This window comes from Stenotrophomonas sp. STEN147 (assembly GCF_056757995.1).
In genome coordinates this window covers 1-40,485 of the sequence record NZ_JBRRCG010000026.1, presented here as the reverse complement: position 1 = coordinate 40,485, position 40,485 = coordinate 1, and the positions used below count along the sequence as shown (strand labels likewise).

General features: G+C 67.5%; 37 protein-coding genes, 1 pseudogene and 1 riboswitch. Of the genes and pseudogenes, 24 read left to right on the top strand and 14 right to left on the bottom strand.

All coding sequences use genetic code 11. The annotated features are described in order from the left end of the window. Window positions 1-216 precede the first annotated feature (216 nt). Both ACVOKU_RS17895 and ACVOKU_RS17890 read left to right on the top strand, forming a co-directional pair. Window positions 217-735 (top strand): c-type cytochrome, encoded by a 519-nt coding sequence (locus ACVOKU_RS17895; protein WP_053518595.1) that lies wholly within the window; start codon window positions 217-219, stop codon window positions 733-735. A 200-nt stretch (window positions 736-935) separates the two neighbouring features. Next, complete coding sequence (locus ACVOKU_RS17890) at window positions 936-2,381, top strand: ExeM/NucH family extracellular endonuclease (RefSeq protein ID WP_481560532.1); 1,446 nt, start codon at window positions 936-938, stop codon at window positions 2,379-2,381. A 162-nt stretch (window positions 2,382-2,543) separates the two neighbouring features. Here the strand turns inward: ACVOKU_RS17890 and ACVOKU_RS17885 are convergent, their stop codons facing one another. Then, window positions 2,544-3,401, bottom strand: coding sequence for an EamA family transporter (locus ACVOKU_RS17885; RefSeq protein ID WP_053518593.1), 858 nt, complete (start codon window positions 3,399-3,401; stop codon window positions 2,544-2,546). Window positions 3,402-3,444: 43 nt separating this feature from the next. Here ACVOKU_RS17885 and ACVOKU_RS17880 point away from each other — a divergent pair, with 43 nt between their 5' ends. Both ACVOKU_RS17880 and zapE read left to right on the top strand, forming a co-directional pair. Further along, a complete protein-coding gene (locus tag ACVOKU_RS17880) occupies window positions 3,445-4,116 on the top strand; it encodes an alpha/beta hydrolase (protein ID WP_481560531.1) in 672 nt (223 codons plus the stop codon). Then, window positions 4,113-5,213, top strand: coding sequence for a cell division protein ZapE (gene zapE, locus ACVOKU_RS17875; RefSeq protein ID WP_053518589.1), 1,101 nt, complete (start codon window positions 4,113-4,115; stop codon window positions 5,211-5,213). Before ACVOKU_RS17880 ends, zapE begins: the two co-directional genes overlap by 4 nt. A 67-nt stretch (window positions 5,214-5,280) precedes the next feature. Here zapE and ACVOKU_RS17870 read toward each other — a convergent pair whose 3' ends face one another. Beyond that, window positions 5,281-6,090: a DUF2884 family protein gene (locus ACVOKU_RS17870; protein ID WP_053518587.1), complete on the bottom strand. Its 810-nt coding sequence runs from the start codon at window positions 6,088-6,090 to the stop codon at window positions 5,281-5,283. A 571-nt stretch (window positions 6,091-6,661) separates the two neighbouring features. On the opposite strand from ACVOKU_RS17870, the gene ACVOKU_RS17865 reads away from it, so the two are divergent. Further along, window positions 6,662-9,064, top strand: a complete 2,403-nt coding sequence (locus tag ACVOKU_RS17865) for a ribonucleoside-diphosphate reductase subunit alpha (protein ID WP_065182038.1) — start codon at window positions 6,662-6,664, stop codon at window positions 9,062-9,064. 105 nt (window positions 9,065-9,169) lie between these two features. After that, window positions 9,170-10,189, top strand: coding sequence for a ribonucleotide-diphosphate reductase subunit beta (locus ACVOKU_RS17860; RefSeq protein ID WP_005420683.1), 1,020 nt, complete (start codon window positions 9,170-9,172; stop codon window positions 10,187-10,189). Between the two features lie 81 nt (window positions 10,190-10,270). On the opposite strand, the gene ACVOKU_RS17855 is transcribed toward ACVOKU_RS17860, so the two are convergent. Further along, window positions 10,271-10,906, bottom strand: a complete 636-nt coding sequence (locus ACVOKU_RS17855; protein ID WP_481560530.1) for a LysE family translocator — start codon at window positions 10,904-10,906, stop codon at window positions 10,271-10,273. Between the two features lie 91 nt (window positions 10,907-10,997). Here ACVOKU_RS17855 and ACVOKU_RS17850 point away from each other — a divergent pair, with 91 nt between their 5' ends. The 3 genes from ACVOKU_RS17850 (at window position 10,998) to ACVOKU_RS17840 (ending at window position 13,475) form a co-directional block, all read left to right on the top strand. Next, window positions 10,998-11,402 (top strand): acyl-CoA thioesterase, encoded by a 405-nt coding sequence (locus tag ACVOKU_RS17850; protein WP_481560529.1) that lies wholly within the window; start codon window positions 10,998-11,000, stop codon window positions 11,400-11,402. A gap of 43 nt (window positions 11,403-11,445) precedes the next feature. Beyond that, window positions 11,446-12,252, top strand: coding sequence for an NAD-dependent protein deacetylase (locus ACVOKU_RS17845; RefSeq protein WP_481560528.1), 807 nt, complete (start codon window positions 11,446-11,448; stop codon window positions 12,250-12,252). Between the two features lie 122 nt (window positions 12,253-12,374). Continuing rightward, complete coding sequence (locus tag ACVOKU_RS17840) at window positions 12,375-13,475, top strand: NADH:flavin oxidoreductase/NADH oxidase (RefSeq protein ID WP_481560527.1); 1,101 nt, start codon at window positions 12,375-12,377, stop codon at window positions 13,473-13,475. 3 nt (window positions 13,476-13,478) lie between these two features. Here the strand turns inward: ACVOKU_RS17840 and ACVOKU_RS17835 are convergent, their stop codons facing one another. Continuing rightward, entirely contained in the window at window positions 13,479-14,390 is a 912-nt protein-coding gene (locus tag ACVOKU_RS17835) for a LysR family transcriptional regulator (protein ID WP_128987914.1), read from the bottom strand. Between the two features lie 113 nt (window positions 14,391-14,503). Here ACVOKU_RS17835 and purU point away from each other — a divergent pair, with 113 nt between their 5' ends. Then, on the top strand, window positions 14,504-15,355 hold the full coding sequence (purU, locus tag ACVOKU_RS17830) for a formyltetrahydrofolate deformylase (protein ID WP_053518573.1): 852 nt from the start codon (window positions 14,504-14,506) through the stop codon (window positions 15,353-15,355). Window positions 15,356-15,377: 22 nt separating this feature from the next. On the opposite strand, the gene pncA is transcribed toward purU, so the two are convergent. From pncA to metE, 3 genes are read right to left on the bottom strand one after another with little or no spacing between them, the layout of a single operon-like run. Continuing rightward, window positions 15,378-16,004, bottom strand: a complete 627-nt coding sequence (pncA, locus tag ACVOKU_RS17825) for a bifunctional nicotinamidase/pyrazinamidase (RefSeq protein WP_481560526.1) — start codon at window positions 16,002-16,004, stop codon at window positions 15,378-15,380. A 55-nt stretch (window positions 16,005-16,059) separates the two neighbouring features. Next, window positions 16,060-16,734, bottom strand: coding sequence for an epoxyqueuosine reductase QueH (locus ACVOKU_RS17820; RefSeq protein ID WP_428992936.1), 675 nt, complete (start codon window positions 16,732-16,734; stop codon window positions 16,060-16,062). A 60-nt stretch (window positions 16,735-16,794) separates the two neighbouring features. Then, a complete protein-coding gene (metE, locus tag ACVOKU_RS17815) occupies window positions 16,795-19,092 on the bottom strand; it encodes a 5-methyltetrahydropteroyltriglutamate--homocysteine S-methyltransferase (RefSeq protein ID WP_481560525.1) in 2,298 nt (765 codons plus the stop codon). Window positions 19,093-19,311: 219 nt separating this feature from the next. Beyond that, a riboswitch (cobalamin riboswitch) is annotated at window positions 19,312-19,541 on the bottom strand. Between the two features lie 141 nt (window positions 19,542-19,682). On the opposite strand from metE, the gene ACVOKU_RS17810 reads away from it, so the two are divergent. Beyond that, complete coding sequence (locus ACVOKU_RS17810) at window positions 19,683-21,530, top strand: patatin-like phospholipase family protein (RefSeq protein ID WP_065182160.1); 1,848 nt, start codon at window positions 19,683-19,685, stop codon at window positions 21,528-21,530. Between the two features lie 240 nt (window positions 21,531-21,770). Here ACVOKU_RS17810 and ACVOKU_RS17805 read toward each other — a convergent pair whose 3' ends face one another. After that, entirely contained in the window at window positions 21,771-23,132 is a 1,362-nt protein-coding gene (locus ACVOKU_RS17805; RefSeq protein WP_481560533.1) for a helix-turn-helix domain-containing protein, read from the bottom strand. A 118-nt stretch (window positions 23,133-23,250) separates the two neighbouring features. Here ACVOKU_RS17805 and ACVOKU_RS17800 point away from each other — a divergent pair, with 118 nt between their 5' ends. Genes ACVOKU_RS17800 through mmsB form a run of 5 tightly spaced genes read left to right on the top strand, consistent with a single transcriptional unit; the run spans window position 23,251 to window position 28,784 of the window. Next, entirely contained in the window at window positions 23,251-24,756 is a 1,506-nt protein-coding gene (locus ACVOKU_RS17800; protein ID WP_053520140.1) for a CoA-acylating methylmalonate-semialdehyde dehydrogenase, read from the top strand. A gap of 26 nt (window positions 24,757-24,782) precedes the next feature. Beyond that, entirely contained in the window at window positions 24,783-25,937 is a 1,155-nt protein-coding gene (locus tag ACVOKU_RS17795; protein ID WP_440210885.1) for an acyl-CoA dehydrogenase family protein, read from the top strand. Beyond that, window positions 25,934-26,731, top strand: coding sequence for an enoyl-CoA hydratase (locus tag ACVOKU_RS17790; RefSeq protein WP_053520138.1), 798 nt, complete (start codon window positions 25,934-25,936; stop codon window positions 26,729-26,731). The genes ACVOKU_RS17795 and ACVOKU_RS17790 overlap by 4 nt, the downstream gene beginning before the upstream one ends. Then, entirely contained in the window at window positions 26,728-27,897 is a 1,170-nt protein-coding gene (locus ACVOKU_RS17785; protein ID WP_481560524.1) for an enoyl-CoA hydratase/isomerase family protein, read from the top strand. The genes ACVOKU_RS17790 and ACVOKU_RS17785 overlap by 4 nt, the downstream gene beginning before the upstream one ends. Beyond that, complete coding sequence (gene mmsB / locus ACVOKU_RS17780) at window positions 27,894-28,784, top strand: 3-hydroxyisobutyrate dehydrogenase (protein WP_065174196.1); 891 nt, start codon at window positions 27,894-27,896, stop codon at window positions 28,782-28,784. Before ACVOKU_RS17785 ends, mmsB begins: the two co-directional genes overlap by 4 nt. A gap of 91 nt (window positions 28,785-28,875) precedes the next feature. Here mmsB and ACVOKU_RS17775 read toward each other — a convergent pair whose 3' ends face one another. Next, window positions 28,876-29,301, bottom strand: a complete 426-nt coding sequence (locus ACVOKU_RS17775) for an organic hydroperoxide resistance protein (protein WP_049464150.1) — start codon at window positions 29,299-29,301, stop codon at window positions 28,876-28,878. Between the two features lie 110 nt (window positions 29,302-29,411). Next, complete coding sequence (locus tag ACVOKU_RS17770; protein WP_053520135.1) at window positions 29,412-30,392, bottom strand: cation diffusion facilitator family transporter; 981 nt, start codon at window positions 30,390-30,392, stop codon at window positions 29,412-29,414. 208 nt (window positions 30,393-30,600) lie between these two features. On the opposite strand from ACVOKU_RS17770, the gene ACVOKU_RS17765 reads away from it, so the two are divergent. Next, window positions 30,601-32,055, top strand: a complete 1,455-nt coding sequence (locus tag ACVOKU_RS17765) for a SulP family inorganic anion transporter (protein ID WP_481560523.1) — start codon at window positions 30,601-30,603, stop codon at window positions 32,053-32,055. 145 nt (window positions 32,056-32,200) lie between these two features. Here ACVOKU_RS17765 and ACVOKU_RS17760 read toward each other — a convergent pair whose 3' ends face one another. Both ACVOKU_RS17760 and ACVOKU_RS17755 read right to left on the bottom strand, forming a co-directional pair. Continuing rightward, window positions 32,201-32,650, bottom strand: coding sequence for a hypothetical protein (locus ACVOKU_RS17760; protein ID WP_481560522.1), 450 nt, complete (start codon window positions 32,648-32,650; stop codon window positions 32,201-32,203). 200 nt (window positions 32,651-32,850) lie between these two features. After that, on the bottom strand, window positions 32,851-33,093 hold the full coding sequence (locus ACVOKU_RS17755; RefSeq protein ID WP_279942179.1) for a hypothetical protein: 243 nt from the start codon (window positions 33,091-33,093) through the stop codon (window positions 32,851-32,853). A 192-nt stretch (window positions 33,094-33,285) separates the two neighbouring features. Here ACVOKU_RS17755 and dusA point away from each other — a divergent pair, with 192 nt between their 5' ends. The 4 genes from dusA to ACVOKU_RS17735 all read left to right on the top strand — a co-directional run bounded on the left by dusA (window position 33,286) and on the right by ACVOKU_RS17735 (window position 37,111). Further along, window positions 33,286-34,317, top strand: a complete 1,032-nt coding sequence (gene dusA / locus ACVOKU_RS17750; RefSeq protein ID WP_481560521.1) for a tRNA dihydrouridine(20/20a) synthase DusA — start codon at window positions 33,286-33,288, stop codon at window positions 34,315-34,317. Between the two features lie 212 nt (window positions 34,318-34,529). Further along, window positions 34,530-34,904, top strand: coding sequence for a hypothetical protein (locus ACVOKU_RS17745; protein WP_053520383.1), 375 nt, complete (start codon window positions 34,530-34,532; stop codon window positions 34,902-34,904). A gap of 73 nt (window positions 34,905-34,977) precedes the next feature. Continuing rightward, a complete protein-coding gene (locus ACVOKU_RS17740) occupies window positions 34,978-35,661 on the top strand; it encodes a response regulator transcription factor (RefSeq protein ID WP_481560520.1) in 684 nt (227 codons plus the stop codon). 25 nt (window positions 35,662-35,686) lie between these two features. Beyond that, window positions 35,687-37,111: an ATP-binding protein gene (locus ACVOKU_RS17735; protein ID WP_065174201.1), complete on the top strand. Its 1,425-nt coding sequence runs from the start codon at window positions 35,687-35,689 to the stop codon at window positions 37,109-37,111. A gap of 82 nt (window positions 37,112-37,193) precedes the next feature. On the opposite strand, the gene ACVOKU_RS17730 is transcribed toward ACVOKU_RS17735, so the two are convergent. Beyond that, the gene (locus ACVOKU_RS17730) at window positions 37,194-37,982 is read right to left on the bottom strand and encodes a M90 family metallopeptidase (protein WP_481560519.1); all 789 of its coding nucleotides are present in this window, start codon (window positions 37,980-37,982) and stop codon (window positions 37,194-37,196) included. After that, window positions 37,949-38,227 (bottom strand): hypothetical protein, encoded by a 279-nt coding sequence (locus ACVOKU_RS17725; RefSeq protein WP_053520154.1) that lies wholly within the window; start codon window positions 38,225-38,227, stop codon window positions 37,949-37,951. The genes ACVOKU_RS17730 and ACVOKU_RS17725 overlap by 34 nt, the downstream gene beginning before the upstream one ends. 142 nt (window positions 38,228-38,369) lie before the next feature. On the opposite strand from ACVOKU_RS17725, the gene birA reads away from it, so the two are divergent. From birA to ACVOKU_RS17710, 3 genes and pseudogenes are all read left to right on the top strand, one after another. Continuing rightward, entirely contained in the window at window positions 38,370-39,338 is a 969-nt protein-coding gene (gene birA, locus ACVOKU_RS17720) for a bifunctional biotin--[acetyl-CoA-carboxylase] ligase/biotin operon repressor BirA (RefSeq protein ID WP_053520153.1), read from the top strand. After that, window positions 39,335-40,066: a type III pantothenate kinase gene (locus ACVOKU_RS17715; protein ID WP_074902219.1), complete on the top strand. Its 732-nt coding sequence runs from the start codon at window positions 39,335-39,337 to the stop codon at window positions 40,064-40,066. The genes birA and ACVOKU_RS17715 overlap by 4 nt, the downstream gene beginning before the upstream one ends. 9 nt (window positions 40,067-40,075) lie before the next feature. Beyond that, window positions 40,076-40,485, top strand: a pseudogene (locus ACVOKU_RS17710) (SPOR domain-containing protein); the annotation flags it as partial.

The following is a 40,485-nucleotide window of genomic DNA, read 5'->3' as shown; positions in this document are numbered from 1 at the left end:
CCGTTTACCGGGTTTGGCCGGGCCCTGGCCGGGGGGCTTGGGGGGGGGGGGGTCCTGGCGGGGCTGGCCCCGGCGCTACCGCATGTGGCCGATCCCGCGATGCTGCGACGCACCAGCAGCGAAGCCTGTTGTCGCGCGCAGGGCGCGTTCTATACTCGGCCCATCACGCAGTCGCTCAGCCGTGGTCCAACGACTACCAGCCAGGGGTAACGAAGAGTGCGGAATTACGATCTGGAGTTCCTGAAACGCTTCTCCATGGTGATCGCGCTGTTGATGGCCATCACTCTGGGTCTGATCTTCCTTGCCGCCTTCCTGCACACCCGGATTCCGCCCGAGGTGTCGCCCACTGCGGCCAAACGCACCGAACAGCGCATCGCGCCGACCGGAGCGGTGTACGCCGGCAGTACCGGTGCGGCCGCGCAGGCAGCGGCCAAGGCGGCCGCACTGGCCAAGGCCGCCTCGCAGGTGGCCTACGGCGGCACCACCGATGGCAAGGTCATCTTCGACAACCTGTGCACCGCCTGCCACACCACCGGGGTGGGCCAGGCGCCGACCCTGGACCGCGCGCACTGGGACCAGCGCATCACGCAGGGCAAGGACACGCTCTACAAGCACGCCATCGAGGGCTACACCGGCCCGGACGGCGGCATCATGCCTCCCAAGGGCGGCAACCCGGCGCTGACCGAGGAACAGATCCACGCCACCGTGGACTGGATGCTGGGCAACCTGAAGTAGGGCCTTTCCGCAGCGCCGGGCCTGCCCTCGGCAGCCTCTGCTCCACCTGCGCGGGCGGCTGCCGGGCATGGGCCCGGCGCTGCGATCCCGTCGTCGACGGCCCCCGGGGCTTTGCCCACCTGGGCCGATCGCCGGGCTGCAGTCGGGCGTTCGTATTTCGGGGTTAGTCTGTGCCCCCCTTCCGTGGAGTCTGCCCGTCGATGCGCCGCCGTTCCCTTGTTCTCGCCCTGTCCCTGCTGCTGCCGGCACCTGCCTTTGCCCAGGCCCAGCCGCAGGCCATGCCGGCCCCGGCGACGTCCACCCCGCGCAACTCCACCGTTGTACTGGCCACCGCGCCGGCCGACTGGCGCGCGCTGGACGGCCAGCGTGTGCGCATCGCTGCGCCGCTGACCCTGGCCGGCACCGACGCTCTGGAACGCTTCGGCCGGCTGACGGTCGCCTTCGGCGGTCGCCTGTGGCAGCCGACCGAAGTGGCCGCGCCGGGCACCGCCGGCATCGAACAGGTGATGGCTGACAACCTGCGCCGCCGCCTGGTCCTGGACGATGGCAGCGACGTGCGTGATCCGGGCAGCGTGGCCTACCTGCCGGGCGACCCGGTGCTGCGCACCGGCATGCTGCTGCGCAATGTGGAAGGCATCGTCCGCGTGGACGCGCAGGGCCGCCCGCAGCTGCAGGTGGAAGGCACGCTGAGCCTGCCCGCACTGCAGCGGCCGGCGGTGCCGGAGTTGCCTGGCAGCCTGCGTATCGCGGCGTTCAACCTGGAAAACTACTTCAATGGCGACGGCCAGGGCGGCGGCTTCCCGACGTTGCGCGGTGCCCGCACGCTGGAGGAGCACAAGGCCCAGGTAGCCAAGCTGGTCGCCACCATCAATGCGCTCGATACCCACATCGCCGCCCTGATGGAGCTGGAGAACGATGGCTACGGACCGCAGTCGGCCATTGCCGAACTGCTGGCCGCGCTCAATGACCGGCCGCACGCCGGGCCGGACGACGCATGGGTGGCGGTCGATCCGGGCGAAGGCCCCGGCACCAATCCCATCCGCGTCGGCATCATCTACAAGCGCGGTGCGTTCAAGACATTGGGCCCGCCGTTGACCAAGCTTGATGGCCCGTTTGCCGAGCACAGCCGCGCACCGCTGGCACAGGCTTTCCAGGGCAAGGGCGCGCCGTTCATGGTGGTCGCCAACCACTTCAAGTCCAAGGGGTGCCGCGACGCCAGCGGTGCCGACGCCGACCGCAACGATGGCCAGGGCTGCTGGAATGCGACGCGCGTCGAATCGGCCCGCCAGCTCAACCAGTGGGTGCAGGCCGAAGCCGCGCGCCTGAAGGTGAAGGATGTAGTGATGCTGGGCGATTTCAACGCCTATGCGATGGAGGATCCGATCCGCACGCTGCACACCCTGGGCTGGCAGGATGCCTTCAAGGTGGCCAAGGTCGAACATCCCTACAGCTACGTCTACAACGGCTACAGCGGTCGCCTCGACCACGCCCTGCTGAGTCCGTCCATGGCCCGCCGCCTGGCGGGCGCCGCCGAATGGCACAGCAATGCCGACGAGCAGGACGCCAGCGGCTACCAGGGGCGCAATGTGCCCGGCCCATGGCGCAGCTCCGACCACGACCCGCTGCTGCTGGGCTTCGACAAATGACCCAGCTGTGAGGCATCCGCCCGGATGGAGCCGGGCATGGGGCCGCACCGGCTCGCGGTCGGCGGAGCGTTTCTTTGGTTGCTTTCTTTGCGCGCAAAGAAGGTGACACCTCTGCGCGGTCGCGGAAACGATCTGCCGGGGATGGCCCGGCGCAACCCGTACTCACCCCCAGGCGATCAATCCGATCGCCAGTACCGCCAGCGCCAGGCCGGCCCGGTTCCACTTCGTGGTCGGTTCGCCAAAGGCAAACACGCCCACCAGCGCGCCCAGTACCACCACACCGATGTTCATGCCGGCGAACACCGTGGCCGGGCTGTCCGGCATCGCCTGGTGCGCGTGCACATAGAACAGGATGTTGCCGCCGTTGAGCAGGCCCAGCAGCGCACCCGCGCCGAGGTTGTGCCAGGCCAGCCGGCTGCGACCGCTGAAGTGCCGCCACAGCTGCAGTGCCAGCATCAGCACGAAGGCCACGCTGAAACTGGCCAGCACCGCCGCCATCGACGGCGTGCCGGACAGCGCCACCTGCTTGAGCAGCACGTCCACCACCGCGAAGCCGCCCCATACGCCCAGCAGCCAGCCCCAGCCACCGGGCGAGGACGCCACCGCTGGGCCGCGCGGGCGCAGGCTGATGGCCACCATCGCCAGCAGGCCCAGGCCGAGCCCGGCCAGCTTCCACGGCGTGGCGGTCTGGCCGAAGAACAGGAACGCCGCCGCCAGTGACAGCAGCAGCGACAGCCGCTGCGCCACGTCGCTGCGGACGATGCCGGCCACCGCCACCGCGCGGCCCAGCACCAGGAAGATCGAGGGCAGCACCACCGCCAGCGCCAGCAACGACGGCCACGGGGCATGCGGCGCGCGCAGCGCATCCAGCGGTGGCTGCAGCACCACGGCCGTCAGGGTCGCAGCCACCAGGTAGTTCCAGGTGACCATCTGCGCAACATCCAGTTGGCGGCGTCCGGCCACCTTCAACAACACTGAAACCAGCACGCTGCAGATCACGGCCAAAGACAGGTAGAGCATGGGGCGGGCACAGGGCAGGGGCGGGGGACGGTATCATGGTGCCATGCACAAGCCTTCGTTCCCCGTCGCCCCTGGCGAAACCGCCTGCCTCGAACTGGACGGCCCGGCCGGCCCGCTGGAAGTGGTCGTCGACCTGCCCAAGGCCGATGTGCCGGTGCAGCCGATCGTGGCCATCGTCTGCCACCCGCTGTCCACCGAGGGCGGCACCCTGCACAACAAGGTAGTCACCATGACCGCCAGCACCCTGCGCGAGCTGGGCATCGCCACGGTGCGCTTCAACTTCCGAAGCGTCGGTGGTTCGGCGGGCACCTTCGATGGTGGCGTGGGCGAGCAGGATGACCTGAAGGCCGTGACCGCCTGGGTGCGCAGCCAGCGCCCCGACCACCGCCTGTGGCTGGCCGGCTTCAGCTTTGGTGCGTTCGTTTCGCTGAAGGCAGCCGCCACGCTGCAGCCGGAGGCGCTGATCTCGATCGCGCCGCCGGCCGGCCGCTGGGATTTCGACGGCGTGCAGCCACCGGCCCGCTGGCTGGTGATCCAGGGCGAGCAGGACGAGATCGTCGACCCGCAGGCGGTCTATCAGTGGCTGGACGCGCTGCAGGCTCCGCATGAGCTGGTGCGGATGCCCGACACCAGCCACTTCTTCCATCGCAAGCTGATCGACCTGCGTGGTGCGTTGACCCACGGCGTCAAGCACTGGCTGGGCGCAACGGCATGAGTGCAGTCGAGTTGACCCCGTCGCAGCGGTATGCGGCCGGGGTTGCCCGGGGTGACTGGCAGGACGACCCCGCCCAGCACGCGGCGCTGGCCGAGCTGGACCGCATCCACGTGGGCCTGCTGGACAACGCCGACGACGGCTGGCTGGACCGGTTGTCCTCGTTCTGGAAGAAGCCCGAGCCGGTCAAGGGGCTGTATTTCTGGGGGGGTGTCGGCCGCGGCAAGACCTTCCTGGTGGACCTGTTCTACGACGGGCTGCCGATCAAGCAGAAGTACCGCACCCACTTCCATCGTTTCATGCGCAGCGTCCACGAGCGCCTGCGCGAGCACCAGGGCCAGAGCGACCCGTTGGCGAAGATCGCCCAGGAATGGCGCAGCAACCTGCGCGTACTGGTGCTGGACGAATTCTTCGTCACCGACATCGGCGACGCCATGCTGCTGGCGCGCCTGCTCGAACGCCTGTTCGCCGAGGGCGTGACCCTGGTCACCACCTCCAATACCGCGGTGGAGAACCTGTATCTCAATGGCCTGCAGCGCGAGAGCTTCCTGCCCGCCATCAGCCTGTTGCAGCGCTTCTGCGTCGAGCTGTACGCCGAAGGCACGGAGGATTACCGGATGCGCGCGCTGACCCGCTCGCCGGTGTACCGCGCGCCGCTGGCCGCCGACAGCGACGACTGGCTCGCCACGCGCTGGAACGAACTGAGTGGTGGTCAACCCGCCAAGGCCGGCAACATCGAGATCGAAGGCCGCAAGATTCCGGTCCGCGGCCGGGGCAAGAGCATCGCCTGGTTCGACTTCGCCGCCCTGTGCGAAGGCCCGCGCGGCCCATCGGACTACATCGAGATCGCGCACGAGTTCAATACGGTGCTGCTGGGCGGCATTCCCGCCTTCGATCGCCTGAACGAAGATGCCGCGCGCCGCTTCGTCAACCTGATCGACGAACTGTACGACCGCCACGTCAACCTGGTCTGCACCGCCAGCACCTCGCCGGTCGAGCTGTACACCGGCCAGCGCCTGCAGGGCGCGTTCGAGCGCACCGCCTCGCGCCTGATCGAGATGCAGAGTGCTGAATACCTGGGTACCCCGCACCGGGCGTGAGGGCCCGGGAGCTGCACGATCTGCCGGAAGGGCAGCCGCGCGCAGGTGCTGCAGCGGCAGCTCGACGTTACCGGCTGGGCGCCAGTGCGTTCCCCTGCGGCCGCTCCTCCGGCCCGGTCGACACCTGCAGGCCGTTGTCGCTGCGCTCCAGCAGCCGCAGCGGCTGGCCCTGGTAACGCACTTCCAGCGCATCGTGGGTATCGGCCAGCGCACGCACCAGCGGGCACAACGCCATGGCGCTGGCCTCCACACGCTGGGCACCGGCTTCCAGGCGCCGGTCCAGCTCGGCATCCAGGCGCTCGGCACGTTCCTCCATGGCGTCGCTGCGGCCGGTGAAGACCTGCCAGAGCACACTGCGGGCGATCGAGCCGGACAGCGTCTCGGCCATGTCCTGCACCTTCGCCTCGAATCCGGGGCCGAAGGTCGCCTGTTCCCAGTAGCCCTTTCCGAGTGTCCCCTCGATCCAGTCATCCGCCTGCCGCCGCAGGCGCCTGACCTTGCGGCTGTTGGCGGTGCCGGTCAGGCTCTCGTAGACGCCATCGAGCGCGTCGAAGCTCAGCTGGCTGACATCGCGCGCCAATGCCGTGGCGGCGGGCATCAACCGGCGCGCGCCGGCCTCCAGCTGGCGCAGGCGGGCGGCATCGGCGTCGCTGACCGGCACGATCGTGTCATCCAGGCTCAGCACACCATCGTGGAACACCACCTCGTGCGGCGCCTGCGGGCCGTGTCGCAGCCAGATGCCGCCGCTGTCCACCAGCACGTCATAGTCCGTGCGGATGCCACACTGGTCCGCGTGCAGCTTCGGCGCGTCGGCCGCCTGCGCCGGCATGATGCACAGCGCCGACAGCACTGCCAGGGCAGGCAGTCGCAGGTCCATTGGACATTCCTTTTCCAGTCGCCAGAGGCCAGCGTCTGCCTCTCCGGCGTATCCGTCATCGGCCGGAAGTCACGCCGTCCACCGGATTCCCACCGGCTGCCCACCTTCTATCCACAGGGTTGTCCCTTGGTCATTCCGTTACTGTCATGTGAAGCTGTCATTGTTCTGTTTCCGCACGCCGTTGTACTGCCGGAATGACGCGTTCCGGTCTTGACTGCGCGGCCCGTTCCGGCAGGTCCAAAGCGTCTGATCCGGGCGCCGATGGCACGATCCTTGCGGCGCAAGGGATTGCCGAATTTCACTACATTTGGCGTTGACGGACCCCACCACCCCCACTATCTTGTGGCCATCGGTCGCAGCGACCCCACGTCGCAAGGACAACGGGGAAGGCGCAGAGGCGGGAGCCGCGCGGCATCCCCGTCCACCGCGATACCCGTCGGCGACCGTCACGGCAGCGGCAGGCGCAGGTCTCACCTCCTGCGACGCCCAGCTGCCATCCTGGACCGTCATGTCCTGGGCCGCGCCACCGATGCACCTGCAACCACCCCATCACGCCAAGAGGACACACGCCGTGACCACCGAAACCAGCGCCACCATCGAAAAGGAAAGCGAGTTCCTGTTGACGTCGCCGCCGACGGCCAACGCGATGAGTGTGACCAAGCGCAATGGCACGACCGAACTGGTGGACCTGAACAAGATCGTGCGTGCGGTGCAGCGTTCCTCCGAAGGCCTGCACGCCGTCGATCCGATGCGCGTGGCCACCCGCACCATTTCCGGCCTGTACAACGGCGCCACCACCCGCGAGCTGGACGAGCTGTCCATCCGCACCGCCGCCCTGCTGATCGGTGAAGAACCCGAGTACGGCCGTCTGGCCGCGCGCCTGCTGGCCAACTACATCGCCAAGGAAGTGTCGGGCCAGGAAATCTATGCCTTCTCGCAGTCGGTCAGCCGTGGCCATGAAGTCGGCCTGATCAACGACCGCCTGCTGAACTTCGTGCAGACCAACGCGCGCAAGCTCAACGATGCGATCGACATCTCGCTGGACCTGAACTTCGATTACTTCGGCCTGCGTACCCTGTACGACCGCTACCTGCTGCGCCATCCGCACACCCGCAAGGTGATCGAGACCCCGCAGCAGTTCTTCCTGCGCATCGCCAGCGCGCTGAGCGAGGACGTGTCCGAGACCCTGGCGCTGTACAAGCGCATGGGCAACCTGGACTACCTGCCGTCCAGCCCGACCCTGTTCAACTCCGGCACCACCCATGAGCAGCTGTCCTCGTGCTTCCTGCTCGATTCGCCGCAGGACTCGCTGGAGTCGATCTACGCCAAGTACGGCGACATCGCCCAGCTGTCGAAGTTCTCCGGCGGCATCGGCGTCAGCTACACCCGCGTGCGTTCGCGTGGTTCGCTCATCAAGTCCACCAACGGCCATTCCAACGGCATCGTGCCGTGGCTGAAGACCATGGACTCGTCCGTGGCGGCGGTGAACCAGGGTGGCAAGCGCAAGGGCGCGGCCTGCGTGTACCTGGAAACCTGGCACGCCGACATCGAGGATTTCCTCGAGCTGCGTGACAACACCGGCGACGAAGCCCGCCGTACCCACAACCTGAACCTGGCCAACTGGGTGCCGGACCTGTTCATGAAGCGCGTCGAGGCCGACCAGGAATGGTCGCTGTTCGATCCGCGCGTCGTGCCGGAGTTCACCGATCTGTTCGGCGAAGCCTTCGAGCAGGCCTACCTGCAGGCCGAAGCCCAGGGCAAGGCCAACCGCACCATCTCCGCCCGCAAGCTGTACGCCCGCATGATGCGTACGCTGGCCGAGACCGGCAACGGCTGGATGACCTTCAAGGACAAGTGCAACCGCGCCAGCAACCAGACCCTGCGTCCGGGCAACGTGATCCACCTGTCCAACCTGTGCACGGAAATCCTGGAGGTCACCTCCAACGATGAAACCGCGGTGTGCAACCTGGGTTCGATCAACCTGGGCAACCACTTCGACGAGCACAACGAGTTCGACTTCGAGAAGCTGGCCGAGACCGTGCGCCTGGCCGTGCGCCAGCTCGACCGTGTCATCGACCTGAACTTCTACCCGATCGAAACCGCCCGCCGCGCCAACCTGCGCTGGCGCCCGGTCGGCCTGGGCTGCATGGGCCTGCAGGACGTGTTCTTCCGCAAGCGCCTGCCGTTCGACAGCGCCGAAGCCCGTGCCCTGTCGAAGAAGATCGCCGAGACGATCTACTTCCACGCGCTGGAAACCTCGACCGAGCTGGCGCAGGAACGCGGCAAGCACCCGTCGTTCAACGACACCCGTGCCGCCAGTGGCGAACTGCAGTTCGACGCCTGGAACGTGGTGCCGGAAGACACCGCGCGCTGGGATGCCCTGCGTGCCCGCATCAAGGAGCACGGCCTGCGCAACTCGCTGATGATCGCGATCGCCCCGACCGCGACCATCGCCTCCATCGCCGGCTGCTACGAGTGCGTCGAGCCGCAGGTGTCCAACCTGTTCAAGCGCGAAACCCTGTCCGGTGACTTCCTGCAGGTCAACCGCTACCTGGTGAACGAGCTGAAGAAGCTGGGCCTGTGGACCGCCGACATGCGCGATGCCATCAAGCTGGCCGAAGGTTCCATCGCCGGCCTGACGCAGATTCCGGAAACCCTGCGCGAGGTCTACCGCACCGCATGGGAACTGCCGATGCGTTCGCTGATCGACATGGCCGCCGAGCGTGGTGCCTTCATCGACCAGTCGGCCTCGCTCAACCTGTTCATGGAAAGCCCGAACATCGGCGCGATGTCGTCCATGTACATGTACGCGTGGAAGCAGGGCATCAAGACCACCTACTACCTGCGCTCGCGTCCGGCCACCAAGATCGCCAAGACCACGGTCAGCAACGCGGCCCCGGCCAAGGTGTTCAGCCCGGACGAAGCCATCGCCTGCTCGCTGGAGAACCCGGAAGCCTGCGAGGCCTGCCAGTAATCCGCGCTGTGCCGTAGATGGAGCCGGGCTCGGCCCGGCTGCGCAATGACAAGGTAGCGCCGGGCCATGCCCGGCGTTTTGACCCGAGAAGACAAGGAAACACCCATGGCCGACAAGCCCAAGCAGATGCTGCTCGATCCCGGTTTTGAACTGACGTTGCGCCCGATGCGCTACCCGCAGTTCTATGACATGTACCGGAATGCGATCAAGAACACCTGGACGGTGGAAGAGATCAATTTCCAGATCGACATCACCGACCTGCACAGCAAGATGTCGCCGGGTGAGCGCCACCTGATCCATCGCCTGGTCGCGTTCTTCGCCACCGGCGATTCGATCGTGTCCAACAACCTGGTGCTGAACCTGTACCAGCACCTCAATGCGCCGGAAGCGCGCATGTACCTGTCGCGCCAGCTGTATGAAGAAGCGCTGCACGTGCAGTTCTACCTGACCCTGCTGGACAACTACCTGCCGGACCCGGAAGAGCGCGCCAAGGCGTTCTCGGCGGTGGAGAACATCGACTCGATCAAGAAGAAGGCCGATTTCTGTTTCAAGTGGATCGACTCGATCCAGGACCTGACCCGCATCGAAACCCGCGAACAGCGCCGCCAGTTCCTGCTCAACCAGATCTGCTTCGCCGCCTGCATCGAAGGCCTGTTCTTCTTTGCTGCGTTCGCCTACGTGTACTACTTCCGTTCGCGCGGCCTGTTGCCGGGCCTGGCCTCGGGCACCAACTGGGTGTTCCGCGACGAAAGCGCCCACATGGAGTTCGCGTTCGAGTCGGTGCGCGTGGTCCGCGAGGAAGAGCCGGACCTGTTCGATGACGAGATGAAGCAGCAGGTGTACGACATGCTGGCCGAAGCGATCGAATGCGAAGTGCAGTTCGCCGAGGACGTGCTGTCCGGCGGCGTGGCCGGCATCTCCACGCGCGACATGCGCCAGTACCTGCAGCACTGCGCCGACCAGCACTTCGCCAAGCTGGGCATGGAAAAGAAATACAACGTGCGCAACCCGCTGCCGTTCATGGAACTGCAGGACGTGCAGGAGCTGACCAACTTCTTCGAACGCCGCGTTTCGGCCTACCAGGTCGGCGTGCAGGGCGAAGTTGCCTTCGACATGAACTTCTGACCCGTCCGGTCAGGCCTGTCGCAGCGAAAACCCCGGCCAACGCCGGGGTTTTTTGTGGGTAGCGCCGGGCATGGCCCGGCGCTACCGCCGCCCTTCCACCGCCATGCGCACCGCCAGCCCGGCCAGGACCGTGCCCATCAGCCAGCGCTGTGCCGCCTGCCAAGTGGGGCGCGCGGCGAGAAATGCCGCGATGCTGCCGGCCAGCACCACGATCACCGCGTTCACGCTCAGGCTCACCACGATCTGGGTAGCCCCCAGGACCAGCGACTGCATCAGCACGCTGCCGTGTCCGTCCGGATGCAGGAACTGCGGCAGCAGGGACAGGTACATCACCGCGATCTTCGGGTTCAGCAGATTGGTCAGAAAGCCCATCGCAAACAATCTGCGTGGGCTGTCCTGCGGCAGGTCGCGCACCGCGAACGGCGAGCGGCCACCGGGTTTGAGCGCCTGCCAGGCCAGGTACAGCAGGTACAACGCCCCCCCGATGCGCAGCGCGTCGTAGGCGAACGGCACCGTCATCAGCAGGGCGGTGATGCCCAGCGCCGCGCACAGCATGTAGAACACGAAACCCAGCACCACCCCACCCAGCGAGACCAGGCCGGCGCGGCGGCCCTGGCAGATCGAGCGCGAGACCAGGTAGATCATGTTCGGCCCGGGCGTGAGCACCATGCCCAGCGAGATGAGGGCGAAGGCCAGCAGATCGGAGGTCGCGGGCATGGGCAGTCCTGGCAATGGGCGTGGCGCAGTGTAGCGCCGCCTGTACGGGGCCTGGCTTAACATTGCCGGACCCCACACCGAAGCCCTGCCGATGACCCCGATCCCTGAAAAAACCGTGCCACCGATCGAAGTGCGCATGGCTGAAATCGTCTTTCCCAACCATACCAACCACATGGGCACGCTGTTTGGTGGCCAGGCGCTGGCATGGATGGACAAGGCCGCCTTCCTCGCCGCCGCCCGCTACTCGCGCCGCACCGTGGTCACCGCGCGCAGCGACCAGGTCGACTTCAAGCTGCCGATCCGCATCGGCCAGATGGTGGAAACGATTGGCCGCATCGTCGAGGTCGGCCGCAGCTCGATGAAGGTCGAGGTGGAACTGATTGCCGAAGACCTGCACAGCGGCGAGCGCAGGCTCTGCACGCGCGGCCACTTCGTGATGATCGCGCTGGACGAGGCGGGCCAGCCGATCGCGGTACCGCCGCTGCCGGCGCCCTGAGCCGGCGCTTGTGGGGGCGCCGTGCTGCCCCCATCTGGTCGGCATGAGCCCGCCGCTGACCGACTTCATCGACCGCGCCCAGCGCCTGTTCGTGCTGACCGGCGCCGGTTGCAGCACGGCCTCGGGAATCCCCGATTACCGGGATACCGATGGCCAATGGAAACGCACGCCGCCGGTCACCTACCAGGCATTCATGGGCGAGGCCGCCACCCGCCAGCGCTACTGGGCACGCAGCCTGCTGGGCTGGCCGCGCTTCGGCCTGGCCCAGCCCAACGGCACCCACCAGGCGCTGGCCGCGCTGGAGAAGCAAGGCAAGGTGCAGTTGCTGCTGACCCAGAACGTGGATGGCCTGCACCAGCGCGCCGGCAGCCAGAACGTGATCGACCTGCATGGGCGGCTGGACCTGGTGCGCTGCATGGGCTGCGAGCGCCGCAGCGGTCGCCAGGCGTTCCAGCAGCGCCTGCTGGACGCCAATCCCGGCTGGGACACGCTCGAGGCCGGCATCGCTCCCGACGGCGATGCCGATCTGGAGACCGATTTTTCCTCCTTCGTGGTGCCCGACTGTCCATCCTGTGGCGGCCTGCTGAAGCCGGACGTGGTGTTCTTCGGCGAGAACGTGCCGCGTGAACGCGTGGCGGCAGTGCATGAGCACCTGCAGCAGGCCGATGCCGTGCTGGTGGTGGGGTCCTCGCTGATGGTCTATTCCGGCTTCCGTTTCGTGCAGGCCGCAGCAAAGGCCGGACTGCCGGTGGTTGCCGTGAACCGTGGCCGCACCCGTGCCGACGACCTGCTGCAGTTCAAGGACGAGCGCGATTGCGCTGAAGCGCTGGCCGGGTCCGTCATCGGGTAGCGCCGGGCCATGCCCGGCGAGCATGCAGTGCCACCGCGAAACAGCGATCCATCCACATGGTTGATTCGCCGCCCTAGCAGCGGTGCAATACGCACCCCCTTCTGCCCGTCCCTGCACCCCTCGTGAGCCAGCTGTTCTCGCCGATCACCTTCGGCCCCCTGACCCTGTCCAACCGCATCGTCATCGCGCCGATGTGCCAGTACTCCGCCGAAGACGGGCGCGCCAGCGACTGGCACGCCATGCATCTGGGCAACCTGGCGCAATCCGGTGCCGGCCTGCTGATCCTGGAAGCGACGGCGGTCGAGCCGCGTGGACGCATCAGCTGGGCCGACCTCGGCCTGTGGGATGACGGTACCGAAGCTGCGCTGGCACACGTGCTGGCCAGCGTGCGGCGCTGGTCGCCGATGCCGCTGGGCATCCAGCTGGGCCATGCCGGCCGCAAGGCCTCGGTACAGCGTCCCTGGGACGGCGGTGGCCAGCTGCCGGCCGATGATGCACGTGGCTGGACCACGGTGGCGCCGTCAGCGCTGCCGTTCCATGCTGCCGATCCCGCGCCGCAGGAACTGGATGAGGCGGGCATCGCGGGAATCGTTGCTGCCTTCGCCGCCAGCGCGGTGCGCGCCGAACGCCTGGGCTTCGAACTGATCGAAGTGCATGCCGCGCACGGCTATCTGCTGCACCAGTTCCTGTCACCGCTGAGCAACCGGCGCACCGATGGCTACGGGGGTTCGCTGCCCAATCGCCTGCGCCTGCTGGTAGAGGTATTCGATGCCGTGCGCGCGGCAGTGTCCGACAAGGTGGCCGTCGGCGTGCGCATCTCCGCCAGCGACTGGGTCGACGGTGGCTGGGATCTGCTGCAGAGCGAAGCGCTGTCCCAGGTGCTGGACGCGCGTGGCTGCGATTTCCTGCACGTCTCCAGCGGCGGCCTGGATGAGCGCCAGAAGATCAGCGTCGGGCCGGGCTACCAGGTGCCGTTCGCGGCCGCGATCAAGGCCAAGGTGCGCATGCCGGTCATCGCGGTGGGGATGATCACCGAACCGGAGCAGGCCGAATCGATCCTGCGTCATCGCCACGCCGATGCCATCGCCCTGGCCCGCGGCATCCTCTACGACCCGCGCTGGCCCTGGCACGCGGCAGCCGCGCTGGGCGACAGCGTGGTGCCGGCCGCGCAGTACCTGCGCTGCGAGCCGCGTGAGGCACGCGGCGTGTTCACCCCGCGCTGAAGGTCATGCCCGCCAGGCCGGCGGCAGGCCGGCCTGCAGGTGATCGAACAGTGCACGGATCCTGGCGGTGAAGTCGCGGCGGTCACTGACGCAGAAATAGACCTCCATCGGCTCCGGGCGCCATGCGCTGTCCGCGCCGAACACCGCCTGCAACCGGCCATCGCGCAGGAAGGGATCGGCCACGAAGGCCGCCAGCCGGGTGATGCCGGCACCGGCCGCGGCCAGTTCGGCCAGCGCGTCGATGTCATCGCACACCATGCCGGGCGGCAGCGGCGCATCCGCGCGCTGGTCGCCCTTGCGCAGGCCCCAGCGCAGAGGCCGCCCATCGGTGGGGAAACGATGCAGCACCCCCCGATGGCCGCGCAGATCGGACGGCTCCTGTGGCCAGCCATGCGCCTGCAGGTAGGCAGGCGAGGCGCAGAAGACGAAGGGGATGCGTGCCAGCGGCCGCGCCACGACGCCGTCCTCCAGCTGCGCACCGATGCGGATGCTGGCATCGACCGCCTCCGGACCATGCTGCACGGCCCGGTCGGACAGCCGCAGTTCCAGCTGCAGCTGCGGATAGCGTTGCTGCAGTGAAGGCAGCAGGGGGGCCAGCACGTGGCGGCCGAACGCGCGGCTGCTGGCGATGCGCAATGGCCCGGCCGGCTCGATGTCACCGCTGGTGACCAGGGCCTGCGCCCGCGCCAGATCGGTTTCGATGTGGCGCACCTGCGCCAGGTACAGGGCCCCGGCCTCGCTCAGCGCCAGCTGGCGCGTGCTGCGGTTCAGCAGGCGCACGCCCAGGTGTGCCTCCAGGCGATGGATGTTCTGGCCCACGGCGGTGGCGCTGATGCCAAGGCTGCGGGCCGCAGCGGCAATGCTGCCGGTGTCTGCGGTACGGGTGAAGCTGCGGATCAGCTGCAACAGGTTCATGACCCGCCAGCGTGCCACGAAAGACGGCCACGATCACTTGGAACTGTCCGAAGCGGTTCGTTGCATCGGTGACAATGGATCACGCGGGCGGGGTGCTGCCCTACACTTGCAGGATGCGACCCGATTCCATCCTCACCCTGTCCTGCCCCGACCGTACCGGCATCGTCTACCGCGTGTCGGGCCTGTTGTTCGATCATGGCTGCAACATTCTCGACGCCCAGCAGTTCGGCGACGAGGAAAGCGGCCGGTTCTTCCTGCGCGTGCATTTCGACCGCGACGCCAGCCTGCCCCTGGACACGGTACATGCGTCCATGGCAGCACTGGCCCGCGAGTTCGGCATGGACTGGCAGCTGCAGGACGGTCGGCGTCGTGCGCGCCTGCTGGTGCTGGTCAGCAAGCAGGGGCACTGCCTGAATGACCTGCTGTTCCGTGCGCACAGCGGGCAGCTGAAAGTGGATATCGCGGCAGTGGTGTCCAACCATGCCGATTTCGCACCGCTGGCTGCGTCCTACGGCGTGCCGTTCCACCATCTGCCGGTGAACGCGGATACGCGTGCGGTGCAGGAACAGCAGATCATCGATCTGGTCGAACACGAGCGTATCGACCTGGTGGTGCTGGCGCGCTACATGCAGATTCTTTCACCCACCCTGTGCCGCGCGCTGGCCGGCCGGGCGATCAACATCCATCACAGCTTCCTGCCCAGCTTCAAGGGCGCGCAGCCCTATCACCAGGCGCACGCGCGCGGGGTCAAGATCATCGGCGCAACCGCGCACTATGTCACCGAGGATCTGGACGAAGGTCCGATCATCGAACAGGACGTGGCCCGGGTCGATCATGCGATGACGCCGCGCGACCTGGTACGCCTGGGCAGCGATACCGAATCGCAGGTGCTGGCGCGTGCCGTGCGCCGCCATGTGGAGCACCGCATCCTGCTCAACGGGCACCGCACGGTGGTGTTCCGCTGATACCTGCCCGGCCGGACGTGCGTCAGAGGATCCCGATCCCCGCAGTGCCCAGTGCTTCGCGCACCATCCCGTCGTTGGCCTCGGTCACCGGCCGGGTCAGGTCCCAGAGGAATTTCACCCTGAAGCCGGACGTGGCTGCGTCCTGCGCGCTCCACAGCACGCAGTAGTCGCGGGCCAGGCCACAGACGTGCACCTCGTCGATGCCGCGCTCGTGCAGCCAGCCGGCCAGGCCAGTGGCGGGGCGCCCGCCATCGGGGCCGTGGTTCTCGCGGAAGGCGCTGTAGGAATCCACCTGCTGGCGGGTGCCCTTGCGCAGGATCAGGTCGGCCATGTTCCAGTCCACCTGCGGATGCAGGGCGGCACCGGCGCTGCCCTGCACGCAGTGGTCCGGCCACAGGGTCTGAGGTTGCGCATGCAGCAGGATCGTTTCGAACGGACGATGGCCGGGGTACTGGCTGGCGAACGAAGCATGGTCCGCGGGATGCCAGTCCTGGGTGGCCACCACGGTGCGGTAGCGGCGCTGCGCCAGCAGCTGCGCGATCGGCGCGACCAGCGCATCGCCGCGGTCGCAGGCCAGCGCGCCACCGGGCATGAAGTCCGGCTGCAGATCGATCACCAGCAGGGCGACAGTGGCGGGCAGGGTGGGCATGGACGTTCCAGCGCGGCGGAAGAGGCGACCAGCGTGGCCGCCCCCTCGCCACACGTCAATCGCCCTGCGGCGTTTCGTTGTCCTGGCCGTAATACAGCAGCCCGATCCGGATCCGCTCGCGGCCGGTCTCCCGGCGGTGCCGGTTGGCATCGCGCAGCGAGTACACGCAGCCACAGTACTCCTGCTGGTAGAACCGCTCGCGCTTGCTGATCTCGATCATGCGGCTGGCACCACCGCCCTTGCGCCAGTTGTAATCCCAGTACTGCAGGCCCTCGTAGCGCGCCGCGGCGCGGATGCCGCAGTCATTGATCTGCGCCATGTTCTTCCAGCGCGAGATGCCCAGCGACGAGCTGATGGTGTCGTAGCCGTGCTCATGCGCGTACAGCGCCGTGCGCTCGAAGCGCATGTCGAAGCACATCGTGCAGCGGATGCCGCGCTCGGGTTCGTTCTCCATGCCGCGCGCGCGGCTGAACCAGTTGTCGGTGTCGTAGTCGCAGTCGATGAAGGGGATGCCATGCTGCTCGGCGAAGCGGATGTTCTCCTGCTTGCGAAGCTCGTATTCCTTCACCGGATGGATGTTGGGGTTGTAGAAGAAGATCGCGTAGTCGATCCCGGAGGCGGTGATCGCCTCCATCACTTCGCCGGAGCAGGGCGCACAGCACGAATGCAGCAGCAGGCGCTTGCCGTCGGCGGGCAGGGACAGGGTGGGGCGTTGGAGCTCGGTCATCATCAGGTACCGCACGGACCGCCGGCAACGGCGGCGGCCCGTGCATCGGGGTGGAGAGACAGGTCAGGCGACGCGGGCGTCGGCGTGCTCGGCACGCAGTTCCACTGCGGCGGCAACCAGTGCCTGCAGTGCAGCGCGGGTTTCCGGCCAGCCACGAGTCTTCAGCCCGCAGTCCGGGTTGACCCACAGCTGCTCCGGCTTCAGCACGGCCAGCGCCTTGCGCAGCAGGTCCACCATCTCCGCCTTGTCCGGCACGCGGGGGGAGTGGATGTCATACACGCCCGGGCCGATCTCGTTGGGATAGTTGAACTTCACGAAGGCATCCAGCAGTTCCATGCGCGAGCGCGAGGTCTCGATCGAGATCACGTCCGCGTCCATTGCCGCCACCGAGTGGATGATGTCGTTGAACTCTGAATAGCACATGTGGGTGTGGATCTGGGTGGCATCGCGCACGCCGCTGGTACTGATGCGGAACGACTCCACCGCCCAGTCCAGGTAGGCGCGCCAGTGGGCGCGGCGCAACGGCAACCCCTCGCGGATGGCCGGCTCGTCCACCTGGATCACGCCGATGCCGGCTGCTTCCAGGTCCTGCACTTCGTCCCGAAGGGCCAGCGCGATCTGCCGGCAGGTCACATCGCGTTCCTGGTCGTCGCGCACGAACGACCACTGCAGTACCGTCACCGGACCGGTCAGCATGCCCTTCATCGGCTTGTCGGTGAGCGATTGCGCGTAACTGGACCAGCGCACCGTCATCGGCTGCGGGCGGCTGACGTCGCCGAAGATCACCGGCGGTTTGACGCAGCGCGAGCCATAGCTCTGCACCCAGCCGTTGCCGGTGAAGGCGAAGCCTTCCAGCTGCTCGCCGAAGTACTCGACCATGTCGTTGCGCTCGAATTCGCCGTGGACCAGCACGTCCAGGCCCAGCGCTTCCTGCACGCGTACCGCATGCGCGGTCTGCTGTTCCAGGAAGGCCTCGTACTCGGCCAGGCCCAGCTTGCCGGACTTGTGCCGGGCGCGTGCCTCGCGCACCTCCAGCGTCTGCGGGAAGGAACCGATCGTGGTGGTGGGCAGCAGCGGCAGCTGCAGCGCCGCATGCTGCGCTGCGCGGCGCTGCGGGTAGGCGGTGTGCCGCTGCGCATCGGCAACGGTCAGCGCGGCCAGGCGTGCGGCCACGGCCGGGTTGTGTACGCGTGGCGAGCGACGACGCCCCTCCAGCGCAGCGCGGTTGGCAGCCAGGCCCGCTTCCGCATCCGCCCTGCCATCGAGCGCGTCGGCCAGCAGGCGCAGTTCCTGAAGCTTCTGCCGGGAGAACGCCAGCCAGCCCTTCAGTTCGTCATCAAGCTTCTTTTCCAGCGCAAGATCCACGGGCGTGTGCAGCAGGGAACAGGACGGTGCCAGCCAGAGCCGGTCGGCGCCGCGGTCCACCTGGGCAAACCGGGCCAGGATCAGTGCGTTGTCCAGATGGGTGCGCCAGATGTTGCGGCCGTTGACCAGGCCGGCCGACAGCACGCGCTCGGCCGGCAGCGCCTTCAACACGGCGTCCAGCTGCTCCGGCGCGCGCACCAGGTCCACGTGCAGTCCGTCCACCGGCAGGCCGGTGGCCAACGCCAGGTTGTCCTCGAGCGCACCGAAATAGGTCGCGACCAGCAGTTTCGGACGCCGTGCCGTGGCCAACCGGGCATAGGCGCGCTCATAGGCTGCCTGCGCACCGGCGTCGAGATCCTGCACCAGCAGCGGCTCATCCAGCTGCACCCAGTCGGCACCGGCGTCGGCCAGCTGGCCGAGCAGCTGCGCATAGGCCGGCAGCAGCGCATCCAGCAGGTCCAGCGCGGCGCTGCCGTCGGTGGTCTTGGACAGCAGCAGGAAGCTCACCGGCCCCAGCAGCACCGGACGGGTGTGGATGCCCAGCGCCCTGGCCTCGTTGAACTCGGCCAGCGGCTTGTCACCGCGCAGGGCGAAGGCCTGGTCCGCGTGCAGTTCCGGCACCAGATAGTGATAGTTGGTGTCGAACCACTTGGTCATCTCCAGCGCGCGCAGGTCGATGCCATCGCGCTGCAGGCCACGGGCCGTGGCGAAGTAGGCGGCCAGTGGATCGTGCGCGGCCAGTTCGCGGTAGCGTTCGGGAATGGCATCGAACAGCCATGCGGTGTCGAGCACCTGGTCGTACAGGCTGAAGTCGTTGCTCGGCGGTACATCGACGCCGGCCTCGATCTGCAGCTGCCAGTGCCGGGCACGCAGCGCCGCGGCGGTGGCCTGCAGGGTGGCGGCGTCGTCCTCGCCGGCCCAGTGGCGTTCGAGCGCCCGCTTCAGTTCGCGCTTGGCGCCGATGCGGGGAAAGCCCAGGTTGGTAACAGTGGTCATTGCAGCGTGTCCTCATTGCATGTCGGCATTGAGGAACGAAGGAACCGCAGGACGACGCGTGCCGTTGCCGGCCCACGGGCGTCTTGCCAGCGACCTTCGCCCCCGCGGGCGAACCGGATGCCGTGAAAAGGACGCACGTGGCCGCGCACCCTGCAGGCGCAGGACGACGACGGCCCCGGCAACCTCCCCGCGGAGATTCCAGGTCGAGTCAGGGGACGGTCGTGTCCCCCGGCCGGGGCCGGTATTCGGGCTGTTGGACACGGGCCGCAGCCCACCTACTACCTGCCGCTTCCCAGGCGCAAGCCCAGTGCTGTTGGCAGGATTCGTTTCCATTCACCGCTGCGGGGCAGCTCCGGAATGGGCGCGCGAAGCACCTTCACCGGATTCCCGTTTAAATTCATCCCTTCATTCGTATGAAGAGATGAATACCTTCGGCGTGCACAAGGTAGGCCGGTTGGCAGCAATGGTCAAGGCCCCGGATCACACCACCGGGATGTGGCGCCTTTCTCAGGCCGTGAGAGGCCGGCTTGCGATACTGGCAACCGACGGACGGGAGGTGACGTGTGGCGGCGAAGTACTGCGATCTGGTCATGAAAGGTGGCATCACCAGCGGCATCGTGTACCCCAATGCGGTACTGGCGCTGGCGCGCGAGTATCGCTTCAAGAGCATCGGTGGCACCTCGGCGGGCGCCATCGCCGCCGCGGTGGCGGCGGCGGCGGCCTATGGTGATCGTCGCCAGCAGGCGGGCGAGCCGCTGCCCGGCGATGCCGGGTACGGTGGATTGTCGGCAGTGTCGGCGCAGCTGTCGCGGCGCGGGTTCATCTACGGTCTGTTCCAGCCGGCGCGCGGCGCGCGTGCAGCCTATCGGCTGCTGGTGGTGCTGACCGGCAATGCAGGCTGGCCCCGCAAGCTGCTGTGCCTGGCCATCGCCGTGTTCCAGATCGCGCCGCTGGAAGTGCTGGTGTCGCTGGCATTGCTGCTTGCGCTGGGCGCGTGGGGCGGCGGCTGGAGTGGAGTGGCGGCAACGTTGCTGCCGTCCCTGCTGTGCGCCTACGGCGCTGGCGTGGCCGGGGCCGCGCTGCGGGTCGCGCGGGTGGCACGACGCAATCTGCTGGGCCTGTGCAGCGGCCTCGGCAGCGACGCGCGCCGGCCGGCGTTGACGGAATGGCTGCACGGCTGCCTGCAGCAGCTGTCAGGCAAGCCGGCCGATGTGCCGCTCACCTTTGCCGACCTGCACGATGCGCCGCGCTATGCCGACGAGCCGGACAGCCCGCATGCCATCACCCTGCAGATGATCACCACCTGCGTATCGCACAACGAACCCCGCACGCTGCCGCTGGGCGGCGCGCAGTTCTGGTTCCTGCGCGAAGAGTTCGACCAGCTGTTCCCGGCCAGCGTGGTGCAGTGGCTGGTCAACCATGCGGGGCCGCCGCTGGGCGTGGATGGACGACTCTATTACCGCCTGCCCCAGGGGCCGCAGCTGCCGGTACTGGTCGCAACGCGGATGAGCCTGAGTTTCCCGCTGCTGATCAGCGCAGTGCCGCTGCATGAGCCCTCGCGCCGCGAGCGCCGCTGCGAGCCTGGGGCGACCGCCTCCGATCCGGAACACAACGTGGCCGACAGCATGGAGGGGCTGACCAGTGCCGGCCAGGCCTGCGGCCCGGTGATCACCGCCTTCCGCATCTGCTGGTTCTCCGATGGGGGCATCAGCAGCAACTTCCCGATCCATCTGTTCGACGCGGCGCTGCCGCGCTGGCCGACCTTCGCCATCAACCTGGTCTATCCGCAGCATGCGGAGGAGGTCGGTTCCGGCGGCAACGCACGGCAGGCGCTGGAGCGATCGGTGTTCCTGCCCAGCGAAAACCGTCATGGCTGGCAACGCACCTACCAGTCCATCGCCGCACCGGTGGCCGCCGGCGAGCTCGGCCGTTTCCTGTTCGCGGTGGTGGCAACCATGCAGAACTGGCGCGACCTGCTGCAGGCGCGTGCTCCGGGCTATCGCGACCGCATCGTGCACGTCACCCTGCAGGGTGATGAGGGCGGCATGAACCTGGACATGCCGCAGGAGGTGCTGACCCGCATCGCCGACAAGGGCAGCCTGGCCGGTGCGCGCTTCTGCGCGTTCTCCTTCGAGAATCACTACTGGATCCGCTGGCGCAACCTGGCCTCGGCCTACCAGCGTTACACGCTGGAAGTGGCGCGTACCGACGATCCCGCGCAGCAGGTGCTGGCCTATCGGGCGGCGTACACGATGGTGGCTGCCGGCGTGCCGTCGCCACCGTCGTACAAGCTGGGCTCGGAGGACAAGCGGCTGGCGTCACAGCAGTTGTGGGGGCTGATGGTCGAACAGGGCCGCAGCTGGGAGGATCTCGGCCCGGACCTCACCGACGGCGCACCACGGCCGCTGCCGCAGATGAAGGTGACGCCGATCTACTGACCGCTGCCGCAGCCGATTGAACTGTTCTGGTGGGTGCCGACCTTGTCTCGTGGGTGCCGACCTTGGTCGGCACGATATGATCCCTGCGGCGGCTCATCGCCAGGGTTCGTGTCGACCAAGGTCGACACCCACCAGGGCAATGCGTCGTTCTGACAGCGTGAGCGCCACGGAATGCCAGCTTTTGCCGTTGCCGTTGCTTCGGCTTCTGCAGGTGCAGGGCGCAGCCCTGCCGAACCAACCCTATCGCCCCGGTAACTGCGCGAACGCGCGCTGCATGCAGTCCTCGCGTGGGCACACCCGGCAACCCGGGCCGATCGAAACCGAATTGCCGGGGCTCTGCACATCCAGCCCCAGCGAATACACCAGCCGCTCGGCATGCTGCAGGTCGCAGCCCAGCGCTACTGCGAAAGTCTTGCGTGGTTGGCCGTGACCAACCGGGCCGCTGCTGACCTGCCGGGCCAGCCAGAAGTGGCGCCGCCCATCGGGCATGCGCGCGGTCTGGGTCAGGATGCGGCCGGGCTGGTTGAACGCCTCGTAGACGATCCACAGCGGGCATGAGCCACCCACCTGCGAGAAGTGGAAGTCGGTGGCCGAGTGACGCTTGGAGACGTTGCCGGCGCGGTCCACACGGATGAAGAAGAACGGCAGGCCGGGCGCGCTGCGGCGGGCCAGCGTGCTCAGCCGGTGGCAGACTGCTTCGAAGCCGACACCGAACTGGTGCGCCAGCAGCTCGATGTCGTAGCTGCTGGCTTCGGCCGCACGCAGGAAGCGCAGGTAGGGCATTACCAGGGCCCCGGCGAAATAGTTCGACAGGCCGATGCGCGCCTGCGCGATGCGCGCCTCGTCGCTGAATCCGGCGCGGGCAATCACCGCATCGATCTGCGGCAGGTAGCCGTGCAGTGCAAGTTCGGCAGCCATCTGGAAGGCCTGCTGGCCCGGCTCCAGATAGTCCGGCAGCCACAGCCGGCGGGCACCGGCATCGTACTGGCGCTTTTCGCGCCCAGCCTTCAATGCGGTTACTTCCACCAGCACGCCGTGGCGATCAGCCAGCAACTGGCGCAGGCGCGGGGCGACGTGCCCCGGCGACAGTCCCCATTCGGCGAACAACCGCTCGGCCAGCTCATCCAGCTCCGGGATGTGGTTGTGCATGCGGTTGAAGAACTCGCGCACCTGGTCGCCCGCCGGCAGGGTGCTGCCGGCACCGGGTTCGCCCAGCTGAAACTCCAGTGCGGCGGCATGTTCCCGCAACGCCAGGTGGCGGCGATGCAGGTCCAGCAGCGCCCGGCTTACCTGCGGCAGGTTGCCGGCCAGTGCCCGCAGCTCGGTGGCACTGACGTCGGCCAGCCCCAGGTCCCGCAGGGTTTCGGCCAATGATTCCTGCAACGCGGCGGGTTCATCCTCGTCGAACAGGGCGGAAACGTCGCCCAACACCTCCCCCAGCTTCTTCTGCACGGCGGGCGTCAACGGGCGCTTGTTGCGCTCGATCTGGTTCAGGTAGCTGGCAGACAGGCCCAGGGCGCGGGCCAGGTCGATCTGGCTGTAGCCGCGCTGCTCGCGCAGGCGCAGCAGGCGCAGGCCCAACTGGCGCTGTGAGGATGGCAGATTCACAGAATTAACAGGAATCGTGAGGGGTGTTGGCCAGATTAAGCGGATTCAGGCCGGAAATCGAGCGGGTGCCTGTGAATAATGCCAAGCATCTTTCGCACCCCTGGATGTCGTCATGACTGTTGCAGCGCCCCGTATCCGCATGCTGATCGATGGCCAGTTCGTCGAATCGGCGACCTCCCACTGGCAGGACGTGATCAACCCGGCCACCCAGGACGTGCTGGCCCAGGTCCCGTTCGCCACCACTGCTGAAGTGGACGCTGCCGTGGCCGCCGCCAAGGAAGCGTTCAAGACCTGGCGCAAGACCCCGATCGGCACCCGTGCGCGCATCTTCCTGAAGTACCAGCAGCTGATCCGCGAGAACATGAGCGAGCTGGCGCACATCCTCACCGCCGAACAGGGCAAGACCCTGCCGGATGCCGAAGGCGATGTGTTCCGCGGCCTGGAAGTGGTCGAGCACGCCGCCGCCATCGGCAACCTGCAGCTGGGCGAGCTGGCCAACAACGTGGCCAACGGCGTGGATACCTACACGATCATGCAGCCGCTGGGCGTGTGCGCCGGCATCACCCCGTTCAACTTCCCGGCGATGATTCCGCTGTGGATGTTCCCGATGGCCATCGCCACCGGCAACACCTTCATTCTCAAGCCGTCCGAGCAGGACCCGATGGTCACCATGCGCCTGGTTGAACTGGCGCTGGAAGCCGGCATTCCGAAGGGCGTGCTGAATGTCGTCCACGGTGGCGAGGAAGTGGTCAACGCGATCTGCGACCACCCGGACATCAAGGCGGTCTCCTTCGTGGGTTCCACCCGCGTGGGTACCCACGTGTACAACCGTGCGTCGCTGGCCGGCAAGCGCGTGCAGTGCATGATGGGCGCCAAGAACCACGCCGTGGTGCTGCCGGATGCCAACAAGGAGCAGACCCTCAATGCGATGGTCGGTGCCGCCTTCGGTGCCGCTGGCCAGCGCTGCATGGCGGCCTCCACGCTGGTGCTGGTGGGTGAAGCGCGCGGCTGGGTGCAGGATCTGGTGGCCAAGGCCAAGACCCTGAAGGTCAGCGGTGGCACCGTGTCCGGTACCGATGTCGGCCCGGTGATTTCCTGCAGCGCGCGCGAGCGCGTGGAAGGCCTGATCGCCTCGGGCGTGGAGCAGGGCGCGCAGCTGGTGCTCGACGGCCGCAATCCGCAGGTCGATGGCTTCGAGAAGGGCAACTTCGTCGGCCCGACCATCTTTGCCGGTGTCACCACCGACATGCGCATCTACCAGGAAGAAATCTTCGGGCCGGTGCTGGTGATCCTGGAAGCGGAAACGCTGGAAGACGCCATCGCGATGGTCAACAGCAACCCGAACGGCAACGGCACCGCACTGTTCACCCAGTCCGGCGCGGCCGCGCGCAGGTTCCAGGAAGACATCGACGTCGGCCAGGTCGGCATCAACGTGCCGATCCCGGTGCCGGTGCCGCTGTTCTCCTTCACCGGCTCGCGTGCCTCCAAGCTGGGTGACCTCGGCCCGTACGGCAAGCAGGTGGTGCTGTTCTACACCCAGACCAAGACCGTCACCGCGCGCTGGTTCGATGACGAGACGCTGAGCCACGGCGTCAACACCACGATCAGCCTGAAGTAACGGCAGGAGCAGCCATGAGCCACTCGATGACGACGGAACTGGAAGAAGCGCAGCAGGCCTACCGCGAGGCCGCCCGTGACTTCGCACTGGCCGAACTGGCGCCGCACGCCGCGCGATGGGATGCGGAGGGCATCTTTCCGCGCGAGGCGATCGCCAAGGCCGGTGAACTGGGCTTCTGCGGTCTGTACATGGACCCGGAAGTGGGCGGCAGCGGCCTGAGCCGGCTGGACGCCGCCGTCGTCATCGAGGAGCTCGCCAGCGTCGATCCCTCGACCGCGGCCTACATCAGCATCCACAACATGGCCTCGTGGATGGTGTCCAAGTGGGGTCAGCCGGCACTGCGCGATGCGTGGGGCAACGATCTGGCGGCGGGCATCAAGCTGGCCTCGTACTGCCTGACCGAACCAGGCGCCGGTTCCGATGCGGCCTCGCTGAAAACCACCGCCGTGCGCGATGGCGACCACTTCGTGCTGAACGGCGCCAAGGCCTTCATCTCCGGCGCCGGCGCCACCGAACTGCTGGTGGTGATGGCGCGCACCGGCGGTGCCGGTGCCGGCGGCGTCAGCGCCATTGCGGTGCCGTCGGACCTGCCGGGCATCAGCTTCGGCCGCAAGGAAGAGAAGATGGGCTGGAACAGCCAGCCCACCCGTGGCATCACCTTCGAGAACGTCCGCGTGCCGGTCAGCCACCTTCTGGGAGAGGAAGGCGGTGGCTTCAAGCTGGCGATGAAGGGACTCGATGGCGGCCGCATCAACATCGCCGCCTGTTCGCTGGGTGCCGCGCAGGGCGCGCTGGATGCCGCACGCCGCTACATGGGCGAGCGTCGCCAGTTCGGCAAGGCGCTGGCCGAGTTCCAGGCACTGCAGTTCAAGCTGGCCGACATGGTCACCCAGCTGGTGGCCGCCCGGCAGATGGTGCATACCGCCGCGCGCAAGCTCGATGCCGGCGCCAGCGACGCCAACGTGTGGTGCGCAATGGCCAAGCGCTTCGCCACCGATGCCGGTTTCACTGTCTGCAACGAAGCGCTGCAGATCCACGGCGGCTACGGCTACATCCGCGAATACCCGATCGAACGCCTGCTGCGTGACTGCCGCGTGCACCAGATCCTGGAAGGCACCAACGAGATCATGCGGGTGATCGTTGCCCGTCACCTGCTCAACACCGAAGAGGAACTGCGATGAAGGATTGGCGTACCCAGGAGCACGTGGGCCTGAAGGTCGAGGCCGATGGCCACACCGCCGTGGTCACCCTGCACAACCCGCCGGCGCATACCTGGACCGTGCACAGCCTGTCCGCGCTGCGCGACCTGGTGGCTGCGCTCAATGCGGACCGCGACATCTACGCGCTGGTGATCACCGGTGACGGCGAAAAGTTCTTCTCCGCCGGCGCGGATCTGAACCAGTTCGCCTCCGGCGACAAGGCCGCCGCGCGCGAGGCCGCACGCCGCTTCGGCGAAGCCTTCGAGGCGCTGTCCGGCTTCCGCGGCGTGTCGATCGCCGCAATCAACGGCTATGCGATGGGCGGCGGGCTGGAATGCGCGCTGGCCTGCGACCTGCGCATCATCGAAGACCACGCCCAGGTCGCGCTGCCGGAGGCCACCGTCGGCCTGCTGCCGTGCGCCGGTGGTACCCAGAACCTGCCACGGCTGGTGGGCGAGGGCTGGGCCAAGCGCATGATCCTGCTGGGCGAGCGCATCAATGCCGAGACCGCGCTGCGCATCGGCCTGGCCGAGGAGAAGGTCGGCAAGGGCGAGTCCAAGGCGCTGGCGCTGGAATGGGCGAAAAAGGCCGGCAAGCAGAGCCCGACCAGCATCGCGGCCTGCAAGACGCTGGTGCAGTCCACCCGCACCGGTACCCACGCCTCGGCGCTGGTGGCCGAACGCGAGGCCTTCGTCGATCTGTTCGATACCGCCGACCAGGTCGAGGGCGTGAACGCCTTCCTGGAAAAGCGCGCCGCGCAGTGGAAGAACGCATGACCACGGTCGCCGACGAAGCGCCGGTCCTGTTCGAAGAGCGCGTGGCCGGCAATGGCGCGCGCATCGGCATCGCCACGCTGAACGCGCCGCGCACGCTCAATGGCTTCTCGCTGCCGATGGCGCACCTGCTGCTGAAGCAGCTCAATGCCTGGGCCGACGACGACGGCATCGCGATGGTGGTGCTGCAGGGCGCCGGTGAAAAGGCGTTCTGCGCCGGCGGTGACCTGCACAGCCTGTACCAGAGCATGCGTGCGTTCCGCGAGGCCGGCCGCAGCGATATCCGCGACAACGACTACGCCGCTGAATTCTTCGACGTCGAGTACCGCGTGGATTACCTCATCCACACCTATGCCAAGCCGATCCTGTGCTGGGGCCATGGCATCGTCATGGGAGGGGGCATCGGCCTGATGTCCGGTGCCAGCCACCGCGTGGTCAGCGAGCGCTCCAAGCTCGCGTTCCCGGAGATCACCGTCGGTCTGTTCCCGGACGTGGGTGGCAGCTGGCTGCTGCCGCGCGTGCCGGGCAAGGGTGGCTTGTTCCTGGCCTTGACCGGTGCATTGCTCAACCCGGGCGATGCGATCTATGCCGGCCTGGCCGACGTGCACGTGGCCGAAGCGCGCCGCAGCGATGTGTTCGATGCACTGCTGCAGGTGGCCTGGTCGCGCGACGCCGCGAGCAACCACGAGCGCCTGGGCCACCTGTTGCAATCGTACGCCAGCGATGCCGCGACCGGTCCGCTGCTGGCCAATGCGGCGAAGGTCGACGCACTGTGCGACGGCGATGACCTCGATGCCATCGTCGAAGGCATCGCCCACCTGCAGACCGACGATGCCTGGCTGCAGGCCGCCCAGAAGACCCTCGCGGCCGGCGCGCCCGGTTCGGCGCGGCTGGCGTTCGAGCTGCAGCGCCGCAGCGCGGGCCAGGATCTGGCTGCGGTCTACCGCCTGGAATACATCGTCGCCCTGCACTGCGCCGCCCACGGCGATTTCGCCGAAGGCATCCGTGCGCTGCTGATCGACAAGGACCGCACGCCGGCGTGGAACCCGGCCACGCTGGCCGAAGCCAGCGCCCTGTGGGCCGATACGTTCTTCGCTTCGCCCTGGGCCGATGCCGCGCATCCGCTGGCCGACCTGGGTACCCCTGCCGCTGAAAGGAGCCTGGCATGAGCCGCATTGCATTCATTGGGTTGGGCAACATGGGTGGCCCGATGGCCGCCAATCTGGTCAAGAACGGCCACACCGTGCGCGTGTTCGATCTGGTGCCGGCCGCCGTGCAGGCCGCCGTCGACGCCGGTGCCGGTGCCGCGTCGTCAGCACGTGACACCCTGGCCGACGCCGAGGTGGTGATCTCGATGCTGCCGGCCAGTCGCCACGTCGAAGGCCTGTACCTGGGCGATGACGGCATCCTCGCCGCGATTCCGGCCGGTGCGCTGGTCATCGACTGCAGCACGATCGCTCCGGCCAGCGCCCGCAAGGTGTCCGAAGCGGCGGCCGCACGCGGCCTGCAGATGATCGATGCACCGGTTTCCGGCGGCACGGCCGGTGCCCAGGCCGGCACCCTCACCTTCATCGTTGGTGGTGAAGAGGATGCACTGGAGCGTGCGCGCCCGGTGCTGCAGGCGATGGGCAGGAACATCTTCCACGTTGGCGCCAGTGGTGCCGGCCAGGTGGCCAAGCTGTGCAACAACATGGCGCTGGGCGTGATCATGGCCGTCACCGGCGAGGCCATCGCACTGGGTGTGGCGCACGGTCTGGACCCGAAGGTGCTGTCGCAGATGATGGCGGTGAGCACCGGCCGCAGCTGGGCCACCGAAGTGTGCAATCCGTGGCCGGGCGTGCTGGAGAATGCGCCGGCCTCGCGTGGCTACAGCGGCGGCTTCGGCAGCGACCTGATGCTCAAGGACATGGGCCTGGCAGTGGAAGCGGCGATGAGTGTCGGCGCCTCGATCCCGCTGGGTGAAGTGGCCCGCAACCTGTATTCGATGAATCACCAGGCCGGGCGCGGCAAGCTGGATTTCTCCAGCGTCGTACAGCTCATCACCAGCGAGAAGTAAGCGAATGCGTCCCCGGCCGCGTGCCGGGGCCCACCCGGGGTGGGATGGGCGGATGCCTGGTTTCGACCGGTATCCGCCCATTTTTTTGCGGTCAGGCGACGATCAGCGTCACGTCGATGTTGCCGCGGGTGGCATTCGAGTACGGACACACGATGTGCGCCTTCTGCACAAGCGCCTCAACCTGCTCGCGCGGCACGCCCGGCACGTTGATGGTCAGCTCGGCCTCGATGCCGAAGCCGGTCGGGATCTGGCCGATGCCCACCTTGCCGGTCACGGTGGTGTCAGCCGGCAGCGCGACCTTGGCTTGGCCGGCCACGAACTTCAGCGCGCCCAGGAAGCAGGCCGAGTAGCCAGCGGCGAACAGCTGCTCCGGATTGGTGCCCGGGCCGCCCGCGCCGCCCAGCTCGCGCGGGGTCGACAGCTGAATGTCGAGCACGTTGTCGGAGGAGACGGAACGGCCTTCGCGGCCGCCGGTGGAGGTCGCCTGGGCGGTGTACAGAACCTTTTCGATGGACATCGGGATGCTCCTGGTCAGTGGGTGGTAGTGCGTTGGAGCCTACTTTGCCCGCTTTCCAAGGACGATGGGTGACAGACCGTCCGAGAAATTTGATCGATCGTCCTGCCTGTCTAGATCGTCCATTCCCGATCGGTGGTGAACATGATGGTCAGCCAGCGATCCGGCGAGGCTTCGCCCAGTGCATCGCCGATCTCGTCACGCAGCTGGTCCCACTCCCGCAGGGGCCGCGGCGGATCATCGGCCGGGACCACGAAGAACAGCTCGATCTGCTCGCCACGTCCCACCTGCGCCACATAGCTTCGGTGTTCGACGAAGCCATGCCTGGCGACGATCGTGCGCGCCACTGCGTCCACGTGGGCCTGCAGCTCTGGCGGGGTCACCAGCAGGATGCCGGCCAATGCCCGCCGTACCGTGCCCAGCGGCGCGATCATCACCAGTACGCAGACGAAGGCGAGGATGGCCGGATCGATGTACGGCCCGATCCAGTCCCACGCGGTGCCACGCACCAGCGCGCCGCCCAGGAAGGCGACCAGATAGCAGGCCGACATGCTGGCCGCGATCATCCAGTTTTTCGCGTCCAGCGCGATGAACTCCGAACCGATGCGGCGGTTGGCGCGCAGCACGAACACGCCCAGCGCTGCCTCGGCCAGCAGCGACAGCGCGGCGAAGATCATCGCCGGCCCCAGCGCGATGTGGCGGCCGCCGGACATCAGCGCGTCCACGGCATTGACCAGTGCATACAGCGCCGCACCGATCATCAGCGTGCCGCTCACGCCCAGCACGATCGGTTCCAGGTGCCAGAAGCCCATGGTGAAGCGCTGGTTGAGGCGCGACTGCAGCGCATCGGTGTTGGTCGACAGCGCGATCAGGCGCGCGACCAGCAGCGACAGCCAGGTCATCACCACATCGATCAGCCCGTAGATGCCATCGAAGATGATGAGCGAGGAATTGGCCAGCAGGCCGAACACCACCGCAGTCAGCGCCAGCAGCAACGCACCGGCAATCGACAGGCGCAGCACCCCCTGTTCGGTGGTGGGGTCGAAGAAGTGGGGGCGATCGGTAGCCATGACCCGATTGTAGAGCGGAGCCATGCTCCGCTGCGTCTGGCGGCCGGCCGCGCTACCTTCATGCAGCCGCTTCCCGTAGACTGCGCCCCTCCCACGTACCGACACCCGCCTGCAGTGATCACGCCACCCTGACCCTTGCCGCACATCGGCAGCCGGCCCGCCCGGCTCAGGAACCCGTGTCTTTCCACTGCAGCGCCATGCGGCCACGCCCGCCTGCGCGCGGAGCTTTCCCATGCAAACGTCCTATCCCCTGCGCCAGCAATGGCTCGGCAACGTCCGTGGCGACCTGTTGTCCGGCATCGTCGTCGCCCTGGCCCTGATTCCCGAGGCCATCGCCTTCTCGCTCATTGCCGGCGTCGACCCCAAGGTCGGCCTGTACGCCGCCTTCTCCATCGCCGTCATCACCGCCATCGCGGGTGGCCGCCCCGGCATGATCTCTGCTGCCACTGGCGCGATGGCGCTGGTGATGGTCGACCTGGTGAAGGATCACGGCCTGCAGTACCTGTTCGCCGCCAGCATCCTGGCCGGCTTGCTGCAGGTGCTGGCAGGCGTGTTCAAACTGGGCTCGCTGATGCGCTTCGTCTCGCGCTCGGTCATCACCGGCTTCGTCAATGCGCTGGCGATCCTGATCTTCCTGGCGCAGATGCCGGAACTGATCGGCCGCGGCCCTACGGTCTACGTGCTGTGCGCGGCGGCGCTGGCCATCATCTATCTGCTGCCGCGCCTCACCCGCGCCGTGCCCTCGCCGCTGGTGGCCATCGTGCTGCTCACCGCGGTGGTGATCGGCTTCGGTATCGACGTGCGCAGTGTTGGCGACATGGGCCAGCTGCCCGACAGCCTGCCGCATTTCCTGCTGCCTGATGTCCCGCTCAGCTGGGAGACGCTGCGCATCCTGCTGCCGGTGTCGGCCACGCTGGCCGTGGTCGGCCTGCTCGAATCGATGATGACCCTGCAGATCGTCGAGGACATCACCGAGACACCCAGCGAGCGCAATCGCGAATGCATCGGCCAGGGCGTGGCGAATACGGTAACCGGCTTTCTCGGCGGCATGGCCGGCTGCGCGATGATCGGCCAGTCGGTCATCAACGTGACCTCCGGTGGCCGTGGCCGCCTGTCGTGCCTGGTGGCTGGCGTGCTGCTGCTGGTGCTGGTGGTGTACGGCAGCGACCTGGTGCGGCAGATCCCGATGGCCGCCCTGGTGGCGGTGATGATCATGGTCAGCATCGGCACCTTCAGCTGGCGCTCGCTGCGCGACCTGCGCACGCACCCGCGCAGTTCCTCGGCCGTGATGTTGCTGACCGTGGTGGTCACCGTGGCCACCCACGACCTGGCCAAGGGCGTGCTCAGCGGTGTGCTGCTGTCGGCCCTGTTCTTCGCGCGCAAGGTGGGCCGCATGCTGGAGGTGCAGCGCGAGGAGGCGGACGACACGCAGGTCTACCGCGTGCGCGGACAGGTGTTCTTTGCTTCCGCCGGCCAGCTGGGCGCGGCGTTTGATTACCAGCACGTGGCACCGAAGGTGCAGATTGATCTGCGCGATGCCCACCTGTGGGACCTGACCGCCGTGGCCGCGCTGGAGCGCGCGCAGGAAAAACTGGCCGCGCATGGCGCAGAGGTGACGGTGGTGGGGCTCAATGCCGCCAGCCGGACGTTGATCGAGCAGGTGGGTGGGCGCGGCGGCGGGCACTGAGTTCGCACTCACCAATCGCCGCCATCTGCGCTGAAAAATGGGACCATAAGCGCTTCGGCAGATGCCAGGGCATGCACTGGTATCTGCCGTTGATTCGACAGGGGGTGCCTGGGTGACCGCAGTGGCGGTCACCCGCGTTGTTGCATCAGTGCCTGCGGCCCACGCACCTGACTTCCACCCGCATGTCGGCGTCCATCACTTCGCTGGTGCAGATCATCTGGTTGTCGCCCGGCCCGATATTGGGGCGCATGCCCAGGTCGAAGAGGTAGCGACTGAAGTCCATGTAGGCGTCACTGGTGATGCCACCGGGGAACTCGTACACCACCGGCTTGCCGTCCTTGGCAGCGTCTGCTTTGGTCTCTGGAACCGGGTTGCCGTGAACGTCGCGGCCGGTGCCGGGATTACGCGCCCAGCTTTTCATCTCGATGTCGTAGGAGGCCTTGATCCTGGAACCATCGGCGAAGTTCAGGGTGGTCACCGGGCGGCCTGCAGTCAGCGAGATGTTCTTTCCCCTGACCGAATTGACGAACGTCATGTGCGCCGCATACCCGCGGGCGCGCCAGGAGGCATTCAACTGCTCGATCGCGTTGTTCATCCTGGCCGGGCTCTGCAATGCATCGTATACGGTTGCCGGAACCGGCCTGTCTGCGGCGGGAGCGCGGCCGCCTGCATCTGAGCGTATGAACACCCTTCGCACGGAGTATCTTGCTGCTCCACCTGCGCGTGCGCTCCCTGCGCGCAGAGCAACAACGCCACCGCAGTTGCGTATCGGAACAGCCTCCTCGAATTCGATTCCTAGATGGATGGATTGGGTAGGAAATGAATGACGATCCTGGCTGCTGCCGCAATGACCAGCGCAATCGACACGGCGCGGGTGAAGCGATGAATCTCGCGCCGTTGGAAGGGTATCCATACCGTGAGCAGGATGGTTGTGAGACCAAAAACCAGCACCGGGGTGCCGGAGGTCGTCATCGCCATGCACAGGCTGATGAAGGCGAACAGCTCCAGGACCAGTTCGATATAGGTGCGTTGCTGCATTACATGTTCCGTCTGCTTGGGACATCCACGCCGCACATCGTCATGCGGCGCTCAAACGATATCACTTCTCATTCGTATTTGGTGGCGTGGCGGGCGCGTGCCACACCAGCAATGGGGCACCGGCGCTTCGCACACCGCCTGACGCCCCGGCGTCATTCAGCCACCCGGTGTAAACTATTGATCTCACTGGCAATGCCGGTCTCCACGATCAACGCCCCGATGACGTCCGCCACCGCCCGTTACGCCGATTCCCTGCGCCTGTCCGTCGCCCCGATGATGGACTGGACGGACCGCCATTGCCGCGTGTTCCATCGCGTGCTGGCTCCCGGGGCGCGGCTGTACACGGAGATGGTGCACGCCAACGCGGTCATCCATGGTGACCGCGAGCGCCTGCTCGGCTTCGACCGCAGCGAACAGCCGCTGGCCCTGCAGCTGGGTGGCAGCGATCCGGCCCTGCTGGCGCAGGCCGCGCGCATCGCCGCGGACTGGGGCTACGACGAGGTCAACCTCAACTGCGGCTGCCCGTCCGATCGCGTGCAGGCGGGCCGCTTCGGTGCCTGCCTGATGCGCGAGCCGGTGCTGGTGGCCGAATGCGTGGCCGCGATGGTCGATGCGGTCGACATCCCGGTGACGGTGAAGTGCCGTCTGGGCGTGGATGAGGACAACGAGTACGAGGCGTTCGCCCGCTTCGTCGACCGCCAGGTCGCTGCCGGTGCAGCGATGGTGGTGGTGCACGCGCGCAATGCCTGGCTGAAGGGCCTGTCGCCCAAGGAGAACCGTGAGGTTCCGCCGCTGAAGTACGACTGGGCCTACCGCCTGAAGCAGGAGCGGCCCGCGCTGCCGGTGGTGCTCAACGGTGGCCTGGCCAGCATGGAAGCCGTGCAGGCCCAGGCCGGCCATGTCGATGGCGTGATGCTGGGCCGGGCCGCGTACCACGATCCCTATCTGCTGCATCAGCTGGAAGCGCTGCACACCGGTACGCCGCTGCGGTCGCGCGCGGATCTGCTGCGCGCGCTGCGCCCGTATGTCGAGGCCCGTCTGGGCGAGGGCATGGCCCTGAAGCACATCACCCGTCACCTGCTCGGCCTGTTCCATGGGCAGCCCGGTGGGCGCGCGTTCCGCCAGGTATTGAGCGAGGGTGCGCACCGTCCAGGCGCCGACTGGACATTGGTCGAACAGGCCCTTGCCGTGACCGAGCGCGACGCTGACCGTGCCGCTGCGTGACGTCCGTCACATTCCTGACTTGACAACGCCGGCCGATTCGTCCCGAATGTTCACTTAGATGAACAAACCTGCGGTTCGCCCGGAAAAGTTCAGATCGGATTCACCGCCCCAAACCAAGAATTTGCAAAGGAATTGTAAAGACCGGGTCCCGCACCCGGTTCCCGGATTTACGACTTTTGAACGAATCGCCGTGCTCGGCTAGGATCGCATCGATGTCTTCCGCTCCCCTCCATTGCCGCATTGCCCTGGCCACCTGCGTGGTGCTGGCGGCTGCGCCGCTGTCGTCGGCAATGGCACAGCAGCCCCCGCGTGCGGAACACGGCCGGGCGGAGATGATGGAGCGGAGCGAGCGGGGTGGCCGTGGCGACGAGCGCTCGCTGTCCGATGCCGTGCGCCGCGTGCAGCGCACCACCGGCGGCCACATCCTGGGCGCCGAACGGGTGCCGTTCGATGGTCGTGACATCAACCGGGTCAAGTACATGGATGACCGGGGCCGGGTCCGCTACATGGACGATCCCGCTCCGTCGCGTTCACAGCCGCGCACGCCGCGGTCGGATATGTCTTCACTACGCGGCGATAACCCCTGAACAGGGATAGTTGTCGCTATCAACCCGTACCCCACTGGCCTCCGGGCCACACCCAGGACACTAGGGAGAGTTCATGCGTATCCTTCTGGTCGAAGACGAAGCCCCGCTGCGTGAGACCCTGGCAGCCCGGCTCAAGCGCGAAGGCTTTGCCGTCGATGCTGCGCAGGACGGCGAGGAAGGCCTCTACATGGGGCGCGAAGTCCCGTTCGACGTCGGCATCATCGACCTCGGCCTGCCCAAGATGTCCGGCATGGAGCTGATCAAGGCGCTGCGTGACGAGGGCAAGAAGTTCCCGGTGCTGATCCTGACCGCGCGGTCGAGCTGGCAGGACAAGGTCGAGGGCCTGAAGCAGGGCGCCGACGATTACCTGGTCAAGCCGTTCCACGTCGAAGAGCTGCTGGCCCGCGTCAACGCGTTGCTGCGCCGCGCCGCCGGCTGGAGCAAGCCGACCCTGGAATGCGGCCCGGTCGCACTGGATCTCGCCGCGCAGACGGTCAGCGTCTCCGGCAGCAATGTCGACCTGACCAGCTACGAGTACAAGGTGCTGGAGTACCTGATGATGCATGCCGGTGAACTGGTCTCCAAGGCCGACCTCACCGAGCACATCTACCAGCAGGACTTCGACCGCGACTCGAACGTGCTGGAAGTGTTCATCGGCCGCCTGCGCAAGAAGCTGGACCCGGACGGTGACCTGAAGCCGATCGAGACCGTGCGCGGCCGCGGCTACCGTTTCGCGATCCCGCGCAACGAGGGCTGAGCCGGCTCACCCTGGCGATTGCACGATGTCCGGCCGTCTGTGGTTCTTCCGACGCTGGCGGCCGCGCTCCCTGCAGGCGCGCCAGCTGTTCGCCGCGTCCGTGGGCCTGGTCGCGTTCCTGGCCCTGGCCGGTTACGCGCTCGACGCCGCCTTCGCCGATACGGCGAAGGCCAACCTGCGTGAGCGCCTGAAGAACTACGCCACTGCCTATGCGGCCGGCATCGACTTCACCCGCGACCGTTCGCTGTACATCCGCGAGCAGCCACCGGACCCGCGCTTCGACGTGCCCGGCAGCGGTCTCTACCTGCAGGTGGTGATGCCGGACGGCAAGGGCAATTCGATGTCGGCCGAAGGCCCGATGCTGCCCACCGTCGGTGGCGGCCTGCTTGCGCCACGCCAGGAGGTATTCGAAGGCCCGCTGCCGATGATCCAGATCGACGGCAGCCAGGGCTCGGTGTACCGCTACGGCCTGGGCCTGGTGTGGGACGCCGACGCCGATCCCGCCACCGAGTTCCCGTACACCATCTACGTGATGGAAGACTCGCGCGCGCTCGGTGCGCAGCTGCGGGTGTTCCGCAGCCGTGTCTGGTTCTACCTGGGTGGCATCGGCCTGATCCTGCTGCTGCTGCAGACGGTCATCCTGCAGTGGAGCCTGCGTCCGCTGCGTCGCGTGATCACCGAGCTGACCAAGGTGCAGCGCGGCGAAACCGAGCGCATGAGCGAGCGCCACCCGCGCGAGCTGGAACCGCTGACCGACAGCATCAATGCCTTCATCGAAAGTGAGCGCGAGAACCTCGAACGCCAGCGCAATACCCTGGCGGATCTGGCGCACAGCCTGAAAACGCCGATCGCGGTGCTGCGCACGCAGATGGACAGCGGTGCCGGTGATGGCGCGCTGCGCGAAGAGCTGGACGTGCAGCTGCAACGCATGAACAACCTGGTGTCCTATCAGCTGGCGCGCGCTGCGTCGTCGGGCCACAAGCTGTTCTCCGCACCGTTGCCGATCGAGTCCAACGCCGAAGAGATCGTGCGGGGCCTGGAAAAGGTCTATGCGGCCAAGGGCGTGCTGTGCGAGTTCGATATCGATCCGGCCGCGCGCTTCCATGGCGAGCCGGGTGACCTGCAGGAACTGCTGGGCAATCTGCTGGAAAACGCCTTCAAGTGGGCCAAGCGCCGTGTCCTGCTGACCGCGCAGCCCCTGCCGGCACCGAATGCACGCCGCGCCGGCCTGCTGCTGGCCGTGGACGACGACGGCCCCGGCATCGCGCCGGACGATATCGGCAAGGTGCTGCAGCGTGGTGTACGTGGCGACGAACGCGTGCAGGGCCACGGCATCGGCCTGTCGATCGTGCAGGACCTGATCAAGGATTACCGCGGCGAACTGGCGGTTGGCCGTTCCAGCGAACTGGAAGGCGCCCGCTTCGAAGTGCGTCTGCCGCCGGGCCCGTAATCCACGCCGCCGGGCATGGGCCCGGCGCTACCTACGGCTAAACGGTAGCGCCGGGCCATGCCAGGCGAACCGATGACATGGCTCAGCCACCCGGCGCCGGCGGTTCACCATAGAAGCGCCGCAGATGTGCGGCAACATCGGGCAGCGCTTCGGCCAGCACGTCCGGAGCGGAGAAGTGGTATTCGCTGGCGACCGCGAAGAACTCCTCCGGTGCTTCGGCGGCATACGGGTCGATCAGCGTCTCCTGGCCGGCATCCACCTGCGCGCAGAACGCATCGTAGGACTGCTGGAAGACAGCAGCCCACTCACGCTGCCACGCACGCGGCAGCGGCGGCGTGCCGTCCATCGCGCCATCGAGCGCATCGAGCTTGTGCACCATCTCGTGCACGGCCACGCAGTAGCCCTCGTGCGGTGCGGCCAGATCGGCCTGCACGTCGGCCCAGGACAGGATCAACGGCCCGCTGTCCCACGATTCGCCGATCAGCTCGTCGTCCCATTCGTGCAGCACGCCCGCCGCATCCATGTGGCTGCGATGCACGCGGAATGCGTCGGGGTACACGATCAGCTGCGACCAGCCCTGCAGCCCCACCTCGCCGAACTCGAGCAGTGGCAGGCAGCACAGGGCCGCCAGCAGCACGCCGTCGGCGGCCTGCAGTTGCAGATTGCCGATCGGGGTGATGGTCTTCTCATGCAGGAAGCGCGCCGCCAGCGTGCGCAGCCGGGCGCGTCGTTCGTCGGAAAGCCCCTGCAGCCATGCCGCACGGCGGCAGGCCTCATCCCAGTATGCGTCTTCGATCGGCCGCGGTGCGGGCCGCAGCCACTGCAGCAACGACTTGATCAGCGGAACATTCCCGGCAGGTAGCTGTGCCACTTCGGCGCGCGCAGCCGCTGCAGCATGTCCTCATCGCTGCCGCCACCGCCGGTGCTGGTCGCGCTGCTGGCCGCCGGGCGTGCCGGAGCAGGCTTGGCCGTGGTGGTCGATGCCGTCGGTGCGCGCTGCGAGGCGGCATCGCCGTTGGAGGACACACAGGCGCCGCGGCTGTCATCCAGTGCTGCTGTGGCCGACGCCGCGAAGGGCATCGTCAGCAGGATCAGGCAATGGGCATAACGGCGCATTGACGACATCCACGTTAAGGGAAGGTGAGTTCCCGATTCTAGCCCGAACCCGGCACCGGATTGGAAGCCCACCGCCGGCCTCGTGGCGGGCGTCGCTGGCGGCTTTCCCGCATAATTCCGTCCTGACTTCGTGGAAGCTGCCGTGGACGATCGCCAATTGCTGGCCAAACTCGCTGCCGGTCGCCTGTCCGGCGACGCCCTGGCCCGTGAGCTGGGCCAGACCCGGGCGGCAATTTGGAAGCGCATTCAAGGGCTTAGGGCCGCAGGTGTCGATATCGAGGGCCGTGCCGGCGAAGGCTATGGCCTGACCCGCCCGGTCGAGCTGCTGGACCCGGCGACCATCCGTGCCGCCCTGCCGGCCGATGCCCTGTCCCTGCTGCATGACCTGCAGGTGGCCTGGACGGTGGATTCCACCAATGCCGAATTGCTGCGGTGCAGCGCGCCCCAGCGCGGGGTCAGCGTCCTGCTGGCCGAACGCCAGACCGGCGGGCGGGGGCGGCGCGGCCGCACCTGGGCCTCGCCGCTGGCGGCCCACGTCTATCTGTCGGTGCTGCGCCTGTTCTCCGGGGGCCTTGGCCGGCTGGCGGGGCTGAGCCTGGTTGCCGGTATCGCCGTGGCCGAAGCGCTGCACGATCTGGGTTTCACCCAGGCGCAGCTGAAGTGGCCGAATGATCTGATCGTCGATGGCCGTCGCAAGCTGGTCGGCCTGCTCGCCGAGGGCGGCGGCGAATACGCCGGTCCGGCCCGCGCAGTGATCGGCATCGGCATCAACACGCACATGCCGCCCTCGTTCGCCGAGCAGATCACCCAGCCCTGGGTGGATCTGGACACACTGGCCGGCGCGCCGGTCGACCGCAACATCGTCGTCGCCGCCGTGCTTGCACGGCTGCTGCCGGCGCTGGAGGAATTCGACCGCGAAGGGCTGGCCCCGTTCCTGCCGCGCTACGCCGCCTTCGACATGCTGGCCGGCCGCGAGGTGCGCGTCGAGCTGGAGGGGCAGTGGCAGCACGGCACCGCACTGGGCCTGGCCGATGACGGCGCGCTGCGCGTGAGCATCGACGGCTGCGAGCGCCGCCTGCATGCCGGCGAAGTCACGGTGAGGGCGGCATGAGCGACTGGTTGTTCGACCTCGGCAATTCGCGCTTCAAGTTCGCGCCGTTGCAGGGGGATCGCGCGGGCGACGTACAGGCCTGGGCGCATGGCGCCGAAGGCATGGCCGGGCAGCCGCCGCACAGCCTGCCCAGCGGCGCGACGGCGTTCGTCGCCAGCGTGGCCGCACCTTCGCTGACCAGTGCCATGCTGGACCAGCTGCAGCGGCGCTTCGACCAGGTGCATGTGGTGCGCACCAGCGCCGAATGCGCAGGCGTGCGCATCGCCTACGCGCGCCCTGAGAAGTTCGGCGTGGATCGTTTCCTCGCCCTGCTGGCCGCCGCCAAGGCGCAGCGCCCGGTGCTGGTGGTGGGCGTGGGCACGGCGCTCACCATCGACCTGCTCGATGCCCGTGGCCAGCATCACGGCGGCCGCATCGCCGCATCACCCACCACCATGCGCGAAGCACTGCATGCGCGCGCCGTGCAGCTGCCCGCCAGTGGCGGCGATTACAGCGAGTTTGCCAATGACACCGCCGACGCACTCGCCTCCGGTTGCGATGGTGCTGCGGTGGCGCTGGTCGAGCGCAGTGCGCAGCAGGCGCAGGCACTGCTGGGTGTGATGCCGTCGCTGCTGGTGCACGGTGGCGGCGCGCCCGCGCTGATGCCACTGCTGGACGGCGCCGACTATCACCCTTCGCTGGTGCTGGACGGCCTCGCCCGCTGGGCGGTGCACCAGCCCGCAGGCTAGTATCCGCGCATGCTCACCCGTGCCCTGATCGTCGTCCTGGCCATCCTCAATCTTGGCGTTGCCTGCTGGTGGCTGCTGCGCGATGCGCCGCAAAAGCCTGCACCGCCGCCGCGGCCGGCCGGCGTGGCCGAACTGCGCTGGGTGCCCGGTGGCACCGATGCGGCGGTGGCCGGGCAGGCATCATCGGAGGCACCGGCGCCAGCACTGGTGGAGCGCGACCCCGCAGCGGCGACCGCCGTGGCGTCCACTCCTGCCCCTGCCGCGCCGGCCAAGCCGCAAGCCGAGCCGGCCAAGGCGCCGGCTGCGGAAGCAACCTCCAGCCCGACGCCAGCGCCAGCGCCGGTCGCACCGCCGGTCGCGCAGGCGCCTGCCGCCAGCGAGCCGCCGCGCTGCATCGCGCTGGGTCCGTTCGCCGATCG

Bases quoted from the DNA above. Each gene is read 5' to 3' on its own strand.
- mmsB (WP_065174196.1), top strand. From the start codon at position 27,894: ATGAGCCGCATTGCATTCATTGGGTTGGGCAACATGGGTGGCCCGATG.
- ACVOKU_RS17880 (WP_481560531.1), top strand. From the start codon at position 3,445: ATGCACAAGCCTTCGTTCCCCGTCGCCCCTGGCGAAACCGCCTGCCTC.
- ACVOKU_RS17860 (WP_005420683.1), top strand. From the start codon at position 9,170: ATGGCCGACAAGCCCAAGCAGATGCTGCTCGATCCCGGTTTTGAACTG.
- ACVOKU_RS17800 (WP_053520140.1), top strand. From the start codon at position 23,251: ATGACTGTTGCAGCGCCCCGTATCCGCATGCTGATCGATGGCCAGTTC.
- ACVOKU_RS17835 (WP_128987914.1), bottom strand. From the start codon at position 14,390: ATGAACCTGTTGCAGCTGATCCGCAGCTTCACCCGTACCGCAGACACC.
- ACVOKU_RS17790 (WP_053520138.1), top strand. From the start codon at position 25,934: ATGAAGGATTGGCGTACCCAGGAGCACGTGGGCCTGAAGGTCGAGGCC.
- ACVOKU_RS17855 (WP_481560530.1), bottom strand. From the start codon at position 10,906: ATGCCCGCGACCTCCGATCTGCTGGCCTTCGCCCTCATCTCGCTGGGC.
- ACVOKU_RS17870 (WP_053518587.1), bottom strand. From the start codon at position 6,090: ATGGACCTGCGACTGCCTGCCCTGGCAGTGCTGTCGGCGCTGTGCATC.
- ACVOKU_RS17770 (WP_053520135.1), bottom strand. From the start codon at position 30,392: ATGGCTCCGCTCTACAATCGGGTCATGGCTACCGATCGCCCCCACTTC.
- ACVOKU_RS17885 (WP_053518593.1), bottom strand. From the start codon at position 3,401: ATGCTCTACCTGTCTTTGGCCGTGATCTGCAGCGTGCTGGTTTCAGTG.
- metE (WP_481560525.1), bottom strand. From the start codon at position 19,092: ATGACCACTGTTACCAACCTGGGCTTTCCCCGCATCGGCGCCAAGCGC.
- ACVOKU_RS17745 (WP_053520383.1), top strand. From the start codon at position 34,530: ATGTCTTCCGCTCCCCTCCATTGCCGCATTGCCCTGGCCACCTGCGTG.
- ACVOKU_RS17785 (WP_481560524.1), top strand. From the start codon at position 26,728: ATGACCACGGTCGCCGACGAAGCGCCGGTCCTGTTCGAAGAGCGCGTG.
- ACVOKU_RS17725 (WP_053520154.1), bottom strand. From the start codon at position 38,227: ATGCGCCGTTATGCCCATTGCCTGATCCTGCTGACGATGCCCTTCGCG.
- ACVOKU_RS17740 (WP_481560520.1), top strand. From the start codon at position 34,978: ATGCGTATCCTTCTGGTCGAAGACGAAGCCCCGCTGCGTGAGACCCTG.
- ACVOKU_RS17755 (WP_279942179.1), bottom strand. From the start codon at position 33,093: ATGCAGCAACGCACCTATATCGAACTGGTCCTGGAGCTGTTCGCCTTC.
- zapE (WP_053518589.1), top strand. From the start codon at position 4,113: ATGAGTGCAGTCGAGTTGACCCCGTCGCAGCGGTATGCGGCCGGGGTT.
- ACVOKU_RS17775 (WP_049464150.1), bottom strand. From the start codon at position 29,301: ATGTCCATCGAAAAGGTTCTGTACACCGCCCAGGCGACCTCCACCGGC.
- ACVOKU_RS17820 (WP_428992936.1), bottom strand. From the start codon at position 16,734: ATGATGACCGAGCTCCAACGCCCCACCCTGTCCCTGCCCGCCGACGGC.
- ACVOKU_RS17850 (WP_481560529.1), top strand. From the start codon at position 10,998: ATGACCCCGATCCCTGAAAAAACCGTGCCACCGATCGAAGTGCGCATG.
- ACVOKU_RS17735 (WP_065174201.1), top strand. From the start codon at position 35,687: ATGTCCGGCCGTCTGTGGTTCTTCCGACGCTGGCGGCCGCGCTCCCTG.
- ACVOKU_RS17890 (WP_481560532.1), top strand. From the start codon at position 936: ATGCGCCGCCGTTCCCTTGTTCTCGCCCTGTCCCTGCTGCTGCCGGCA.
- ACVOKU_RS17810 (WP_065182160.1), top strand. From the start codon at position 19,683: ATGAAAGGTGGCATCACCAGCGGCATCGTGTACCCCAATGCGGTACTG.
- ACVOKU_RS17795 (WP_440210885.1), top strand. From the start codon at position 24,783: ATGACGACGGAACTGGAAGAAGCGCAGCAGGCCTACCGCGAGGCCGCC.
- purU (WP_053518573.1), top strand. From the start codon at position 14,504: ATGCGACCCGATTCCATCCTCACCCTGTCCTGCCCCGACCGTACCGGC.
- pncA (WP_481560526.1), bottom strand. From the start codon at position 16,004: ATGCCCACCCTGCCCGCCACTGTCGCCCTGCTGGTGATCGATCTGCAG.
- ACVOKU_RS17715 (WP_074902219.1), top strand. From the start codon at position 39,335: ATGAGCGACTGGTTGTTCGACCTCGGCAATTCGCGCTTCAAGTTCGCG.
- ACVOKU_RS17845 (WP_481560528.1), top strand. From the start codon at position 11,446: ATGAGCCCGCCGCTGACCGACTTCATCGACCGCGCCCAGCGCCTGTTC.
- ACVOKU_RS17760 (WP_481560522.1), bottom strand. From the start codon at position 32,650: ATGAACAACGCGATCGAGCAGTTGAATGCCTCCTGGCGCGCCCGCGGG.
- ACVOKU_RS17765 (WP_481560523.1), top strand. From the start codon at position 30,601: ATGCAAACGTCCTATCCCCTGCGCCAGCAATGGCTCGGCAACGTCCGT.
- dusA (WP_481560521.1), top strand. From the start codon at position 33,286: ATGCCGGTCTCCACGATCAACGCCCCGATGACGTCCGCCACCGCCCGT.